Raw genomic sequence first — 57,325 nt, forward strand, 5'->3', positions numbered from 1 at the left:
CCGTCAGAACCGCACGAACGCCGCCTCCGACCGCGAGGTGGCCTGAACGAAGTCTCCATCAGGACCAGGACGGTTCATGCATGCCTACCTGGCAGGGCACCACCCCCGTGCGGACGAGCCCACAGCGCCGTTGTGGCCCAGCCGTAAGAACGGCGGCGGGTACCGGCCAGCGGGCACCCTGCACGCGGTGCCGTACGACTGGTCGCAGCCGATCGCGATGAGCGCCTTTTACCATTCCATCTTTCAGCCCGCGTTGGTCGCTGTGGGCCTGCCCGTCAGCGCACCGGCCAACGGCAGCACGCCCGCCACACGCGGCGTACGCCTGCACGACCTACGGCATTCCATGGCTACGATGCAACTGATGGCCGGTACGCACTTTATGCAGGTGTCAATGTGGTTGGGGCACAGCACGTTCACGCTGACGCCCGATACCTACGGCGACTGGATCCCCGAGGAAGACGGAGGCGCGGGCAACCTGCTGCTGCCGCCGCCCCCGTCCGCTATCCCTGTTAAGCCGCAGCAGGTTCCGTCCAACGTGGTGCCGCTGTTCGGAAAGCGGTCGGGTTGACCGAGTATCACACGTAGAGATTTCGCCAGGTGTCGATGCTGGGTTGGAGGCGCTCGGGATAGTAGCTTTTGCGTCCACGTTTTGGGTCTGATGCCTGCGCCTCATACAGCGCGATCGCGCACTCCGTGCCGATAACGGCAGTCATGGCAGCATCCGCCATCATGGCGAACACATCCGATCTTTTGGTCGCTAAGGTCGTCGACCACGAATGTCCGTGGGTAAAACTGGAACACAGGCGGTACTGCTGCTTCATAATGGTGGGGAAGTGCTTTCCCTGCATGTCGGTTGTATGAGCTGGAGGATGGGCTTCAAGCCAGTTTGCAGCTTTGCGGACCATTGCGGGGTAACCCTTGCCGCTTTGAAGAGGCAACGTGCCGAGCACTGCTAGTTCGTCTTGATGGAAGTTGTATCGGTGTTTCGATTGTCCATAAAGCTCATCAGGTCGCATCATGAGTTTGTTGTCGTGGGCGTTGATGGCTTCTTTGTGGTAGTCGCGGGCGTGCTCAATTCCGATTCGCGCGAGGTCTGCCGCGCGAGCCCGCCGTGACTCTCTGTCTTCAGGACTGAGTATCCAGATCGCCTGGGCCGATGACTCGAAAGCTGTCCTGCACATCGACAAGAAGGACGACGTGTGGTGCTTGAACGGAATGCTGCCTGCACCGCTTCTCAGGAGGATCTGAATGGACGCGAGCGCATCTGTCGCATTCATGATCGGGAATAACACAGTCCCGCACACCCCCTCCGGAATTTTGCTGTCGAACCCGTCCATGTCATCTAAGGCCATTGGCGTACCGGGATCGGCTCGATGGGGATGAAGCCCCCATGGTTCCAAGGTGTGTCCACGCTTTCCCCGGTCAACGGCGCGGGCTAGGGGTGGATTAAGAATCACGCCAAGCGCGTAGAGAGCCTTCGCAAAAACCATGCCGCGAACCATACCGACCGGCACCGACAATTATGTGTCACTAACCCTTTCGCACCCTAAGCCGCCGCGTGTCCACCACCCATTCAGTCTCGCCCTCTCGCTCCTGCGTGATGCGCGCCAGTTACCTCCAGGGCTTTTACGTCCGCTGCCCACACGCGGGACCAGCCACGCGGCGGCGTGGTGGCGGCGTGGCGGGCGCTCAGAGATGCTTGCAACGCCCCTACCTGTGCCCCCAGTCGGACTCGAACCGACAACACAAGGATTTTAAGTCCTCTGCCTCTGCCAATTGGGCTATGGGGGCGTGCCCTGCGGCGCCACTGTATCGGGCGCAGCCGTCAGCCGTCGACGCCGGTTGCGACCGGCCGAGCGGGGTCGGACGACCATGCCGACCACGACCCGGGGAACAGGGCAGCGTCGACTCCGGCGATCGCGAGCGCCGCGATCTCGTGGGCCGCCGTGACACCTGACCCGCAATAGACACCCACCGTGTCACCGGAACCTATTCCCAACGTGGCGAACCGCTTTCGCAGAGCGTCCGCACTCGCAAAGTGCCCGTCGTCGGTCAGGTTCTCGGACGTCGGCGCACTCACTGCACCGGGAACATGCCCAGCACTCGGATCGATCGGCTCGACCTCGCCGCGGTACCTCTCGCCGGCGCGCGCGTCGAGGAGGATGCCCGTGCCGGGAAGTGCTTCAGCGTCGTCTGCGGTGAGGCTAGGTAGGTGCCCCTCGGTGAGCGTTACTGTTCCCTGCCGCGCGGCGGCCTCGTCGCCGGACGCGGCGGGCAGACCGCTGCGCTGCCAGGCAGGGAAGCCACCGTCGAGCAGTCTGACGTCGGCCAGACCCGCCCACCGCAGCAGCCGCCACGCCCGCGCGGCCGCCATGTTCCCGGTCGCGTCGTAGACCACGACGGCCGAACCGTCGTCGATGCCCCAGCGTCGCGCGCTGTCCTGCAGATCGCCGATCTCGGGCAGCGGGTGTCGACCGTCCGTCGGCGCACCCCGGCCGGCCAATTCGGTTGCCAGGTCGACGAACACGGCGCCGGGGATGTGTGCTTCGAGGTAGTGCTCATGGCCGTGCGGATCACCCAGTGCCCAACGGACGTCGAGCAGGACAGGAGGATTCGCGGAGCCCAGTGCCTGCGACAACTCCGCGGCGGTGATCAGAATGTCGGACATGGCAGAACCCTAGAACACCGCCGCGATGTGGGACAGCAGGGCGATATCGGGGCACTGTTTCCGCCGTGGCGTCCCGCTTTTCGCCGCCGCCCCGGTGATCACGGCGAGAGTGCGCGCAATACGCCGATCTATGAACGATTTCGCCGTGATCACCGCACAGCGAGGGACCTACGGCACCACCGGAGGCACGAAGTCGAACGTCATCCCGAGCAGCCACACCAGCAGCAGCACCACCGGGAAGTGAATGATGAACTGCAGGAACGTGAATCCGATCAGATCGCGCGCCCGCAGACCCAACACGGCGAGCAAGGGAAGCATGAAGAACGGGTTGATCAGGTTGGGCAGTGCCTCGGCGACGTTGTAGATCTGGACGGTCCAACCGAGGTTCATCTGCACGTCGGTGGCCGATTGCATGACGTACGGCGCTTCCACCAACCACTTGCCGCCGCCGGAGGGCACGAACAGGCCGAGGATCACCGTGTAGACGGCGATGACCACGGCGAAGGCGCCGCCGCCACCGATGTTGGTGAAGAAAGTGGCCAGGTGCTCGGAGATGGTCACTCCGCCGCGGCCGGTCGCTTTGGTCAGAATGGCAGCCATCGCGGCGTACAGCGGGAACTGGACCAGAATTCCGGCGGTTGCGGGTACGGCCTTCGCGACGGAGTCCAGGAATCGGCGCGGCGTTCCGTGCAGGACCAGTCCGAGCATCAAAAACACCAAGAGGTAGCCGTTCAGACTGCTCACCACGGACAGCACGGGCTTGGTGAGCAGTTGCGACACAAGCCATCCGAGCGTCATCGCGCCGGCGAAGATGGGCAGCAGGCGGCTGTATTCGAGCCACTCCCCCGGCCTGCTCCGCGGCGCCGGCTCGTCGATGGTGTCGTCGAGATCGATCTCCATCTCCTCCGCCGTCTTGATCGCGGCGCCCTTCGGTGCCGAGAGATGTGCGACGACGACAGTCAGCACAATGATGATCACGAGCATCACCAACGACTGCCACGTGAAGATGGTCTTTCCGAAGTCGAGTACACCGGTGATCTGCAGCAGCGCGGGCGGAAGCGATGCCGCCGTTGCCTGGAGCTGAGCTGCTGACGAGGACATCCCCAACGCCCACACCGCGCCCAACCCCATGAAGGCCGCGGCGCCCAGCGCCCGATAGTCCACACGAAGGTCGGACCGCCGTGCGATGGCGCGGGCCAGCAACCCTGCGAAGACAAGGCTGAGACCCCAGTTCAGGAACGACACCGAACACGACAGCAGCGCAACGAAACTCACGGCAGTGCTCGGTGACTTCGGCACCTGAGCCAACCGGGTGATCAACTTGGCCACGGGCGGCGACGTCGCCACCACGTAGCCGGTCAACACCACCATCGCCATCTGCAGGGTGAACGCCGTCAGGTCCCAGAAGCCGTTGCCGAAGGCGTCGACCACGTTCTGCGGAGACGATCCGTTCGCGAACGCGGCGACCGCCACCACGAGTACGCCCACGAGAGCGAAGATGTACGCATCGGGGAACCACTTCTCGGTTCCGCGCGCGAGCGCTTGCGCTGTGCGCGCAAGCCCCGTTTCTTTCGGTGCGGTGGCATCCTGCGTCGTCATCGAAATACTGTCCTCACCTCGGCGATGCTGTGGCCCCGACCACAGACAATTCACCGTCGACGCAGACGAAGCAAGACAAATCGCCGCAGACACCATGTGCGCGAATGCAGATCAGGCGATGCTGAGTGCAATCCCGTCGAGAATGTCGTGCTCGCTGACCGTCAGCGACGAGATGCCCGCGGCTCGGCCGATCTGCTCGGCCAGCACGGTGGTCACGATGGCTCCGCCGCCGATCACGTCGACCCGACCGGGATGCATCGGGCCCAACGCCGCACGGTCCTCGCGCGTCATCGATACCAGGTGGTCGCACACGCCCGAGAGCGTGTCGAAGTCGATGCGCGACAGATGAATTCGATCAGGATCGTACGCCGGTAGCTCCTGCGCAATGGCGGACAAGGTGGTCATCGTGCCGGCGACTCCGACCCACGTGCGCGCCTGGCCGACGGGCACTGCCGCGAAGGCCGGTGCAAGCCGCTCCTCCACGAATGCGCGAGCCTCCGACACCTCCGCCGCGGACGGCGGATCGGAGGGTAGACACCGCTCGGTCAGTCGGACACAACCGATGTCGGCCGAGAACGCTGCCCGCACGCCGTCGGCGTCGCCGAGAACGAGCTCGGTCGAGCCACCGCCGAGGTCGACCACCAGGAACGGTCCCTGCGCTGGATCGAGATCACCCACGGCGCCGGCGAAGGACAGCCGCGCTTCCTCGTCTCCCGTGATCACTTCGGCGACAGCACCTTCGGCGATCGGGGCCAACACCGAGCGCGTCATCTCGAAGAACACTTCGCGGTTGTCGGCGTCGCGCGTCGCCGATGTGGCGACCATCCGCACCGCGTCGACTCCGCCGAGATCCTGAATTTGCCCGACGTATTTCTCCAGCGCCACCCGCGTGCGCTCGATGGCACTCGGGTCGAAGGAGCCGGTGGCGTCGACGCCCTGCCCCAACCGCACGATCGTCATTTCACGGGCCAGATCCACAAGCCTGCCACCGTCGACATCCGCGACGAGCAGACGAATCGAGTTGGTACCGCAGTCGATCGCGGCCACTCTCATGCGCGCAGCTCGTCGATCGTGGGCCAATCGGCCGGCAACGCGGTTCCGCGCAGCGGCCCCTGTGCCGCGAGCGCCACCGACTCGTCGCCGAGCGGATTCACGCCCGGCCCCTTCGCCAGCGAGTGCGCCATGAGCACGTGCAGACACTTGACCCGATCGGGCATTCCCCCGCCGGTGAAGTCCGTTCCGAGGGGCTCGATGGCGTCGCGCTCGGCCAGATACGACTGCGCGGCAAGCAAATACGCGGCGGCCAGGTCTTCGTCGACGCCGAGGCGTTCGGTCATCTCGCGCATGACGCCCGCCGATTCCTGGCGGCTCGCCTCGGCAGTCAGGCGCGGATCGGTGAGGTAGTAGAGCGTCGGGAACGGCGTGCCGTCGGGCAGCTTGGGAGCGGTTTTCACCACGGCAGGCCGGCCGTCCGGTGTGCGGTAGGCGATCTCGAGTACGCCACGCGGTTCACGCCCGAGTTGCTCGGCCACTGCCTGCAGATCGGCCTCCGAGACGGGAGTGCTCATCGCGCCTCGGTGGCCGACGACCACAGGCTGCTGTACCACGGACCGGTCGCTGCGGTGGGAGCGTCGTTCTCGCTGTCGGAACGTGCTCGCGCACCGGGCAATTGAACCTGGTACGGGGTTTCACCGGGCATCACGAAACCGAGCCGCTCGCGAGCCTGAGCGGTGATATATGCCGGATCGTCGGTCTGATTCTTACGAATGGTCAACTCCTGCACGCGATCTTCGAGAGCTTGGCGATCTGCCGCCGCCGCACGGGCGTCGCTCTGCAGACCGACGTACGTACGCAGCGGGACCGCCAGAGTCAAGGCCAAGGCGCAGACGACCACGGCGAGGATCACTGCTTTACCCGTCGACAGGCCCAGGAATGTGCGCTCCTTGGCGGGCTTCTTCTCGCGTCTCGGTCGAATGCGACGTGGTCCGGACGTCGACTCCGAATCGTCTGCGAGAGAGGACGAGTCGACCGGGGTGGCAGCCGCGTCGCGTGATGGCGATGCCCCGCTGCCGCGCCGAGCCGAACGGCCCGGGCGGTCGCTGCGATCTCTCGCACGACTGCCCGGCCGCGGGCTCGGCCGCTGCCTGTCCCGGTCGGTCATCGGTTATGCGTCCTTGTTGCCGTAGTCCAGTCGCGGGAACGCGAGATCTCCGGCGTACCGAGCGGAGTCGCCGAGCGCCTCTTCGATCCGGAGCAACTGGTTGTACTTCGCGACGCGCTCACTGCGGGCGGGGGCACCGGTCTTGATCTGGCCGCTGCCCACGGCGACGGCGAGGTCGGCGATGGTGACGTCCTCGGTCTCACCACTGCGGTGGCTCATCATCGTGCGGTAGCCGTTGCGGTGCGCGAGATCGACGGCATCGAGAGTCTCGGTGAGCGTTCCGATCTGGTTCACCTTGACCAGCAGGGCGTTTGCCGCGCCCTCCATGATTCCCTTCTCGAGGCGCTCGGGGTTGGTGACGAACAGGTCGTCGCCGACGATCTGCACCCGGTCGCCGATGGTCTCGGTGAGGGAAACCCAACCGTCCCAGTCGTTCTCGTCGAGCGGATCCTCGATGGAGACCAACGGGTAGTCGCCCAGGATCTCCGCGTAGAACGCCGACATCTCCTCGGCGGTACGGGTGGAGCCTTCGAAGGCGTAACCCTTTCCTGCGGTGTAGAACTCGGTGGCCGCGACGTCGAGGGCGAGCGCGATCTGCGTTCCGACCTCGTACCCGGCCTTGCCGATGGCCTCGCCGATCAGTTCGAGAGCAGCCTTGGTGCCGGCGATGTCCGGAGCGAAACCGCCCTCGTCACCCAGACCGGTGGACAGGCCCTTGGACTTGAGCACCGACTTCAGCGAGTGGTACACCTCGGCGCCCCAGCGCAGCGCCTCCTTGAAGGTGGGCGCGCCGATGGGGGCGATCATGAATTCCTGGACGTCGACACCGCTGTCCGCGTGCGCGCCGCCGTTGATGATGTTCATCATCGGGACCGGAAGAATGTGGGCGTTCGGGCCACCGATGTAGCGGAAGAGGTCGAGGCCGGCCGAATCGGCGGCGGACTTGGCTACCGCGAGGGAGACACCGAGGAGCGCGTTCGCTCCGAGGCGGGACTTGTCCGGGGTGCCGTCGGCGTCGAGCAGCGCCTGGTCGACACTGCGCTGATCGGATGCGTCGATGCCGATGACGGCGGGGGCGAGCTCGCCCAGCACTGCCTCCACTGCCTTCGCGACGCCCTTGCCGCCGTAGCGATCGCCACCGTCTCGCAGCTCCACTGCCTCGTGCTCACCGGTGGATGCGCCGGAGGGAACCGCCGCGCGCGCGAACGTGCCGTCTTCGAGCAACACCTCGACCTCGACCGTGGGATTGCCACGGGAGTCGAGGATCTCGCGAGCTCCGACCTGTTCGATGATGGCCACGTATGTACTCCTCTTGGTACCGGAAACAAAGGGTGGGCGTGGTCACGCCCGGGGACAGCGTAGCCGTCACGGTGGGTCTCTCGCTCGGGACGCGCAGGCCCACCCCGCTGTGCGTGAAAACCGCCCCTCCAGGGCACTAATTCGCTCACAGGTGGCGAAGCCGCCTGCACAGGTGGCGAAGCCGCCTGCACAGGTGGCGAAGCCGCCCCTATCCGCTCACGCCCACCGAATACGCCGCCGCCCGGTCACGCACGTCGCGTAGGTATTTGCCGGACAGGTTGTAGGCGTTGAGCGCACGCTGCCACCCTTCGGCGGTGGTCAGGTCCCCGCCGCGATCGCACAGGTACCTGCCCGCGGTCAGCGCCGCGTCGTCGATGTTGTCGGGGCTGGCCACGCCGTCGCCGTTGGCGTCGACACCCCATTTCCGCCAGGTCTCGGGGATGAACTGCATCGGACCCATGGCCCTGTCGTACACCGGATCACCGTCGAGTTCTCCGCCGTCGGTGTCGGGGATGGTGGTGTTGCCCGCCGTTCCGTCGAGCTGAACACCTCGAATGGGTGGGGTGACCGTCCCGTCCGGTCCGACCGACGAGCCACGGAAGGTTCCGTGCCTGCTCTCGATGGCACCGATTCCGGCCAGTGTCGTCCACGTGATGCCGCATCCCGGAGCGGCGCGAGCCATCACCAGAGCTGCGTATCCGTACGCCTCGAGGGCGGTCACCGAGATGCCCAGCGCGTCGGATTGCGGTGCAGCCCAACCGTTCAGCAGGTCGGCCGTGCGGCCGGGCGCATCCACGTCGAGGGCGGGGACCGGGGTACCAGGCCCGGGCGGAATGCCTTCGGGTATCGCAACACGTGGAGCCTGCGAACACCCTCCGATCAGCATCGCGGCGACGGCCGAGAACCCGGCGATCGAGAGTGCGCGGCGGGAGGTCACGCCTTCCATCATCCAGACGAAGGGTAATAAAACCTTAAAGTCTTGTAAAACCGCTGGTCAACGCGGTCAACAGAGCCGCTCCGCCCGTGTATGTTCACCTCCAGTCAACTGAGGGTCGCCTAGCCTTGCCGAGGCAAGCCTCTCCAACCTAGGAGTGCTCGTCGTGTCTCTTTCCGCCGCAGGTGCGTCTGCACCCTCCATCGCGACGCAGATGGTCGGCAGCGGCCTGATCGGCGTCCGCGAAGGGCTCGAGACCGGCATCGTCGTCATGATCTTGGTTGCGTTCCTGGTCAAGTCGGGTCGACGCGATGCACTGAAATGGGTGTGGACCGGAGTCGTCGGAGCGGTAGCGATGGTTGCGGTCGTCTTCTTCGCCATCCACTTCGGAACATCGACGGTGACAGGCCTGACCGCCGAGGTCATCGCCGGCGTGGCGTCGCTCGCCGCCGTCGTGATCGTCACCGGCATGGTGCTGTGGATGCGTGCCGCCGCTCGGTCCATCTCCGGCAATCTGAAGAACAACATGGCCCGAGCACTGGACCTCGGCGCGGGGTCGGTCCTTCTCCTCGCGTTTCTCGCAGTCGGACGCGAAGGTGTCGAGACCGCGTTGCTGATGGTCGGATACGCCGAGAACACCGGAGGCAGCATGTGGCCGCTGGCCGGCTTGCTTCTCGGCGTCCTGGTCGCAGCAGTCCTGACCGTGCTTCTCTACTACGGCACCATCCGCATCGACCTGGCACGGTTCTTCCGATACACGGGCGTCCTTCTCGTGTTCGTCGCGGCCGGGATCCTCGCGTACGGGCTTCGTGCACTGCAGACGGGCGGCATCCTCCCCGGCGGATCCACCGTGGCCTTCGACGTCAGCGGCAGCTGGGACTCGTCGAGTTGGTACGGCACCCTCGTCGCCGGCATCTTCAACATCCGGCCCGATCCGACGCTCCTTCAAGTGCTCGCATGGGGGCTCTACCTCGCCGTCGTTCTGACCTTGTTCCTGCGTCCCGCGACGACATCCCTACCCGCCGAATCCACACTCGAAAGGCAACTCTGATGCGCCGCACCACCCGCGTCCTCGTCGCGGCCGCTTTACTTCCGATCGCCCTTGCCTCCTGCACAGCGAAATCGACGCCGGAGACAACCGCCGACGGTGACATCGCCGTCACCGCGACCGACGACTCGTGCGAGTTGTCCACGACGACCGCGGGCACGGGCCAGTCGACCTTTCAGGTCACCAACAACGGCAGCAAGACCACCGAGTTCTACGTCTACGGCGCCGGCGACCGTGTCATGGGCGAGGTCGAGAACATCGGCCCGGGCGTCTCCCGCCAGCTGATCGTCTCGCTCCCGGAGGCAGCGACGTATCAGACGGCGTGCAAGCCAGGCATGGTCGGCGACGGCATCCGCGCCGATTTCGTGGTCTCCGGCGACTCCGTCGCGAGCGACGAGAGCGGCCGACTTGTCGATGCCGCAGACGGATACAAGCGGTACGTCCTCAGTCAGATCACGGCACTGCAGGAGACGACGGGCACGTTCGCCACGTCGATCAAGGACGGCAACGTCGAGGCAGCCAAGGTGCAGTACCCGATTGCGCGCACCTACTACGAACGCATCGAGCCGGTGGCCGAGAGCTTCCCCGACGATCTGGACCCTCGCATCGACCTGCGGGAACCCGATGTCGAACCGGGTACGCCGTGGACAGGTTTCCACCGTCTCGAGAAGGACCTCTGGGATCGGGGACTGCAGCCCGACACCGGCGCGATCGCCGATCAGCTTGTCGCCGACATCAACGAATTGGCCACGGGTGTACAGGCTTCGAGCTTCACAGTGGATCCGATCCAGGTGGCCGGCGGCGCCCAGGGACTGCTCGACGAGGTTGCCCAGACCAAGATCACCGGCGAAGAGGACTACTTCTCCCACACCGACCTGTGGGACTTCCAGGCCAACGTCGACGGATCACAGGCGGCCATCGCCGCGTTACAGCCGATCCTTGCGGAGCGTAACCCGTCTCTGGAGAAGGAAATTCAGGATCGATTCGACGATCTCGACTCCGAGTTGGGCAAGTATCGACAGGGCGACGGTTTCGTCCTCTACGACACCGTCACCGAGCCCCAGCGTCAGGCACTGTCCCAGAAGATAGACGCCTTGTCCGCGTCGGTGAGCCAGGTGCAGGGTGTCGTCGCAGGAAGCTGATACCGGCGGTAGGCGCTTCTCCCGCCGTCGGCTCTTCGGCGGAGTGGGCGCCGGTGCCGTCGCCGTCGGCGCAGGCGTGGTCGTCGGCCGCACAACATCCCCGGTTCCCGAGACCGCAGCTGTCGCTGCCGAGTCGGTGGTGCCGTTTCGCGGCGCACACCAAGCCGGCATCGTCACCCCCGCCCAGGACCGGATGCACTTCGCAACGTTCGACGTCACCACCACTTCCCGCGACGAGCTCGTCGCGATGCTGAAGAAGTGGACGACGATGGCCGAACGGCTGACCGTCGGCGCCGAGTCGGTACCCGGCGGCGTGGTCGGTGGCGGTCAGTTCGAACCACCCGGAGACACGGGTGAGGCGTACGGGCTGCATTCGTCGAATCTGACCCTCACCATCGGCTTCGGACCATCTCTCTTCGGGACCGCCGACAACGACCGCTTCGGAATATTCGACCGCAAACCTGCTGCGCTCGAGGAGCTTCCACGCTTTCCGGGCGATGACCTGGACCCGGCCCGCTGCGGCGGCGACCTCGCCGTTCAGGCGTGCGCCGACGACCCTCAGGTCGCGGTCCACGCAATCCGCAACCTCGCGCGTATCGCCTTCGGCACCGCCTCGATCCGGTGGTCACAGCTCGGTTTCGGGCGTACGTCCTCGACGTCCACCACACAGGCCACCGCGCGAAACCTGTTCGGATTCAAGGACGGCACGAACAACATCAAGTCGGAGGACGATTCGTCCGTCGCCGACTACGTCTGGGTCGACGGTAGGGACAACCGACCGGCCTCCGGCCTGCCCGCAGACAACCGACCGGCCTCCGGCCCGCCCGCGGACGGGGCGGGCTGGATGACAGGCGGCAGCTACCTCGTCGCCCGACGGATTCGGATGAAGATCGAACCATGGGACCGTTCCGTACTCGGCGAGCAGGAACGTGTGATCGGACGATCCAAAGCCACCGGGGCACCGCTCGGCGCCACCGACGAATTCGACGCGGTCGACCTCAGTTCATCGAAGATCGACAAGGATGCGCACATCCGCCTCGCATCCTCGCAATCGCTGGGCGGCGTCAAGATCCTGCGTCGCGGCTACAACTTCACCGACGGCAGCGACGGATTCGGCCACCTCGACGCGGGATTGTTCTTCGTTGCGTTCTGCCGTGACGCGACCAAGCAGTTCGTTCCGATGCAGACCGCGCTGGCGCGCAAGGACCTACTGAACGAGTACATCTCGCACGTCGGGTCTGCGCTGTTCGCTTGCCCGCCCGGCGTAGCCGAGGGTGACGAGAACGCTTACTGGGGTTCGACGCTGTTCGGCTGAGCGCCCAGACCGTGCGCACTCGGCTCGGCGCCCGGCCAATAGCGCTTCCACGCCACCGCATCGAGGGTTCCGGGAACGACACCGTCCATGGCTGCTGCCCTCTCGGCGGCGCGCACGTCGGCCACGAATTCGTTCACGTGCCTGCGCAGCCGGTCCTCGGCGGAGTCGCCGCCGTGATCACCGGAGACGTCGAGCCGCACCTCGCGCAAGTTGTCCGGAACGAACTCGTCGGGCAGACCCGCTCGCGCCGCCCGCGCCATCACCTTCTCGGCCAAAGCGAGCGACGGTTGCGCCATCGCGATGCCGTCCATGCACGACGCCCGCAGCTTCTCGGCCGCCTTGCGCTCTTCCCACGCCCGTTCCTGTTCGCCGATGTCGATCGGCCCCGTGGACGCGTCGGTCAGGTGCGGACTGCGGTGCGTGAGCTTGGCGACCAGACCGGCGGCGACGTCGTCGATGCCGAACGCGCCTTCCTCGGCGTCCTGCGCGATGCGTGCATGAAAGATTACCTGGAGCAGCAGGTCGCCCAGCTCTTCCCGAATGTTGTCCGGATCGCCCGAGGCGATGGCGTCGAGCAACTCGTACGTCTCTTCGAGCAGGTACGTGCGCAGTGAGTCATGAGTCTGGGTGGCTTCCCACCCACCGCGCGAGCGCAGCCGGTCCATGATGAAGACGGCTTCGTCCAGGTTTCCCGCCTCCGGCACCGGGACCTCGACGACGTCCTCGCCGCGGGCGATCCGCTCCTGCACGTCCGGGTTGTCACGGGTGGTGCTGATCAGAACCGATTCACCGTCGCTGTCGGCGGCCGCCATTCCCGACAGGCGCCACCGAATGGCGACGGGCACTTCTTCGGTGAACAGGATCGGATTCTCGAGCAGCTTCACGGCCTGCACGGGCACCATGGTCGGACGCAGCGGATCCAGCAAGAGCACTGTCACCCGTCACACCCCCAATGGTTGTTCCACACGCACCGAACCGGCCGGTTTGCCGTCCAGTGCCAGCAGGACGTCGGCGACGAACTGCAGCAGCTCGACGTCACGAACACGCGCCGAGCCCACGCCTCCCCCGGCAACACGTGGCACTGGAATTTGGACGGTACCTGTTGTTGCCCGGTATTGGGCACTCGGATAGAGCCGTTTCAGTCTGATCTGCTTGGAATCGGGCAGATCCATCGGTGCCAGTTTGAGCATGGTGCCCGCGATCGACACGTCGGTCAGTGCGTACTGGCGACACAGGATGCGCAGCACCGCGACGGCGACCAGACGGCCGACCTCGGCCGGGACCGGACCGTAGCGGTCCACCAGCTCCTCGATCACCGCGGCGATCTCGGCGTCGGTGGAGGCGGCGGCCAGCTTGCGGTACGCCTCGAGGCGGAGGCGATCGCTGGTGACGTAGTCCGGCGGAATGTGCGCGTCGACGGGCAGATCGATCCGCACTTCCTTCGGTGCCTCGTCGGTGGTGATCGGGGTGCCGTCGGCTGCGGCGCGATACGCCTCCACCGCCTCACCGACCAGACGAACGTAGAGGTCGAAGCCCACGCCGGCGACGTGCCCGGACTGTTCGGCACCCAGCACGTTTCCGGCGCCGCGAATCTCGAGGTCCTTCATCGCCACGGCCATACCGGCGCCGAGGTCGGAGTTCTGCGAGATGGTGGCCAGGCGGTCGTAGGCGGTCTCGGTGAGCGGCTTCTCCGGCGGATACAGGAAGTACGCGTACCCACGGTCGCGGCTGCGGCCGACGCGACCGCGCAACTGATGCAGCTGCGACAAGCCGAGCGAATCCGCGCGCTCGACGATCAGCGTGTTGGCATTGGAGATGTCGAGGCCGGTCTCGATGATGGTGGTGCAGACGAGGATGTCGTACTCGCGTTCCCAGAATCCCTGCACGGTCTTCTCGAGGGTGTCCTCGTTCATCTGACCGTGCGCCACCACGACGCGCGCTTCGGGCACCATGCTGCGAATCCGCGACGCCGCCTTGTCGATGGAGCTGACGCGGTTGTGCACATAGAACACCTGGCCGTCGCGGAGCAACTCGCGGCGAATGGCGGCGGCGACCTGCTTGTCCTGGTACGCCCCGACGTAGGTGAGGACGGGGTGGCGCTCCTCCGGCGGAGTGAGAATGGTCGACATCTCCCGGATCCCGGCCATGCTCATCTCGAGTGTGCGGGGAATCGGCGTCGCGGACATGGTCAGGACGTCGACGTGAGTACGCAGCGCCTTGATGTGCTCCTTGTGCTCGACGCCGAACCGCTGCTCCTCGTCGACGACGACCAGACCGAGGTCCTTCCACTGCACACCGGTCTGCAACAACCGGTGCGTGCCGACGACGATGTCGACGGTGCCGTCCGCCAAACCGGCGAGCGTCTCCTTGGACTCCTTGGCGTCGGAGAAGCGCGAGAGCCCTCGGATCGTGACGGGGAACGACGCCATCCGCTCCTGGAAGGTCTGAAGATGTTGCTGCGCAAGCAAAGTCGTCGGCACCAGGACAGCCACCTGCTTGCCGTCCTGCACCGCCTTGAATGCCGCCCGCACGCCGATCTCGGTCTTGCCGTAGCCGACGTCGCCGATGACGACACGGTCCATGGGGACCGGCTTCTCCATGTCGGCCTTGACCTCGGCGATGACCGTCATCTGATCGACGGTCTCGGTGAACGCGAACGCGTCCTCCATCTCGGTCTGCCAGGGCGTGTCGGGGCCGTAGGCGTGTCCGGGTGCGGCCTGACGCGCGGCGTAGAGCTGCACGAGCTCACCCGCGATTTCGCGAACTGCCTTGCGCGCCTTGCGTTTGGTGTTGGTCCAGTCGGATCCGCCGAGCTTGCTCAGGCTGGGCATCTCGCCGCCGACGTAGCGCGAGAGCTGATCCAACGCCTCCATCGGGACGAACAACCGGTCACCGGGATGCCCGCGCTTGCTCGGCGCGTATTCGACCACGAGGTACTCGCGCCGCGCGCCCTGGACGGTCCGTTCGACCATCTCGACGAATCGGCCGATGCCGTGCTGCTCGTGCACCACCATGTCCCCGGCGGTGAGAGCCAGCGGATCGACCTGGTTGCGCCGCTTGGCCGGAAGCCTTCGCCCGTCGCCCGTCGCCGCCACTCGGTTGCCCGTCAGATCGGCCTCGGTGACGATGACCAGGCCGGCGTCCTTCAGCACGAGTCCGTCGTGCAGCGAGCCGCACAGCACGCTGACCGAACCGGCGATGGGCTCGGACTCGGTGTCGACGTGCACCGCGGACACGTCCGCCTCGCGGAGACGTTCGACGGTGCGCTGCGCCGTACCGGATCCGGCGACGACGATGGCGGCGCGACCGCCGGACTTGACGTGCGCTCGCAACATGGCGAAGAGAGACGCGAGCAGTTCGTCGGATCCCCGCACGTCGGGGGTCGGATCGATGTCGAGAACGGTTTCCTCGTCACTGCCCGATGCGAGTGGACTGATCGTCCACCACGGCCGGCCCGAGGCCTCGGCGCTCTCGCGCACCTGCCGCAAGGATTTGTACGCCGACGCACTCAGATCGAGCTGCGGCGCGCCCACACCGCTGGTGTCGAGGGTGCTGGTGTCGAGCGGTGCGAGTCCGCCGATGGAGGCCGCCGTCCACGATGCCTCCAGGAACTCCTGGCCGGTCCGCACCAGATCGGTGGCCCGAGTACGCACCTTCTCGGGGTCGCAGATGAGCACGTGCGCTCCCGCCGGAAGTGCGTCGGTGAGCAACTCGAGTCCACCCGCCTTCAGGACGGGAAGCAGGGCTTCCATGCCCTCGACGGGAATGCCCGCGGAGATCTTCTCGAGCATCTCCACGAGCGCAGCGTCGGCAGGATTGTCCGCGGCGAGCCGGGCGGCACGGTCGCGCACCTCCTCGTCGAGGATCATCTCTCGACACGGCGGAGCGATGACGCCGTCGATGCTCACCTCGGGCAGCGAGCGTTGATCGGCGACGGAGAACGCCCGCACCTCGGTGACCTCGTCACCCCAGAACTCAACGCGCACAGGGTGATCGGCAGTCGGCGAGAAGACGTCGAGGATGCCGCCGCGCACCGCGAACTCGCCGCGCTTACCCACCATGTCCACGCGGGTGTACGCGTGCTGAACGAGCCTCTGTTGCAGCTCGTCGAAATCGATCTCGGTGCCGACACGCAAGGCGATCGGCTCGATCATCCCGAGCCCGCGGGCCATCGGCTGCAGCACCGAGCGCACCGTGGTGACGATGACGCGCAGCGGCTCACCGTAGTCGGCATCGTCGGGCCGCGCGAGACGGCGCAGAACCTCGAGACGCCGGCCGACGGTATCCGACCCGGGCGAAAGCCGTTCGTGCGGAAGGGTTTCCCACGACGGGAACTGCGCGACGGCACCACCGAACATCTCGGTGAGCTCGACCGTGAGATCGTCCGCTTCACGCCCGGTGGCGGTGACGACGAGAACGGGAGCGCTCTGCGCAATGGCAGCGGAGACGAAGCTACGAGCGGCGACCGGGGCGACGAGAGTGGCCGACGCTCGCCCCACCATCTCGGACACCGAGCGCAGCGAACCGTCGGTGAGCGCAAGCGACGCGAGAGCCGCTATGCGGACGTCCGAAGCCCGCGACGATATCAACGGGGCATGGGAGGACGGGGACAACGGCTGTACTCCTGACGCGAGAGTGGAACGTCTCCGAGTCTAGGAGGTCACGCCGACAGAGATGCAGTCAGGCGTGAACTCAGGCGCCGTACCGCAGAACCCGACGCGCCGCGAACTCGCGGAAGTAGTCGAGCTTCTGCGGCGGGACCAGCGACGGCAGCAGGTAGTACCAGAGCCGCTCCATGCGCGGAGCGAGGTCGTCGGTCGAGTCGGTGGCCACGGCGACCATGTGGGCGCCGATGATCATCTCGAGAAACAGCGTGCCGACGGTCTCCGGGTCGGCGTCGGGGAACACGTCGCCCTGCTCGACCGCGCGAGTGGCCAGATCGAGGTAGGACTCGCTCCACGACGCGACGACGTTGCCCGCGGTGCCGCGGTAGTCGCCGATCTGATGCTTGAGCCGGAACATCGCCGCCACCATGGGATCGGCGACCGCGAGGTCGACCGTCGCGTAGGAGATGCCGATGGTGGCCTCGAGCGCCGGGATGCGGCCGTCGTCCAGTGCCGACCACGCTGCAGCCAACCGGGTGGTTCCCTCGTCGATGACCGCGCGGGCCAGCTCTTCCTTGGATCCGAAATGGAAGTAGAGAGCGCCCTTGGTGACCTGCGACTGGGAAATGATCTCGCTCAAGCTGGCGTTGGCGTAGCCCAGACGAAGGAAAACGTTGGCTGCACCCGCCAGCACCGTGTCCCGAGTGATCTCGGCGCGTGCCTGTCTTACCATGCCATCCGCCTCAAGAGTAAAGGACTACCGATCTTCCAATATCGGATGAACGGTACCACCGCACCACTTGACAGCGGGCCCAACTGGTCGAGAGTTTGCCCACCGTGTCCGTCGCGACCCCGGCATCGAACTCGCGTACCGATGTCCGATGCTGCTCCCTTGTTATGCCCCGAGCTGCGGATCGGCTTCCAGATTGGTCAAGCCGTTCCAGCAAAGATTGACCACGTGTGCGGCGACCACCTCTTTCGGTGGAGTTCGGTCGTCGAGCCACCATTGCGCCGTCATCGACACCATTCCGACGAGGGCCTGCGCGTACAGGGGCGAAAGCTGCGGGTTCAATCCGCGACGCTCGAAATCGCCGGCCAGAATGTGGCCGACCTGACCGACCGCGTCGTTCAGCAGGCTCGAGTAGGTACCGTCCGGCGCCGCCACCGGTGAGTCGCGGACGAGGATGCGGAAGCCGTCGGACCGCTCCTCGACGTAGGTCAGCAGAGCCAGCGCGACTGCTTCGACACGCACGCGCGAGCGATGGCCGGTCAGCGAATCGGTGATCATCGCGAGAAGCGTCGACATTTCCCTGTCGACAACCACCGCGTAGAGGCCTTCCTTGCCGCCGAAGTGCTCGTACACGACCGGTTTGGACACCGCGGCGCGCTGGGCGATCTCCTCGATGGACGATGCTTCGTATCCGCGCTCCGCGAAGAGCGTGCGTGCGATCTCGATGAGCTGCTCACGCCGTTGTGTCCCGGTCATCCGGATTCGGGTGGCTCGCTCGGGCGTGGTGTCGCCGGTCGTCATGACTCCAGCCTGTCACGAGGCCGGGAGTGGAGCCTGCGGAACGACCCCAGCGGCCGGGAGTGGAGCCTGCGGAACCATGCCTCTCTGGACGTGGCGGTTCGACTCGACCCTGGCTCACGTGCGAGGATCGACGCGCTCACACGGTGACGGGCGGAGCTCTGTGCGTCCATCTCCGAGCGGCAATCCGCCGTGGTGTAATGGCAGCACCTCTGATTTTGGTTCAGATAGTTCAGGTTCGAGTCCTGGCGGCGGAGCCGATGAATCGTTCCGAAACAGAGGGAGTCGTATGCCGATGCGGGCAGGCCGGAGGCCGGTCGGGGACCCCGGGGCAGGCCGGAAGCCGGTCGGCAATTCTGGTATCGCCGTCATCGTGCTCGCCGCAGGCGCGGGGACTCGCATGCGATCGAAGACTCCCAAAGTTCTCCATGCATTGGCCGGTCGCACCATGCTCGGGCACGCGATGCACGCCGCGGACGGCCTCGATCCGGACCACCTGATCACCGTCGTCGGCCACGATCGCGAGCAGGTCACCGCCGCCGTCGACGCGCTGTCGTCCGAGTTGAACCGCCCCATCGTCACGGCGGTGCAGGAAGACCAGAACGGAACCGGCCACGCCGTCCAGTGTGGATTGACCGCTCTGCCCGACGATTTCGACGGAACCGTCGTCGTGACCGCGGGCGACGTTCCGTTGCTCGACGCGCATACTTTGCGCGCCCTCGTGCACGACCACCTCTCGATGGGCGAACCGGTCGCCATGTCGGTGCTGACGTTCGTGCCCGAGGAGCCCAACGGGTACGGCCGCATCGTGCGCGACGCCGACGGCCATGTCGCCGAAATCGTCGAGCACGCCGACGCCACCCCCGAGCAGGTACTCATTCGTGAGGTCAATTCCGGCGTCTACGCGTTCGACGCCGCGTCGCTGCGCGCGGCGCTGACACAGTTGGGCACCGACAACGCCCAGCACGAGCTCTACCTCACCGACGTTCTGCGTATCTCCCGTGAGCGCGGCCTGCCCGTCTTCAGCACGCAGCTGACCGACCCGTCGCTGGTGCGCGGAGTCAACGACCGCGTCCAGCTCTCGGAAGTCACGCGAATCCTCAACCAGCACATACTCGAACGACACATGCGCGCCGGCGTGACCGTCGTCGATCCGGCCAGCACGTGGGTCGACATCGACGTCGCCATCGGCCGGGACGCGTTGCTGAAGCCGGGCGTTCACCTGCACGGGAACACCGAGATCGGCGAAGACGCCGTGATCGGTCCCGACTGCACGCTCACCGACGTGGTCGTCGGCGACGGCGCGTCGGTGGTGCGCACGCACGCGGACGGCGCCGTCGTCTCCGCCGGGTCGACCGTCGGCCCCTACACCTACCTTCGCCCCGGCACCGTCCTGGGCGACGACGGCAAGCTCGGCGCGTTCGTCGAGGTCAAGAACGCGAGCATCGGCGCACACTCCAAGGTGCCGCACCTGACCTACGTCGGCGACGCCGACATCGGCGAACACTCCAACATCGGGGCGTCGAGCGTGTTCGTCAACTACGACGGGGTCAACAAGAACCGCACGGTCGTCGGATCGCACGTCCGGACCGGATCGGACACGATGTTCATCGCTCCCGTCCGCGTCGGGGACGGGGCCTATACGGGAGCCGGAACCGTGCTCCGCAATGATGTACCCCCGGGAGCGCTTGCGGTCTCCGGTGGATCCCAGCGAGTCATCGACGGCTGGGTCGAGAAGAAGCGCCCCGGTACGGCAGCAGCAGAAGCGGCGGCACGCGCACGCGGCACCGATCAGAACGACACGAAGGACGGCGAGTAACCCAGTGACCACCGCGAATTGGATCGACAATCAGAAGAATCTGATGCTGTTCTCAGGTCGCGCACACCCCGAGTTGGCGGAGCAGGTCGCCAAGGAACTCGGCATCGAGGTCACCCCTCAGACGGCCCGCGACTTCGCGAACGGCGAGATCTTCGTTCGGTTCGAGGAGTCCGCTCGCGGTTCCGACGCCTTCGTGCTGCAGAGCCACCCGTATCCGCTGAACACGTGGCTCATGGAGCAGCTGATCATGATCGACGCGCTCAAGCGTGGATCGGCCAAGCGCATCACGGCGATTCTGCCGTTCTACCCGTACGCCCGTCAGGACAAGAAGCACCGCGGCCGCGAGCCCATCTCCGCCCGTCTGGTCGCAGATCTGCTGAAGACCGCGGGAGCCGACCGCATCATCACCGTCGACCTCCACACCGATCAGATCCAGGGCTTCTTCGACGGCCCCGTCGATCACATGCATGCGCACAGCCAGCTCGCGGACCACATTCGCGACGGATACAGCCTCGAGAACATCACCGTCGTCTCCCCCGACTCCGGGCGCGTGCGCGTGGCCGAGAAGTGGGCCGACTCGTTCGGCGGCGCTCCCCTGGCCTTCATCCACAAGACGCGCGATCCGCTGGTGCCCAACCAGGTCAAGTCGAACCGTGTGGTCGGCGACGTCGAAGGACGCACCTGCATCCTCATCGACGACATGATCGACACCGGCGGCACCATCGCCGGCGCCGTCAAGGTCCTCAAGGCGGCAGGCGCCGGTGACGTGGTCATCGCCGCGACACACGGCGTGCTGTCCGCCCCCGCTGCCGAGCGGCTCGCGAACTCCGGTGCCAAGGAAGTCGTCGTCACCAACACCCTCCCGATCGGCGAGGACAAGCAGTTCCCGACGCTGACGGTGCTGTCGATCGCTCCCCTCCTTGCCCGCACCATCCGCGAGGTGTTCGAGAACGGTTCGGTGACGTCGCTGTTCGACGGTTCGGCGTAGTTCGCAACTGAGTGGCCAATATCGTGCCGAAGGCGCGGGATGCCGCGGTTCGCACGCGGTATTGGCCACTCAGCGCCGTCGACGGCGACGCACGACGGCAATGATCTCGTCGACCACACGATCGAGGCCCGCCATCACCTGCACAGCCGAATAGCGCAGAACCATCCACCCGCCCAACACCAACTTGTTCTGGCGGCGCCGATCGTTGTTGAACGCGTCAGGTGAAATGTGGAACTCTCGCCCGTCGATCTCGACGATCACCCGTGCGCGACGGTCGACGAAGTCCCCGAAGTAGGGGCCGACCTGCGCATTGATCTCCATGAAGAAGTTGCGCTCCGACATCGCCCGCGCCACGATGCGTTCGACCTCCGACCGGGTGCCCAGCACGCAGGTGCGCAACTGTCGGCGGAGTGTCTTCATACCCGCCATTCCTTTGAGCTGCTGGCACTGGATCGCCAGCTCGCGACGTTCCGCCGGAGTTCGTATTGCAGTGTCGAAGAAGCGTTCGAGATCGTCCCCCGTCAGAGTTGCCGCGACGTCGACAAACGCTTGCACCTTGGACACCACAGCCAACTCGTAGCGTCGACACGTCTGCGATACGTGCCTGCGGTGCACGACAACCCAATTTGGCGCATGTCGCTGAGCCGACAAGGGCAGGGTCACCGACACTGTCTCTGGCTCCTTCGCCACCAGATTCCACAGCCAGGCTGCCGTGAGATGACTCATCACCGCATCCGGTTTCCACAGAGTGACCGCCGTGCACAGCCCTAGGTAGTCGGGCTTCTCGGTCGCGTAGACCGACGGAAGGAGATGTACGAGCTGACCCGACTTCTTCCTCCGAGCGATGGTGGCGCTGCTCATTCCCAACTGGTCTGCTCTGAAAACCCCCACCGTTCAACGGTGGCCGTACGAGCGCACCTACGCCAGAGCCTTGTTCGCTCCCTGCGGACAACCGGATAGTTGTCCACAGGAGCCCAGTGGCCAAGATCGAGCCGACAGCGCGGAATCCCGTGCTTCCGCCAAAGGATTGGCCACTGCGCTTCGGTAACCTGTTCCCATGACTTCCAAGTGGACAGCTGCCGATCTGCCCGACCAGACGGGCCGCACCGTCATCGTGACGGGCGCCAACAGTGGACTGGGCTTGGTTGCCGCCCGCGAGCTCGCGCGCGTCGGTGCACGCGTGGTGCTCGCGGTGCGCAACACCGAGAAGGGCGAGAAGGCCGCCCGGTCCATCACCGGGAACGCCGAGGTGCGAAAGCTCGACCTGTCGGATCTGAGTTCGGTTCGCTCGTTCGCCGAGTCGTGGAGCGGGCCCATCGACATCCTGATCAACAACGCCGGCGTGATGGTGCCCCCGTTCTCCCGCACGGCCGACGGGTTCGAGCTTCAGATGGGCACCAACCACTTCGGCCACTTCGCGCTGACCAATCTCCTTCTTCCGAACGTCACGGATCGCGTGGTGACGATGTCGTCGTTCGTCCACAAGGCCGGGTCGATCGATTTGAACGACCTGAACTGGGAGACCCGCAAGTACAACAGGCAGGGCGCATACGCACAGTCGAAGCTGGCCAACCTTCTCTTCACGTCGGAGCTGCAGCGTCGGCTGTCGGCGGCCGGTTCCTCGGTCATCGCCGTCGCGTCGCACCCCGGCTACTCGGCAACGAACCTGCAGAGCCACTACGGCAACCCCATCGCCGAGGGGTTCATGAAAATCGGCAACGTGCTGTTGGCGCAGAGCGCGGACGCGGGAACTCGTCCCGCACTGTTCGCCGCCACCCAGCCGCTCGAGGGTGATGCCTACGTCGGACCCAACGGAATCGGCGAGCTGCGCGGATACCCGAAACTGGTGGACCGGAGCGCCAAGGCCAAGGACTCCGAGATGGCCCGCAAGCTGTGGGATGCGTCGGAAGAGGCTACGGGAGTGCGCTTCTCGTTGGGAGCATCCACCAAATAAGGCGCATGTCCCGCTCCGTGACACGTGCTCAGATCGCGCTCGACGTCGTCCTGGCGGTCGGGCTGGCGCTGCTGTTCCTTGCCGAGGGTGTCGACAGTGGGGCCGCGGCAGTCGTCCTCCTCGTCGGTTTCGGGGTCGTGCTCCTCATCCGGCGTCTGGCTCCGGGACCGGCGCTGGCGCTGTCCTGGGCGCTCGCCGTCTTGCAGATGGTCGTCGGCCTCCCAACACAACCGAGCAACGTCGCGATTCTGTTCGCCCTGTATTCCTCTGCCGCCTACGGTTCGGCGGGCCTGCGTCGGACCGGCCTCGTCTCCGTCGTGGTCGGCGGAATCGTGGCGGCCGGGTACCTCGTCGTCGTGCGCGGCGAGCCCTACGTCCCCGTGTCGGAAGGACGCAGCGCCGGCGAGACCGCGCAGCAACTCGCTGTCGTCCTCGTCGCGTCGTGGGGCGTCCTCGGACTGTCGTGGGCGCTCGGCCGTATCGCCCTGGCCAATCGAATGTCGGTCGAGGAGAAGCACTCCCGTGCTCTGGCCGAGGTCGAACAGGAGCGGGCGAAGCACGAGGCTGCCGTCGAACTCGAGCGGAGCCGCATCGCTCGGGACATGCACGACATCGTCGCCCACTCGCTCGCCGTCGTGATCGCGCAGGCCGACGGTGCACGGTACGCACGCACCTCCGATCCCGAGGCCGTCGACCGCGCACTGGCGACGATCGCGTCGACGTCGCGTGACGCACTCCGCGACGTCCGCGATGTCCTCGCGCAGCTGCGACACGATGCGGACGAGTTGTCCGACAACGATTCCCACGATCTCGACACCTTGATGGCGCGAATGCGGACCGCCGGACTCGACGTGACGTTCGTGGACGAGGCCGACATGTCGTCCCTCGGCGAAGGCGCGCGGCTGACGCTCTACCGCATCGCCCAGGAGGCGCTCACCAACGCACTGCGGCACGGTGACAGGCGTGCACCGGTGTCGCTTCGACTCGACGCCGACGGGTCGTCGATTCGACTGACCGTGCGCAACCGACTCGCATCCGGCGCCGCCGCGGCGCCGGGCGGCCACGGTCTCGTCGGCATGCGTGAACGAGCCATACTGTCCGGCGGCACCTTCACCGCCGGACCCGACGACGGAGAGTGGACACTCGTGGCACGAATTCCCAAGGCCCACGTGTCGTGACGCGCATCCGCGTCGCGCTCGTCGACGACCAACAACTCTTCCGCGCCGGCATTCGCATGTTGATCGCGTCCCAACCCGACCTCGAATTCGTCGGTGAGGCCGGTGACGGTCGTGCCGGTGTCGAGCTCGCGACCCGGGAGGCACCCGACGTGGTACTCATGGACGTCCGGATGCCGGTTCTCGACGGCATTGCCGCGACCGAGGAGATCGTCGGAGCCGCCGACCCACCGAAGGTACTGGTACTCACCACCTTCGACCTCGACGAGAGCGTGGCACGTGCGATTCGAGCGGGCGCCAGCGGCTTCCTGCTGAAAGATGCCGACCCCGAATTTCTGCTCGCCGCCATCCGCACCGTTCACGCCGGGAACTCGGTGATCGCGGCGTCGGCCACCACGGCGCTGCTCGATCGGTTCACTCCTGCGCCCGAGACGCCGGACGTTCCCCAGGAGTTCGAGCACCTCACCTCCCGCGAACAGGAGATCTTCCGGCTCGCGGCGCGGGGGGCGAGCAACGCCGAGATCGCCGCGCAGGAATACCTCAGCGAGGCGACGGTGAAGACCCACATCAGCCGAATCTTCGCGAAACTCCAGGTCCGAGACCGTGTTCACCTGGTCGTCTACGCCTTCGAGCACGGCCTCGTGTAGGACCGCACGTCATCCTGGAGATGTACGCGGCGAAAGACTGCAGCCTGATTCGCTTCGACGGCTGCGCTCATAGCGTGGTGGACATGACACATTCACCTGCACCCATCGTCCGCGTCCACCACGCCGGCAAGAAGTACGGCACCGCCGGCACGACCGTCTCCGCGCTCGACGACGTGTCACTCGACATCCGCCCCGGTGAATTCACCGCCATCATGGGCCCGTCGGGATCGGGGAAATCCACCCTCATGCACGTGATGGCGGGCCTCGACTCCGTGTCTTGCGGCCACATCGTTTTCGACGGCACCGACATCACCACTCTCGACGACGACAAGCTGACCGAACTACGCCGCCGGCGCATCGGCTTCGTCTTCCAATCGTTCAATCTCGTTCCGACGCTGGACGTTCTGTCCAACATCATGCTGCCCTTCGAGCTGGACGGGCGGTCGCCGTCACCGGAGGACGCCGCTCGAATCGACCAGCTGATCGACACCCTCGGGCTGCGGGCACGCGTCACGCATCGCCCCCACCAACTGTCCGGCGGCCAGCAGCAGCGCGTGGCGATCGCACGCGCTCTCGGCGCGCGGCCGCGGGTGATCTATGCCGACGAACCGACCGGGAGCCTCGACTCCCGCACCGGCCGTGAGGTTTTGGGGCTGCTCTCTGCCGCAGCGCGCGAGTACGGCCAGTCGATCGTCATGGTCACCCACGATCCCGTCGCGGCCAGTTACGCAGACCGTATCGTGTTCCTCGCCGACGGCCGAATCGTCGACGAGCGGGCACGCTCCAGCGCCGAGCAGATTGCGGGATACATGCTGTCCATGGAGCGTGCGGCATGAAACTGACGACAAGCACGACGGGCCGTGATCACGGCGCAAGCACACTCGTGACAGCCATGGCGTCGTTCTTCGGGGTGGCACTGATTCAAGCCACGGCATTTCTCCTCGACATCGTCGGGACCGACGGAGAGGGAGCCGTCTCGGTTGCGTTGTATTGCGTCGCAACGGTGTTCATCTTCCTGGCCCTCTACGTCGCCGCCATCGTCACGGCCAACACGTTCGCGACCATCGTCGCCGGGCGAACCAGAACGATCGCACTGTTCCGGCTTCTCGGGGCCTCCGGTGCGCAGCTCCGTCGATCGGTCTCACGTGAAGGTCTGTCCGTGGGTGCGTTCGGAGCCACCGTCGGCCTGGTCGTGGGAGTCTCGGCCAGCCACCTAGCTCGGGCCGTGGGGGTGTCCGTCGGAGCGCTCCCCGACATCTCGTACACGCTGATCCAACCGCTCGTGGCACTGCCCGTGATCACCGTCGTCGGAACCACCTGGGCCGCATCGCACGTCGGCGCCAAGCGAGTTCTGGCGGTGACGCCGATCGAGGCCACGGGGGTTGCGGTCGAGCCGGACCTGGACCGGTCGCGGACCCGCCGCGGCCGCACGACCTGGTCCATCGTCCTCATGGCCGGCGGCACAGCACTTCTCGGGCTCGGTGTTTTGATCGGCTCGGTGACGCCCGCCGGAGTGCTGGTTGCGTTCTTCGGTGGCGCCTTCTCGTTCACCGGGATTCTGGTCGGGGCACACCGCATCGTGCCGGCGCTTCTCGTTCTGATCGGACGCGCCTTCGGACGTGGGCCTGCCGCACGGCTCGCCGCGGCCAATGCCGTCCGGTACCCCGAACGCAGCACGCGGACAGCCCTCGGACTGCTGATCGGCGTGACGCTGGTCGTGACGTTCGCGGTGGCGATGTACAGCTATCGGGACATGCTGTCCGAACGGTTCGACGCACAGACACTGGACCGATCACTTGCGGTGACCGTCGGCATCATGACCGGACTGATCGGCTTCTCCGGCGTGATCGCCGCGGTGGGGATGACGAACAACTTGTCCCTGAGCATCTTTCAGCGCACCCGCGAGCTGGGGTTGCTGCGAGCACTGGGATTCACGCGGAGGAACGTCCGGGCCATGATCGTGTCCGAGAGCGCACAGATGGTGGCTGCCTCCATGGGATTCGGACTCGTCCTCGGCATCGTGTACGGATGGGCCGCCGCGCAATCTCTGCTCGGGTCCATCGCCCGCTCCGGAATCGAGGCCCCCACCGTCCCGTGGGTGGTGATCGCGGGAACGGTGGTGAGCGCCGCCGCGCTCGCTCTCGGTGCGTCCCTGGTGCCTGCCCGACGGGCCAACGCCATCGCGCCGGTGGTCGCGCTCGCGGACGCCTAGGACCTCCGTTCCGCCAGAATGAGCGCGAACCGCTCGTGCTCGTCGGTCCAGAACTGGCCGACGCCGAAACCGGCGTCGGCCAGTTCTTTCGTGATGCCGTCCCGCCGGAACTTGGCGGAGATCTCGGTACGCATCTCCTCCCCCTCGGCGAACGAGACGTCGAGACCGAGACCCTCGATACGCACGGTATGGGCGCGTCGGGCGCGCAGCCGCATCTCGATCCATTCATCGGTGTCGTTCCACAGGGCCACGTGCTCGAAGTCGGCGGAATCGAAAGCGGCGTCGAGGTTCTCGTTCAACACCGACAGCACGTTCAGGTTGAACTGTGCGGTCACCCCGGCCGCATCATCGTAGGCGGGGACCATGACAGCGGGATCGATCACCAGACCGACGCCCAGCAACAGGAACTCCCCCACCTCGAGCGTGTCGGCGATGTCGTGCAGAAAGTCGGCCCTCTCGGCAGGGGCCATGTTGCCCAGCGTTCCGCCCAGGAACGCGATCGTGCGACGACCTCCGGTCGGCAACGTTCGGAGCGTGTCGGTGAAGTCGCTGACGATGCCGCGGACATCGAGACTCGGGTACGACGCGCGAAGGTCCTCGATGGCACCTGTCAGTGCCGACGGCGAGACGTCCTGCGGCACATACCGCAACAACGACCCGTGCTCCGTTCCGGCAGTCAACAGCAGACGCGTCTTGTAGGACGACCCGGAGCCGAGTTCCACCAGCGTTTGCATGGACGTGGCTACGGCGATGTCGTCCGCGTGCTCGGCCAGCAACGCACGCTCGGTTCGGGTGGGGTAGTACTCGGGCAGTTCGGTGATCCGCTCGAACAGTTCGCTGCCCGTCGCGTCGTAGAACCACTTGGGTGGCAACCACTTCGGGTCGGCTGTCAGCCCCCTGGTCACATCTTCGCGCAGCGCTTTCTGCAGATCGTCGGGCGAAATATGAATGTCGAGCGATGGCGCGGTCACAGATTCTCCTTCAGAGGCTCGACCGACACGGAGCCGATGCGAGCGGTGACGAACGAACGATCCGGAACGGATTGCCATCCCGGACGCGAATCGAGTGGTTCGGAGGCGACGATCACGCACTCGTCATCCGAGTACACCGACAGCGAGTGATAGACGGCGGTGGCATAGAGAGCCTCACCGTCGCCGAGCAGAAAATTCAGTCTCGAGTTGGGGGCGGCGGCATCGACCTCGGCGATCACCGTGCGCAGCGCCTGTTCCGGATCATGTGTGCGCAGAGCACCTTTGAGAAGGGCCCACACGGCGGCGGAGTCGGTGGGCGCCTCGATGGTCAGCAGATCCTCGATCGGGAGCCGTGCTGCGAGGTCCGCCATCGACGCCGGCCAGCCCGCCACGACACCGTTGTGGCTGAACGCGAATCGGCCGTCGACGAACGGAGCGTTGGCGGTCCTGACGATCGGCATTCCGACCGTCGCCGAGCGGACGGCGCCCAGGACGCACGTCGACGTCACCTGCGCCAGCACGTCGGTGATCGCAGGGTCGGTCCACATCGGCATCGCGTTCCGGTACGACGTCATGACACCGTCCGGTGTCGACCACGCCACTCCGAACCCGTCGGCGTTCACGGTGCCGCCCCGCCGCATGTCCGCCGGTGCGTAGGACTGAGTGAGGAGCGAATGCTGCTGCCCCGTCACCACTTCGGACACCGTTTTCAGAGGCCCGACGTATCCGAGATGTCGGCACATTACTGGTTGCCGACGTCCCGAGCACATCGGAACCCGGCGAAAATCTGACGCCGGATCGGGTGGTCCCAGTTTCGGAAGGTCGCGCGCACGGCGAAGGGGTCGGTGCCGAACGATCCACCCCGCAGAACCTTGTAGTCACCGCCGAAGAACACCTGCGAGTACTCGGCGTAGGGGAAGACCCGAAAGCCGGGATAGGGCAGGAAGTCCGACGACGTCCACTCCCACACGTCGCCCATCATCTGCTCGACACCGAGCGCCGAGGCGCCCTCCGGATAGGCTCCGACGTCGGCCGGCTCGAGGTGACGCTGCCCGAGGTTCGCTTGCTGCTCGGACGCGTCGGACTCGCCCCACGGATTGCGACGGGACGTGTGCAGGGCGGGATCGAATCGCGCCGCCTTCTCCCATTCCGCTTCCGTCGGAAGCCGTTTGCCCGCCCAGCGTGCGTACGCGTCGGCCTCGAAGTACGACACGTGCACGACGGGCTGCGCGGGGCGCACCTGTTTCATCACACCGAACACCCGGCGCCACCACATACCGTCCGAGTCCTGTTCCCAGAACAGCGGCGCAGTCAGGTCGGCCTCGCAGCGATGCGCCCAGCCGCGCTCGGACCAGAGTTCCTCACGGTCGTATCCACCGTCGGCGACGAACCGTACGTAGTCCGCGTTGGTGACCGGGAGCGCATCGATGGCGAACGTCGGCACGTCGACCTCGTGCGCGGGGCGTTCGTTGTCGAGTGCCCACGGATCGGTGGACGTCCCCATCTCGAACGGACCGCCGGCGACGATGACCTCGAGGTCGCTGCCGGGTGGAACGATTGCCTGCGGCGCTGCTGCTTCATCGAGAACCGCCGGGCCCGTGCGCAATTGATGCGTCGCGAGCATGGTCTCGTCGTGTTGCTGCTCGTGCTGGGCCACCATGGCGAAGGCGAAGCCGTCACGTTCGAGCGGACGTCCGGTGAGCGGACTCGCTGCCAGCGCATCCCACACCTTGTCGCGCACCGTGTGGACGTAGTCGCGCGCCTCGAGTGCGTTCAGCAACGGCAGGCTCGGCCTCGACGAACGCGAGTGCTTGAACGCGTCGTACAGCTCGTCGATGTCGCCGCGCACCGGCTCACGCTTCCCGACGTCGCGGACGAGCCACATCTCTTCCTGATTCCCGATGTGCGCCAGATCCCACACCAGCGGGCTCATCAACGACGAGTGCTGCGCAACCAGATCGGCCTCGTCGACACAGTCGGTGAGCCCCAGAGTCCGTGCCCGGCTTCGGGTCAGCGCCGTTTCGAGCTCGCTGCGCATGGCTGCGACATCGCCTCGGGCGAAGTTCTGCACGTTCATGCTCGTTCCTCTCGCGAATTCGCCGCGGGCATGGCCCCGGCTCGGCACCGGCGTGCGGCATCGGCGATCTTCGTTCGCACGGACGGCTCGGCAGTGGTGTCGGCAACCAGGGTCAGCAGGTCCACGGCTGCCTCGCGAAGATCGTTGTCGGTCAGGCCGTCTCGGGCAGCGTCGTCCCATCGGTGCGCAGTGCGGGCAGTCAGCGCGGTCGCTTCCTCCATCGTCGAGGAACTACGCAGCAACGAGTCCACCACGTGGACGGGAACGGACCACTGCCCGTCGGGTTGGCCGTCGAGGTAGCGCACCTCGAAGTGTCCACTCGCTCGCACCAGGGGGAACAGCGTGGTGAGGTGATAGTCCAGATCACGCTCGTCGGGGCGTCGGCCGATCTCGTCGTCGAGACGACCGTCGATCCAGTCGCCGAACGTCGCGTCACCCGGCGGCGCCCACAGGGTCTCGCCGCGCCGAACGCACAGGAGCGGAACATCGAGCGCCCAGTTGGCGTAGTCGGTGACGGGATCGACGCCGAGCGGCACCCGAGTCCTGGTGCGGTCCAACTCGATCCACGTACGCATGCGCTGCGATGCCCAGGATCCACCGGACACTCCGTGCAGGTCGGGCGAGCACGCGAACGCCGCGACCAGCGCGGGTCCGACCGCGTGCAGCAGGGTCCACCGCCGGCGAATGTCGTCGTCGTCCGCACCCGCATCGACGCTGACCTGCACGGCGGCGGTATTGCACATCATGAGTTTGCCGAACGGGCCGAATCGTTCGAAACGGTTTTCCATGGCGCAGTAGCGGGGAAGCGTCAGCAAGCGCTCCGGTGGTCGATGAGCGTCCGCCGCGCCCCCGTCGAGGGTGATCCCGGCGCGTTCCAACATGGACCGCAGACGCGCCTCGTCGGACGCCAGCGCGTCAGAGACCTCGAAAGCGGACGAATAGGGCGCGGAAGACAATTCGATCTGCCCGCCTGGCTCGACGGAAACGATGCTCCCGGAGGGCAAGGGCAGAAAGTCTGAGGTGGGATTCACGGATCGTGGGGCGTATCGGCCCAAGGCGCCGGCCAGGGAATCCAGGCTGGGACGGCTGCCGTCGGGACATCGGGTGAACCACTCGAGTTCGGCCCCGACGAGAGTCGGTGGGCCGACCTTGAAGCAGACCCGCGCCATGTAGGTCGCCGCTGCCGGACGCGAACTGAGCTCGCGCGTTGTCTGTGTCATCGACACACTCCGTTCTTTCGTGGGTCAGTACCCCCACGCGTTCGAGAATAATCTCGAGTGAATCAGACCGCACCGACATCCCCGCCCCACACGCGGCGCGGTCGGTTGCGTCGAGCGGTAACGTCGGGCTCGATGATCGACATCGCAGCAGTTCGCGCCGACACCCCGGGATGCGCCGGCCGGTCGTTCCTCGACAGTGCAGGTTCGTCTCTGCCTCCCGCCGTGGTCGTGGACACGATGATCGCGCACCTTCGACGCGAGGCGGAGGTGGGCGGCTACCGGGCTGCCCTCGAGCGCCTGGACGACCTGAACGACGTCCGGGCCGCCGTCGCCGAGTTGATCGGCGCGCAGCCGCGCGACATCGCTCTGTCGGACTCCGCGACACGCTCGTGGTCCGACTTCTTCTTCGCCGCACCGCTCGGGCCCGGTGACCGCATTCTGATCTCGCGCGTGGAGTACGCGAGCAACGCCATCGAGGCGTTGCAGCGAGCGGAGGCGACCGGGGCCACGGTCGAACTCGTTCCCAGCGACGAACTCGGCCGCATCGATCTCGGCCGGCTCGACGCCATGCTCGACGACCGGGTGAAACTCGTCTCCGTCGTCCACGCACCCACCAACGGAGGTCTGCTCAACCCCGTTCGTGAGGTGAGCGCACTCGCTCACCGTCACGGCGCACTGGTGCTGTTGGACGCGTGCCAGTCGATCGGTCAGGTTCCCATCGACGTCACGGACCTCGGCGTCGACGGTCTGTCCGCAACCGGCCGGAAGTGGTTGCGCGGTCCTCGCGGCACCGGCTTTCTCTACGTCGCACCGACGGCGCTGGACCGCCTCGTGCCTCGGGTACAGGATCTGCGCAGCGCCGAGTGGACGGGCGCGTCGACGTATCGATCGGCAACGGACGCAACACGTTTCGAACTGTGGGAACACGGTGTCGCGGCACGGCTCGGACTCGGCGCCGCGGTGCGGTACCTGCTCGACCTGGGAATCGAGGACGTGCACAGTGCGGTGTCCGAACGTGCGGAATACCTGCGCGACGGGCTGGGCGAGATTGCGGGCGTGACGGTTCGCGATCTCGGGGATCGCCGAAGCGGCATCGTCACGTTCACGGTCGACGGTCGCGAATCCACCGAGGTGCGCGACGCACTCGCGGGCGACGAGATCACCGTGACCGTCAGCTTCGCCGGATCGACCCGATTGGACATGGAGGCACGCGGACTCGATGCCGTGGTGCGGGCATCACCGCATTACTTCGTCTCGTTCGACGATCTGGACCGCGCGATCGGTGCCGTGCGCCGACTGCTCCCGTGAGCGAGCGAGTGCCAGCCATACTCCTGCCGCGCACACCGCGAGCCCGACGAACCCTCCGATGGTCACGTCGTTGCCGAACATCAGCCACGCCCACAACATCGTCGTCGGTGGTGTGAGGTACAGCAGGACACTGGCTTTCGTGGCTCCGCTGCGGCGCACCACCACCATGAACATCCCCAGACCGCCGAACGTCGACAGCACCACCGTCCACAGAACGGCCAGCCAGAAGCCACTCGTCATCGGTGGCAGCGGATCTCCCGCCCCGATTCCCCATAGCGAGAAGAAGACCGCGCCCGTCGCGCACTGGATGAGCAGCGACAGGGCGAGCGGCTCGGGCGGTGCCATTCGACGCTGGGCCACGGTCCCCGCCGAGAGCGAGAGCATCCCTGCCAGCGGCAGCAGGTAAAGCCACCACGGCGCGTCCCCGTCGCCCACGTCCCCGATCACCACGACGGCGACCCCGACGATTCCGACGGCCAATCCGATGCGCTGACGGACATCCGTCCGTTCACCGAGCAGCGGTCCTGCCACCGTCGCGACGACCAACGGCTGCAACGCCGCGATCAGTGCGGCGATGCCGGACGACACTCCACCCGCGATCCCGCTGAAGACGAACCCCAGATAGATGCACTGCATGGCCAGACCGAGCCCGACGTGACGCAGCACGCCCGCGCGGGTGGTGCGCATGCGGCGCAGCAGAACGAACGGGGCGAGAACCACGATGGCTGCCACGTAGCGCCACTGCAGAAGGGTGTGCGCCGGGGCGTAGCGAGTTCCGAGTTCGGCGCCGACGAAGCCGGAGCTCCACAGAATCACCATCGCGGACGCAAGGAACAGATCGGGCCGAGTTCTCATGCTCGCCACGTAACCATACAGGTCTGTATACTTTCAGTGTCCCTCGACGAAGGAGGTTGCCGCTGTGCGCGCTGCACCGGACCCGACCACCCGGCTCACACCCGCAGGCGAGCGCATCGTCGCCGTGGCGAGCGATCTGTTCTACTCGCGCGGCATCCGCGCGGTGGGCGTCGATCTCATCGCCGACGAAGCCGGCACCACCAAGAAGACGCTCTACGACCGCTTCGGATCGAAGGAGGGGCTCGTCGTCTTCTACCTCGAACGGCGGTACCTGCGCTGGCGCGACTTCGTGATGGACCACCTCGACCGGGTCGCTCCCGACCCCGGCCCCGATCGCATTCTCGCGGTGTTCGACGCGCTCGAGACGTGGATGCGCGACAACGACCGCGGATGCGGATTCGTCAACGCGTTCGCCGAGATCGCCGGCACCGACCACCCCGGACTCGGTGTCATCCGCAAGGAGAAGACGTGGGGCCGCGATCTCCTGGTGCGTCTGGCGGACGAAGCGGGCTTCGACGACGCACTCACGCTGGGTCACCGACTGTCGTTGGTGCACGAGGGAGCGGTCATCTCGAGCACGGCGGGTCACTTCGCCCACGCACTCGCCGTGGCGAAAGATCTGGCCGCAGACCTGATCAGGGCAGACCGGATTAGGGCTGAGGCCTGAGGGTCCGGTAAGGTTTTCCAGGTTGTCTCGGCGAGGGTGAAGCGCACGCTTCACCGTGATCGACGCAGGCTCGACCGTCCTTCGGCCGTCCTCGTCCGTGTCCACGCCAGACGAGATGCACAGAGATTTTTTGCAGCCGAAGCGATTCTAGGAGTTCCACCATGGCCAACGCCCTCAACGCGACCACCCGTACCGAGTTCGGCAAGGGTGCCGCTCGCCGCACCCGCCGCGACGGCCAGGTACCCGCCGTTCTCTACGGCCACGCGACCGACCCGAAGCACCTCGCCCTCCCGGCCCGCGAATTCGCCGCGGTCTTGCGCGCCGACGGCACCAACGCCGTCCTCGAGCTGACCGTCGACGGCGAGAAGCACCTCGCACTCACCAAGTCGGTCGTGGTTCACCCGATCCGCAACTACATCGAGCACGCCGACCTCCTCGTCATCCGCAAGGGCGAGAAGGTCACCGTCGAGATCAACGTCGTCGTCACCGGCGAAGCCGCCCCCGGCACCCTCGTCACCACCGACGCCAACGCCGTCGAGATCGAGGTCGACGCCACCAAGATCCCCGAGCAGTTCGAGGTCTCCGTCGAGGACGCCGAGATCGGAACGCAGATCTTCGCGAGTGCACTCACCCTCGAAGACGGTGCCACCCTGGTGTCCGACCCCGAGACCCTGCTCGTCAACGTCCTCGAGGCCCCGTCCGAGGCGGACCTCGAAGCCGAAGGTGCCGGCGATCTCGCGTCGAACATCGCCGCCGAGGAAGAAGAGGCCGTCGAGGACAGCTCCGCTGCCGACGAGGCCGCGGAAGCCGACAGCGACAACAACGAGAACTGACCTCTCGATCGCTTTCACGACAGCGGCGCATCCTCTTCCGGAGGGTGCGCCGCTGTTTCCATGTCACCGCTGTTCTCATGTCAGGAGACCCCGTGGACACAGCACTGATCGTCGGCCTCGGTAACCCCGGAGCGCAGTACGAGCGCACCCGCCACAACGTCGGGTTCGTCGTCGCCGACACCCTCGCGTCACGGGTCGGCGGAAAGTTCAGCGCACACAAGCGGAGCAACTCCGACGTCGTGCAGGCTCGCCTCGGCGACCGGCCGGTGGTGATCGCCAAGCCGCGCTCCTACATGAACGAATCCGGCGGCCCCGTAGCAGGATTGGTGCGGTTCTTCTCGGTGAAGCCCGAGAACTTGATCGTCGTGCACGACGAGCTGGACGTCGACTTCGGACTCGTCCGCCTCAAGCTCGGCGGCGGCGAAGGTGGGCACAACGGCCTGCGGTCGATCTCGAAGTCGTTGGCCACCAAGGACTATCTGCGGGTGCGCGTCGGCGTCGGGCGTCCGCCGGGCCGTATGGATCCGGCGTCGTACGTGCTCAAACCCTTTGCGGCAGCCGAGCGTACGGAGCTGGGCATCGTCGTGGAGGAAGCGGCCGACGCGGTGGAACTGCTACTGAAGCTCGGCCTCGAGGAAGCACAGAACCGGGTGCACCGACCCTGACGCCTACACCAACAACGACGCCGAGTTGGCCCGCCGGAGCTTGCCCGAGGACGTCTTCGGAATGGTGCCGGGGCCCAGAACGGCCACCGTGCGGGGGCGCACTCCGACCTCGGAGAACACTGCGTGCACGATGTCGTGCTCGATTCGCTTGACCGCTTCCGGATCGCTGATGTCGTTGGTTTCCACTGCGACAGCGAAACTTTCGCGCTTCTGACCGGCGTCCAGACGGATGGCCACGGCGTTGCCGGGCCGCACTCCCTCGACCTTGCCGACGGCCCGCTCGATGTCCGTCGGGTAGATGTTGCGGCCGCCCATGATGATGACGTCCTTGACGCGGCCGCACACCACGACCAGCCCCTCTTCGGTGAAGTACCCGACGTCGCCGGTGTTGAGCCACCCGTCGCTGTCCTGCGCGGAGCGGGGACCGTCGACGGTCACGTATCCGGGCGTCACGGCCTTCCCGCGGACCTCGATGACACCGACACCGCGCGAGGGAAGAACCTGCCCCTCCGAGTCGACGACCCGACCTTCGAGGTTCGGAACCATCTTGCCGAGGGTGGCCAGCCGTCGCACGTTGCCCTTGGTCGCCGGTACCGCTCGTCCCATCGCCTCGAGCAGGTCTGCGTCGACGATGTCGAGGACCTGCCCCTGGTCGGGATCGGGGATGGAGACGGCGAGGGTGGTCTCGGCCATGCCGTACACCGGCGCGAGCGCGCTGGGTTCGAGCCCGAAGCGTGCACCGGCGTCGGCGAGCGCGATCATCGTGTCGGGGTCGACGGGCTCGGCGCCGTTCCACGCGTAGCGCAGCGAGCTCAGGTCGAGGCGGGTGTCCGCGGGGGCTTGACCGAGCCGGCGAGCGAGCAGCGAGTACGCGAAGTTCGGCGCCGCGGTGACGGTGCCGCGGTACTTGTCGATGAGCTGCGCCCACAGCAGCGGCGACCGCAGGAAGTCGAGCGGGGTGATGCTGACGACCTCGGCACCGACCTGCATCGGAACGGACAGGAACCCGACCATGCCCATGTCGTGGAAGAGCGGCAGCCAGCTCACCATCACGTCGTCGTCGAGGGAGAACTTGATGCGGTCGATCATCGCGTAGGCGTTGGTGTAGAAGTTCTCGTGCGTGATGCGCACGGCCTTGGGCGATCCCGTCGAACCGGACGTGAGCTGCTGCAGGGCGATGTCGGACTCTGCCGTGTCGAGCGGATCGGTGTCCGGGCCGAGGCGCAGATCCTCGATCTTCAACACCGTGATGCCGCGCTCCTCGAGGATGGGCGCGGCAACGTCGAACGGCGCGCCGAGAATGACGGCCTTGCAGTCGATCATGCCTATGACGGTTTCCGTGTCGGCTCCCCACACGGCCAGATCGGTGCGCGGCGTGGGCTGGTGCAGCATGGTGACCGACGCTCCGCGCATCCACGCGGCCTGACAGGCGGGAGCGATGTCGACCGGTTGGCCGGCGAGAATGCCGATGGCATCGCCGTGTCCGACTCCGGTGGCCGCGAGCCCGCCGGCCATCCGCCGGGCCACCTCGTGGATCTCGCCCCATGTTTGGCGCAGGGGCGTGTCGGGCTCGCCGGTCACGAGTCCGCGGTCGCTCGCGATCGCGGTCGCGTACATCTCCTCGGTGAACTTGCTCACGGTCGCTTCTCCTCACGCGCGGTGTCGGCGGGAAGGCCGGAGGCCGGCCACAGTTGGTTTGCGGCCGCCGTCACCTGTACCTCTATAGCACCGGCTCCGCCCGTCGTTACGGCATTCCGAGCGCGAGTATCCTTGCCTGGGCAGACGCTCTTCTTCGATCGGACCGTCGCCCTTTTCCACCCCCGTGAAACCTCCGAAAGGCCCGTGTGACAACCCCGTCCGAGACCGACGCCATCCCCACCCCGAAGACGACGGTGCCCAAGGGATTGACGAACGAGGTCGGTCGACGTCGAACGTTCGCCGTCATCTCCCACCCCGACGCGGGCAAGTCCACGTTGACCGAAGCCCTTGCGCTGCATGCCCGGATGATCTCCGAGGCCGGCGCCATCCACGGCAAGTCCGGTCGCAAGTCGACGGTCTCGGACTGGATGGAGATGGAGAAGGCACGAGGAATCTCGGTCAGCTCCACCGCGCTTCAGTTCGAATACCTCGACCACACAATCAATCTCGTCGACACACCGGGTCACGCCGACTTCTCCGAGGACACCTACCGAGTCCTCACCGCCGTCGACGCCGCGGTCATGCTCATCGACGCCGCCAAAGGTCTGGAACCGCAGACGCTCAAGCTGTTCCAGGTGTGTCGGCACCGCGGCATTCCGGTCATCACCGTGATCAACAAGTGGGACCGGCCGGGTCGATCACCTCTCGAACTGCTCGACGAGATCGAGCAGCGGATCGGTCTCACGCCGACTCCGCTGTACTGGCCGGTGGGTATCGCGGGCGACTTCCGCGGACTGCTCGACGTGACGAACGACGAATACGTTCGCTTCACCCGCACCGCGGGCGGCGCCACCATCGCGCCGGAAGAGCACATGAGCGCCGAGGCGGCTCTCGCGCGTGAAGGCGACGAGTGGACCACCGCCGTCGAGGAGAGCGATCTGCTCATCGAGAGCGGACAACGCCACGACGAGGAGATGTTCCTCGCCGGACAGACCTCTCCGGTGATCTTCGGATCGGCGATGCTGAACTTCGGTGTCCACCAAATTCTGGACGCCCTGATCTCGTTCGCTCCCCCGCCCGGGCCTCGTCCGGACGTCGAGGGACATCCGCGCGCGGTGACCGATCCGTTCAGCGCCGTGGTCTTCAAGGTGCAGGCGGGAATGGACACCGCGCACCGCGACCGTCTCGCCTTCATGCGCGTCGTGTCCGGGGTGTTCGAGCGCGGCATGGTCGTCACGCACGCGCAGACGGGAAAGCCGTTCACGACCAAGTACGCGCAGACCGTCTTCGGGCGCGAGCGTTCGACGGTCGAGAACGCGTACCCGGGCGACGTCGTCGGCCTCGTCAACGCCACGGCTCTCGCACCCGGCCACACGCTGTACGCCGACAAGAAGGTCGAGTTTCCGCCGATTCCGTCGTTCGCCCCGGAACATTTCTCCGTCCTGCGTGCCGAAAGCGCCAGCAAGTACAAGCAGTTCCGACGTGCCGTCGACCAGATGGATTCGGAAGGTGTCGTGCAGATTCTGCGCAACGACATTCGCGGCGACGCGTCGCCCGTTCTCGCCGCGGTCGGTCCGATGCAGTTCGAGGTGGTCGCCGCCCGCATGAAGGCGGAGTTCGGTGTCGAAGCCCGCATGGAACCGCTCGGATACTCCCTGGCCAGGCGCACCGACGCCGAATCCGCACCCGAATTGGGGCGCCAGCGAGGCGTCGAGGTCTTCACCCGGTCGGACGGCGTGATGCTTGCGTTGGTCAGCGACAAATGGCGTCTGCAATACATCGAGAAAGAACTCCCGGACCTCACTCTCGAGCCCTTGGTCGCTGCTGCGGATTAATCGATTCGTACTCTGACCAGCAGAAATACTGGTGAGTAGGAAAGTTTCCCAGGAAATTCCAAGAGATATAGCTCTAAATCAATCTCCGTGGTACCGTTTTCGTGACCAGAACAAACTTTGGGTACGTTACGAGAGCCGGAGGAGAGTCCGAATGAGCAACGGACCAGGTGTGCCACTCACGGGCATCAAGGTCGGCAAGACGCCGGCCCACAGGTCCACACGGACTTCCACCACCGCGGTACCCCCGCAACCGAGTAGTGAGGGCGATGACATGACCACATCCAGCGACCAGATCTCCGAGCACGCTCTGCCCGGTAGCAGCAGCGCGCCGGCCACCAACGGCTCGTCGAACGGCAGCAACGGCTCCTACGGCGCAGGTCGTCACCCGAGCCCGGACCGCCGCACCGCGATGGGCATTGCGTCCATCCGTATCGCGGGTCGACTGACCCAGAACGAGATCGCCAGCCGCGATTCGCGTCCGCTCGACGCCTCGACCGGCCCGGACGAGCTGCTGCAGCTCCTCGGCGAGTACCTCACGTCGGGTGGCCTCCAGAGCCCCGAGTTGCACGTGCGCTCCAACGGCACCACCGTCGTTCTCGATCTGCAGAACCCGGCCAAGGGCTTCCGCTGATCTGACACGCACTTCCGAAAACCGCCGATTCACCTGCTGGTGAGTCGGCGGTTTTTCGTGTGCGAGGCGGGCTCTCTACGCACAAAGGCGACTCGGAACGAATTCCGAGTCGCCCTGTGCAACCTCTCCGACGGCCTACGTCGGGGGACAACCGCCGAGAGGAGACAGCACGTTCTTGCGAACGTGTCATCTGGGATTCGGTCCCGCCCGGCGGGGGGATGGGTCTCGTTTATTCTCGCGGCTCGACGCGGTTCGGCCCGATTCCGCCCGGCAGATCAGCCGGGGTGCATGGCTCCTGAGTCGCGGTGAACCACCCCGAGTAGCGGAACAGCGTTCCCATCGCACGGCCGCGCACCTCGATGTCGATGCAGTGGCGAGAGTTGGCCTCGTCCCACCACTCCCGGCCGAAGGTCTCGGCCGACAGCAGGGTCGGCGGCTTGATCGACCCTCGCGGGGCCAGAAAACGCGGTGGTCCGCTGTAGAGACGCAATCCGCCCTCGGAGTCAGCGGAGCACTGCGTGTGCACCACCATGTCCGGGCCGGCGCCGATGTAGTCCAGCGCGCCCTTCTTGCCCAGCACCATGACCGAGTCCAGGGACACCTCTCGGCCGGGAAAATGGAACCGGCGCACGAAAGCCAGTGTCTCGCGGCCCAGATCGTCGACGTAGGCGTAATTGGCGATGGTGAACGGGATGTTCTCCCCCACCGCGGACGGCACCATGTTCCGTTTGCCGCCGAGCCAGAGTGCCGGCGGCGGGACGAGCTTGGAGTGGCCGATGCTCTCCATCACGCCCGTGCCGAACTGCGCCACGTTGTCGCTCGACGAGAACCCGAAGCGCCACTGCTCTTTCGGATGCAGCAGGTCGAATTCCGCGCCCATCACCGAACGCACCACAGACAACGCCATCAGCCCAGCTCCTCCGCCAGTTCCATCCACCGTTCCTCGGTCGTCGACTTCTCTGCAACGACCTGCTTGAGTTCAGCGTCGAGGCTCTGCAGCTTCGCCGCGTCGGACGACGCGTCGGCCAGTGCCGCGTGGAGTTGCTTCTCGCGGTCGTCCAGCTTGACCAGCGACCTCTCCAGCTTGGACAGTTCCTTGCGTGCTGCCCGCTCGTCGGCACCGCTGCGCACCGTGGGCGACGGCGATTTGCTTTGCGTCCCCGGCGTTTCCGTCGCCGCGATCCGCGCTCGCCGGCGCAGGTAGTCCTCGATTCCGCCGGGCAGGTTGGTCAGCTTTCCGTCACCGAAGAGCGCCCAGGTGGAGTCGCACACGCGCTCGATGAGGTAGCGATCGTGACTGATGACCACCATGGTCCCGGCCCAGCCGTCGAGCAGATCCTCGAGCTGCTGAAGGGTGTCGATGTCCAGGTCGTTGGTCGGCTCGTCGAGGAGCAGGACGTTGGGCTCGGACATCAGTACACGCGTGAGCTGCAAACGCCGTCGTTCGCCACCGGAGAGGTCGCCGACGGGCGTGCGCTGACGAGCGGGTGTGAACCCGAGCCGCTCGGCCAGCTGCCCGGCCGAGATCTCCTTGTCGCCCAGCGTGATTCGCTCGGCAACGTCCTTCACCGCGTCCAGCACCCGCATGTTCACCGGGAGGTCGTCGAGTTCCTGTCGCAGCCAACCGATTCGAACGGTGGTGCCCTGAATCCGCTTGCCCTTGGCCGGCTCGATCTCGCCCGCGATCGTGCGCAGCAGCGTGGTCTTGCCGGACCCGTTGACACCGACGAGGCCGATGCGCTCACCGGGTGCGAGGCGCCAGGTGAAGTCGTCGACCAGTACCCGATGATCGGGCGTCTCGAGCGTGGCGTCTTCGAGTTCGATCACGATGCGGCCCAGGCGAGTCTGCGCGAACCTGGCGAGCGCCACCGAGTCTCGGGGCGCGGGCACGTCCGAGATCAGCGCCTCGGCTGCCTCGATTCGGTAGCGAGGCTTGGACGTTCGCGCCGGCGGTCCGCGGCGCAACCACGCCAGCTCCTTGCGTGCGAGGTTGCGTCGGCGGTCTTCGGCGGCGTCGGCCTGCCGGGTGCGCTCGGCGCGCGCGAAAATCCAGTCCCCGTAACCGCCCTCGTACGACTCGACGCCGCCGCCGACCACCTCCCAGGTGCGGTTGGCCACGGTGTCGAGGAACCACCGATCGTGGGTCACGACCACCAACGAGGACCGCCGATTGACCAGATGCTCGGCGAGCCACTGCACGCCCTCGACGTCGAGGTGGTTGGTGGGCTCGTCGAGAACCAGCAGGTCGAGATCCTGAACCAGCGCGGCGGCCAGCGCAGTCCGTCGACGCTCACCACCGGAGAGCGACCCGACTTCGGTGTCCAGTCCGAGCCCGGTGATGCCGATTCCGTCGAGAACTCCGCGGATGCGAGCATCGCCCGCCCACTCGTGCTCGTCGACACCCAGGGGCGCCAGGACGACGTCGCCGATGGTCGATCCCGCCGGCAACACACCGCGCTGCGTCACGACGGCCATGCGCAGGCCGTTCACGCGGCTCACTCGTCCGGAATCGGGTTCCTCCACACCGGCGAGAACTTCGAGCATGGTGGTCTTGCCGCCGCCGTTGAGACCGACCACGCCGATCCGCTCGTTGTCCTGCACTCCGAGAGAGACGTTCTCGAGAAGGGGCTTCACCCCGAACGACTTGCTGACGTTCTCGAGGTTGATCAGGTTGGCCATCAGTTGCCTCCCCGCGCGGAACTCGACACCACGCGCGCACCTGCGGCGGGTCCGGTGGCGACACGCACCGTGCGGCTCACACCGGCTCCGGCGAGTTCGGCGCCGACCTCGACCGCGGCGTCGGCCGTCGGGCAGAGGAATGCGCAGGTGGGTCCGGATCCGGACACCATGCCGGCGAGCGCCCCGGCGGTCACACCGGCGCGCAGGGTGCGGCGCAGGTCGGGTTGCAACGAGACCGCAGCAGCCTGCAGATCGTTGCCGAGTAGAGGAGCGACCCGAGTGGGGTCGCCGGACGCGAGTGCGAGCATGAGTTCCTTGGAGTCGCCGAGACGTGGAGGGGTGCCTTTGGAGCGCAACTCGTCGAGCTCGCGGTAGACGGCGGGCGTACTGAGGCCGCCCTTCGCGAGTGCGAGTACCCAATGAAAAGTGTTGCGAGAGAGCACCGGTAGCAGTTTTTCGCCGCGGCCTGTGCCCACTGCCGTGCCGCCGGCCAGAGCGAACGGTACGTCGCTGCCGAGCCGCGCGGCGAACGAATGTAGTTCGGCCCGAGTGAGTTCCAGGTTCCACAGCGCATCGACGGCCAGGAGCGCTGCTGCCGCATCGGCACTGCCTCCGGCCATCCCGCCCGCGACCGGAATCCCCTTGTCGATGGTGATGGCCAGGTCGGCTGTGTGTCCGGTCGCCGCGGCCACCATCTCGACGGCCTTCCACGCCAGATTCGTCGAATCCGTGGGGACGGATGCGGCGTCGTCGCCGCGAACCACGACCGATGTCGTGGGCGCGGGAACGACCGACACGTCGTCGTGGAGCGAGAGCGCCTGGAACACTGTCTCGAGTTCGTGGAAGCCGTCTTCGCGCAGGTCCCCCACCGCGAGGTGCAGGTTCACCTTGGAGGGCGCCCGCACGGTGATGGGGCGCGGGACGACGGTGAGCACGAGTTCCAAGCTTAGTCGGTGCCGGGGCCTCCACTGATCGAGGACTGCAACTGTCCGCAATAGCGAGCACACTCGTCGCATGCGAGAAACCTCCGCGCGACTGCTGAGATTGCTGTCGCTGTTGCAGACCCGGCGCGACTGGTCCGGCACCGAGTTAGCGGACCGGTTGGACATCACCACCCGGACCGTTCGCCGTGACGTGGACAGACTTCGCGACCTCGGCTACCCCATCGACGGGGCCGTCGGTGTCGGCGGCGGATACCGGCTCGGGGCCGGTGCCGAGATGCCGCCACTCCTCCTCGCGGACGACGAGGTGCTCGCCGTCGCGATCGGATTACAGTCGGGCGCAACCGGTTCGGTGACCGGGCTCGGTGAGGCGTCGCTGCAGGCGCTGACGAAGCTGCGGCAGGTGATGCCGTCGCGGCTGCGCCACCGACTCGATGCGCTCGACATCGACGTGCTCGATCGGCGCCCGGCGAGCAGTGTCGACGCCGCCACCCTGACCGCCGTCGCCACCGTCTGCCACGCCCACGAACGTCTGCGGTTCGACTACACCACCCACGACGGAGCGTCTGCGCGCCGCGAGGTCGAACCGTATCGACTGGTGCGCGCGGGAAGCCGGTGGTACCTCGTGGCGTGGGACATCTCACGCGAGGACTGGCGATCGTTCCGCGTCGACCGCATGGAGCCGAAGATTCCGTCCGGTCCGCGATTCGTGCCCCGTGAGCTGCCGCCGGGCGGCGCGGCACACTTCGTCGCCACCGGAATCGATCGCGCCTTCGCTCAGGCGCGCGCCCGAGTGACCCTGCACGCATCGGTGGAAGAGATTGCACCCCTGGTCGACCCGTCGTGGGGAATCCTGGAATCGGTCGACGACGACACCTGCGAAATATCCCTGTCGGGCACGACGATGGAATCGATCGCCCGATGGCTCGCCGCGTTCGACGTGGACTTCGCCGTGATCGAGCCGGAGGAATTGCGCGCCGAGTGCCGATTGCTGGCCGAGCGGCACTCGAAACTGAGCCAACGGTATCTGCAGGCTTGATACTTTCGGCGACTGCCCCGAACGCGCGGACCCTTCTAGCGTTTCGGACATGACGAACACGAACCTCACCAAGCCGGACGCCATCGTTCTCGGATTGAGCCGCGGCGGCCGCATCGCTGTCATCGCAGGTTTCGCGCTCCTAGCCGCAGCGGTGGGTGCCGCCGTTCCGGTCGTGGCCGACTGGGTTCTGGGGCTGCAGTGGACTCCGCCCCTGTACGGCCCGCTCGAGCTGATCGAATCGTGGAATCGTCGCATCGCGGTGCCCGTGCTGGCGGGCGTCGGACTCGTGGCGGGCAGCGCGTTCGGGGCGGTCGCCGTGCTGGAGCAGGTCGTGGTCACCGTGTCCGGCAGAGCAATCGAGCTGAACCGACACGATTCGTCGAGAACCGTTCCCCGCAGCGAAGTGTCCGCCGTGTTCCTCGACGGCAAACACCTCGTGGTGCTGGACCGTGAATCGAAGCAGTTCGTACGGACCAAAGTCGAGGCGGCGCCGAAAGAGATCGCGCGCGCAGCAGTCCGCCACGGCTACCCCTGGTTCGACTCCGATCCGCACGCCGGCCTGTTCCACCGCTGGGTTCCCGACACGCCCGACCTGCCGCCAGCGGCCAACGCGGTGCTCGCGGTCCGCGCGACGGCACTGGAGAAGAAGTCGCAGAAGGACATCGACGACTTCCGTGGCGAAGTGGAGAAGCTCGGTGTCGTCGTCCGTGACGACAAGACGGCGCAGTACTGGCGTCCACTCGTACGATCGTGACCGTGAATCGGAGGCGGCTCGGCGACGCAGGTGCGGTAGCCCTGACCCTCGTCATCGCCGCCATGACGCTCCTCGACGACGTCGACACAGCAGGTCGGTGGTCGGCGTACAACACGGTCTCCCTGGCACTCACCGTCGTCGCTCTGGCCATCTTGACGATCCGGCGGCGGCACCCGGTGGGTGCCGCCGTGGCCCTGCTGCCCATCGTCGCGGTCACCGAGGTGTCCGGCGGCGCCGCCCTCGTCGCGGTGTTCGGCGTCGCCGCGCTCACCACGTGGCGAACGTCTTTGTGGGTCACCGTCGTTCACTTCCTGGCCCCGATACCCGTCACGGTGATCACCTACGACACCGCATTGGGCGTGGTGGGCGGCAACCTCTTCGGCGCGGCACTGGTTGCTCTCGCGCTGGCGTGGGGCACCGCTGTTCGGCAGCGGCGCGAGCTCGTCGAATCCCTGCGCGAGCGTGCCGAACGCGCCGAAGCGGAGGCGGAACTCGAAGCGGAACGATCGCGGTGGGAGGAACGCGAACGGATTGCCCGGGAGATGCACGACGTTCTGGCCCATCGCATTTCGTTGATCAGCCTGCACGCGGGGGCGCTCGAACTCGGATCGGGGAACGTCCTGGAAACCGCGGGCACCATACGACTGGCCGCGCGTGACGCGCTCGACGACCTGCGAGACGTCCTGGGCGTGCTGCGATCGGACGCATCGACGGCCATCCGCCCGCAGCGCGGCGCCGGCGACATCGGGGAGCTGGTCCGCGAATGCGAGGAAGCGGGCATGACCATCGACTTCCGTGTCTGTGACACGGAGGGACTCGACCCCGCAAACTCCCGCGCCGCGTACCGCATCACCCAGGAGGCGTTGACCAATGCGCGCAAACACGCACCGCAGCAACCCGTCACGTTGACGATGGACCGAGACGGCGACCAACTGCACCTGCAGGCGACCAACCCGGTCGACCCCCGAGACCGCGCGAGGTCCGCCGCCGGCACCCGCTCCGGTCTGATCGGCGTCGCCGAGCGTGTCCGTCTCGCGAACGGGGTCCTCGACTACGGAATCGTCGGGCGCGACGGCCGGCACGATTTCGATGTGAAGGTGTGGTTGCCGTGGGTCAGGTGAGAACAGTGATCGTCGACGACGACGCCCTGGTTCGGTCCGGACTGGTGGCAATCCTCGGGACCGACGCCGCCATCGACGTGGTCGGGCACGCCGCCGACGGACGCTCGGGACTGCAGACCATCTCGGACCTGGCTCCGGACGTGGTGCTTCTCGATATTCGGATGCCGAAGATGGACGGCCTCGCCGCCTTGGAGGAACTGCGACGTACCGATACCCACACCGCGGTCATCGTGCTCACCACCTTCGACACCGATCAGTACATCCTGCGGGCATTGCGCTGCGGTGCAGACGGCTTCCTGCTCAAGGACATCGAGCCGCGCGAGCTCATCGCAGCTGTCCACCGCGTTGCGGCCGGCGAGCCGATGCTCTCCCCCGCCGTCACGCAGCGGTTGATCGAACGCGCTGCAGCGCAGGAGGATACGGTTCTTCGAGCAGAGCGGGCACGATCGCGTCTGAACGTTCTCACTCCACGAGAACGAGAAGTCGCCGAAGCCGTGGCCGAGGGCAGAACCAATGCGGAGATCGGCGATCAGCTCTTCATGAGTCGGCCCACCGTCAAGACGTACGTCTCGCGCATTCTCGCCAAACTCGAGCTGACGAACCGAGTTCAGGTGGCGATCATGGTGCACGAGTCGCTCATTCGGTGAGCGCGAGCCTGACGAACGCCCCCACGTCCAGCGTCTCGCCGCGGGCCGACGGATCGATACCCGCCGCGGTCAACCGGCGTTCCGCCTCCACAGGCGAGCCCGCCCAGCCGGCAAGTGCGGCGCGTAACGTCTTGCGGCGCTGCGCGAACGCGGCATCGACCACGGCGAAGAGCTTCTTTCGGAACGCCTCGTCCATCGGCCACTGCGGGTCGGGGTGGCGATCGATGCGCACCAAACCGGACTCCACCTTGGGAACAGGCCAGAACACGGAATTGCCGACCGACCCCGCTCGGCGGACGGTACCGAACCAGGCGGCTTTCACACTGGGCACGCCGTAGGTCTTGCTGCCGGGCGGCGCGGCGAGACGATCCGCGACCTCGGCCTGAACCATCACGAGAGCTGTTCCAATGGAGGGTAGTTCGGACATCAGATGCAGGAGAACCGGGACCGCGACGTTGTACGGGAGGTTCGCGACCAGCGCGGTGGGCTCCATGCCGATGTCCGACGCACGCACTCGAAGCGCGTCGGCACCGACCACGCTGAGCCGCGAGGTCTCCCCCGGCGCTCTCTCCGCGACGGTGCGCGGAAGACGCTGCGCCAGAACCGGATCGATCTCGACGGCGACGACGTGTTCGACCACGTCCAGCAGTGCGAGAGTCAACGAGCCGAGGCCGGGCCCGACCTCCAGAACCACGTCGTCGGGTCCGACGCCGGCCGAGACGACGATGCGGCGAACCGTGTTGGCGTCGTGCACGAAGTTCTGCCCGAGCGTCTTGGTGGGACGCACGTCGAGATCGGCGGCGAGGGTGCGCACCTCGGCGGGTCCGAGCAGAGCGACGTCACGAGAGCTTTCGGGCACGTGGGAACTCTATTCGCTTCCCCGGAGCCGCCTACCGGTATCCCAGCTTGCTCGTGCAGGCAGGCCAGGCGCCCCAACCCTGACGCTGCTGGGTGACCGAGGCGATGGCGATCTGCTCTTCGCGTGTGGCGAGGTCTGCGCGCGGCGCGTACCGCAGGCCGCCCTGCCGCTCCCAGGTGTTCTGGTCGAACTGCACGCCGCCGAAGAAGCCGTTGCCCGTGTTGATGGCCCAGTTACCGGTGGCCTCGCACTGGGCGAGGGCGTCCCAGATGGCGCCGTTCTCGACCGGGGGAACCTCCGTGCCCGGCTTGGCGCCGACGCGGATGACGGTGGGCACGGCGGGCGTGGTGACGTCCGCGTCGACGAGCTGACGGCCCGTCTCCTTGCCGTTGACGGTGGTGACCGCGTAGGTCGCGTTCTGCTGACCGGGAGTGCCGGGAACCACGGGCACCGTGCGGCTCATGTTCATCGTCGGGTCTTCGATGCGCTGCTCAGGCGACGGGATGGCCTCGGTGACCTCGACGGTCTCGGTGCGGGTCCGCGTGACGGTGATCGTGAGTCCGTCGGTGAGCGGGGTGTCCGCAGCCGGTTCGACGGTGTCGTTCTGCTCGAGCGGGGTGTTGTTCGCCTCGAGGAAATCGCCCACGGTCGGAGCGGCGAGGGTGAGCGGAACGGGCAGCGCTCCCCCGTCGGCCAGCGCGACCTTCTTGGGCAGAACGATCTCGAGCGTGCCGCCGTCGAGCGGAATGGTCTGATCCTTGGGCTCGTCCACATGGACGTCGGGTGCGATGTCGAGCTGCTTCATCGCGTCGTCGACGGTCGAGGCTGTGGTCCACACCTTCTTCGGAGCGCCGTCGACGGTCAGGGTGACCTCGCGGGCCCGGTTCAGGATGACGGTGTCTCCGTCGCCGATCGGCGCATCGGGAGATGGGGCGACGACGTCCTTGTCGGCGGGTGCGTAGCCGGCGGCGTCGAGGGCGCCCTTGACGTCCGAGGACATGGTGCTGAGCGTGATCGCCTGGCCGTCGACGTCGATCGTCACCGTCTTGTGCCTGGCGACGGCAACGGCCCCACCGACGATGAGCGTGGCGAGCAGCGCTGCGACGACCACGTAGAGAAGGCGCGATTGCGCGTGGTTGAGGCGAGCGACATGCGACATGGAACAGCAATCCCTAAGTGTGTAACGAGCCGTGACATTTCGTCACGAACGATCACGGTACGGTAACGAAAAGGCGCACCTACGGCAACTTCGTCGGTTCGAGGGGGCCTACCGATAGCCTGCGGGATCGACCCCGGCCTCCGGCCTTCCCGGCCGCATACCGACCGGCCTCCGGCCTTCCCGCTACGAAAGGCACGCTCAGTGACGCCGACCCGCTCGACGCGATGGTCTCGCATTCTCCGCATTCCGACGATGGCCGCCGTTCTTCTTCTGGTGTCCCTGCTGCTCGCACCGACGGCGAACGCAGCTCCGGCTCGAACGCAGAGTCCCGTTGCGGGACAGACGTTCTCGATCGCCACCGACGTCACGTTCGCGCCGTTCGAGTTCCAGGACTCCTCCGGCAACTTCGTCGGAATAGACATGGACCTGATCCGGGCCATCGCGGAGGACCAGGGCTTCACCGTCAACATCTCGCCCCTCGGCTTCGACGCTGCCCTGCAGGCCGTCCAGGCCAATCAGGCCGACGCCGTGATCGCCGGCATGACGATCACGCCCGCGCGCCAGCAGGTGTTCGACTTCTCCGAACCGTATTTCGAGTCGGGCGTGCAGATGGCCGTGCTCGAGACGAACAACGACATCACGTCATACGAGGACCTGCGCGGCAAGCAAGTCGCGGTCAAGAACGGCACCGAGGGCGCGACCTTCGCCGAGTCCATAAAGGGCCAGTACGGGTTCACCACGCAGTACTTCGCGGACTCGGCCAGCATGTACGACGAGGTGCGCACCGGAAACTCCGCCGCGGTCTTCGACGACTTCCCGGTGCTGCAGTACGGCATCGCGCAGGGCAACGGTTTCAAGACGGTCACCGAGAAGGAATCGCCCAGCAACTACGGCTTCGCGGTGAACAAGGGCCGCAACGCCGAACTGTTGGCCGCCTTCAACACCGGTCTGAACAACCTGAAGAGCTCGGGCAAGTACGACGACATCCTGAACACCTACATCGGCGCCGCGGCCACCGAGTCCGACAACTCCATTCCCGGCCTGATCAAGAGCGAGTACAAGGAACTGCTGAAAGGCCTGTGGCTCACGATCGTGTTGACGATCATCTCGATCGTCATCGCCCTGGTGCTGGGCGCCTTCTTCGGACTGTTCCGGGTGTCCACGAAGCCCTGGCTGCGCGCCATCGGCGCCACCTACGTCGCGATCTTCCGCGGAACTCCGCTTCTGGTGCAGGCGTTCTTCATCTACTTCGGCATCCCCGCCGCGCTCGGCTTCCAGATGTCGGCGTTCACCGCCGGCATCATCACGCTCTCGCTCAACGCGGGCGCATACATGGCCGAAATCGTGCGCGGCGGCATCCTGTCCGTCGACAAGGGGCAGATGGAGGCCTCCCGCAGCCTCGGCATCAACTACCTGACGTCGATGCGAAAAGTGGTCATGCCGCAAGCAATTCGCACCATGATCCCGTCGTACATCAATCAGTTCGTGATCACGCTGAAGGACACGTCGATCCTGTCGGTGATCGGACTGGCCGAACTGACCCAGTCGGGGCGCATCATCATCGCCCGCAACTTCCAGTCGTTCAACATGTGGCTCATCATCGGTGTCATGTACTTCGTCATCATCATGGCGCTGACCATGCTGTCGAATCGTCTCGAGAAGAGGATCAACAAGTGAGCGCCGAAACGCAGTCCGCCGAGGTCAAGATCCGCGTCAAGGGTCTGAAGAAGTCCTTCGGTTCCCTCGAAGTGCTCAAGGGTCTCGACGTCGACATCCACGCCGGCGAGGTGGTGTGCGTGATCGGGCCGTCGGGTTCGGGCAAGAGCACGTTCCTGCGCTGCCTCAACAAGCTCGAGGACATCACCGGCGGAACCGTCGTGGTCGACGACTTCGACCTGACGGACAAGAAGGTGAACCTCGACCAGGTGCGTCAGCACATCGGGATGGTGTTCCAGCACTTCAACCTGTTTCCGCACATGTCCGTCGTGCAGAACGTGATGCTGGCCCCTACGGAGACGAAGAAACTGTCGAAGGCCAAGGCACGCGAGGAGGCGACGCGCCTGCTCGCCCAGGTGGGCTTGGCCGAGAAGGCCGACGCGAAGCCCGCGCAGCTCTCCGGCGGCCAGAAACAGCGCGTCGCCATCGCACGAGCGCTGGCCATGAATCCCGACATCATGCTGTTCGACGAGGCGACCAGTGCCCTCGATCCCGAGATGGTGGGCGAGGTGCTGCAGGTTCTGCGCGATCTCGCGAAGGGCGGCATGACGATGGTGGTCGTGACCCACGAGATGGGCTTCGCCCGCGAGGTCTCCGACCGTGTGATTTTCATGGCGGATGGGTACATCGTCGAGGAGGGTTCGCCGGACCATGTATTCGGAAATCCGCAGAATTCGCGGACGCAGGACTTCCTGAACAAAGTGTTGTGAGCGAAAGGACGCCATGAGCGACGACCGCGAGACCATCGAGAAGATAGTCGCCAAGCTCGACGCGCAACTCGGCACGCAGACCAACGGACTGCGCGACGAGGTGCCGCCGGGAGCGAGCAGCCAGGACGACGACGGTGAGCGTGGCCCGCTGGGCCGCGACTACCACCTCGCGGGAAAGTTCGCGCAGGCCTACGCCATCGGTGAGCCGGACCTGATCGACCGCGCCGAGTTCGACCGGCTGGTGGAGACGTACGGGGACGAGTAGCCCTTTCCCCTTTTCGGACTCAGGGGCACCCTCACGTCGTTGGATCGACCGAGGGTGCCCCTGAGTCGCTTCACACGCAGAGTCACGCCACGTTCGCCCACCCGGTATCAGCTTGTTACCTAACGTGGCTAACGATTATCCCGTGAGGCCCGACACACCCTGTAGAGCCGAGCACACCGCTCGGTCTGCTCCAGGAGGTATCGGGTGGGTATTTCGACAGGGATCCTGAAGACGGCAGCACTCGCCGCATGCGCGGTGGCGGCCGTGTCGTGCAGCAGCGGCAACGGGGGCACACCGCAGTCGGCAGCGACGACGACACCGAGCGCCACCGTCACCACTCTGCCGCCGCTGACACGCACGTCGACCGCGGGCGCGCCGCCGGCACAGCCACAAACGGAGACCGAGACCGTCACGGTGCCCGCAGCGCAACCCGCGCAGCCGGCGCAGGTGGTGCCGTGTGTGGATCCCCAGTCGACCAACGTCGAGAATGCGGTTGCCGGTCTCGGCACGGACTCTCTGGGCGGCCGGTTCGTCATCGACCAGTACACGCAGGGAACCAGTGCCGGGGGGTGTCCAGAGTTGGAGTGGGCGCGCGCCACCGGCACCGGAGTCCGTAACGGGACCGTGCAATCGCATGTTCTGTTCTTCACCAACGGCGGTCGCTATCTGGGAACCGCGACTTCGGATGCGTACAGCTACACCTCGGTTATCAGTTCGAGCAACAACTCGGTCGACGTCCGCTACCGATGGCTGAGCGACGGCGATGCGCTGTGCTGCCCGTCCAACGAATCCACGGTGACCTTCACTCTCGACGGTGACACGATCACGCCCAGCGGGCAGTTCCCGCCGAAGCAATGATCACTCGACGTAGCCGGCTCGCCGCGTTCTCGATGGCACTCTGCGCCTGTGCCGCGGTGTCCTGTGGCTCGGCCGACGACGCCGCCGTATCTTCCCGCCCTGCCGTGTCCCCGACGCCGTCGTCCACTGCAACGATCTCGACCGCGGGAACGACACCGGGCCTACCGACATCCAGCCCGGACGAGGGACCCGTGCGGGCGTCGGATCCGATCGAGACCGAGCCGGACGGAGGTTCAGCGCCTGTCGAGGACTCGGTGCCGGTCGGGGACTCGGTGCCGACGTCAGGCTTACCGCCTGCCCCGGTTCCCGGCGCGGACCAGCCTCACGCCGGCGATGTCCCGCCGGCTAGCGGCGGGACGCCGACGGCTCCGGACAGCGAGTGGTGTCTCGATCCCGAGTCCCCCGGCGTGCTGGACGTGCTGGCCGGTCTGGGGACCGATTCGATGGGCCTGCGATTCGTCACGGGGTGGTGGGACCGGACGACGGTTGCAGACGGATGCCCGTCCTTGAACTGGGTGCGGGCCCGCGGTAACGACCAGGACATGCGCGCGGAGGACAATTTCTATCTGTTCTTCGACGCGCAGGGCAACTACCTGGGCCCGGCGACACCGGAATTCCACATCAATTCCCTGCTCACCAGCTCGACGGACAACAGCGCGACCATCTTGTTCCGGTCCAGAGAGTCGTTACCGGACCACTCCGGTCCGTTGCACGAATCCGAGGTCACCTACACGCTCGAGGACGGATCAATCGTGGTCGAGGGTCAGCTCCCCGGCGCAGACTGGGGCTGACGGGCCAACCCGTACACCCTTACTGCATTCTCAGTCGCAAACGACGCCACCTCTTCCGGCTCCTGCCCGCGCGTCTCCGCGAACGACCGAGCGGTGTACGGCAGGCAGTACGGCTCGTTCGGGGCACCGCGGAACGGGTGCGGGGTGAGGAACGGTGCGTCCGTCTCCAACAGGAACTGGTGATCGGGCACCATCTTCGCGGCTTCGCGCAGGTCGTGACTGTTCTTGAAGCTGACGGTTCCCGAAAAGCTGAGGATGTACCCGGCGTCCACGCACGCCTCGGCCATCACGGGTCCCGAAGAAAAGCAGTGGAAGATGACGGTGTCCGGAGCGCCCTCGTCGAGCAGGACGGCCAACACGTCGTGGTCGGCGTCCCGGTTGTGGATCATCAGCGGCTTCCGAAGGCGCTTGGCCAGATCTATGTGCCAGCGAAAGCCCTCGACCTGCTCCTCCACGCTCGCGCACCCGTCGAGCTTGCCGGGCCAGTAGTAGTCGAGACCCGTCTCCCCCACGGCAACCGTCCGTCGATCTCGCGCCAGGCGTTCGATCTCGCTGCGGGTCGCGTCGTCGAGCACGTTCGCGCGGGTCGGATGAATGGCGACCGCGGCGTAGACCCGCGAATCCCAGTGCGCCGCATCGACTGCGAAGCGCGCGGCGTCGAGATCGTCGGCCACCGTTACCACCCGGCCGACGCCCACCGCCTCCGCCCGGTCGAGGACGGCGCTCACGCCTGCCGCATCCGTCGCACCGCAGGCATCGAGATGCGTGTGGGCGTCGATCAACGGGGACAGCGGCGCCGGGGCGTCGGGCGCGGGACGTCGTGTACTCACGAAAGCTAGAGTAATTCGCACCATGACTGACGCAGCCCCGACCTCGTACTACATCACCACGGCCATCGCCTACCCCAACGGTGACCCGCATATCGGGCACGCGTACGAGTACATCGCGACGGACGCGATCGCACGGTTCAAGCGCCTCGACGGATTCGACGTGCGCTTCCTGACCGGTACCGACGAGCACGGACTGAAGATGGCGCAGACGGCGACGAAGGAAGGCATCTCGACCGCCGACCTCGCGCGCCGCAACTCCGACATGTTCGAGCGCATGCAGAAGATGCTCGGCATCACGTTCGACCGGTTCATCCGCACCACCGACGCCGATCACCTGCGCGCCAGTCAGGCGATCTGGCAGAAGATGGCCGAGGGCGGCGACATCTATCTGGACTCGTACTCGGGTTGGTACTCCGTTCGGGACGAGGCCTACTACGCCGAGGCCGAGACCACCCTGCAGGAGGACGGGAGTCGAATCTCGACCGAGACGGGCACTCCGGTCGAGTGGACCGAGGAGTCGACGTACAACTTCCGACTGTCCGCGTATCAGGACAAGTTGCTCGCTCATTACGAGGCGCACCCCGAGTTCCTCGCTCCCGCAACGCGGTTGAACGAGATCACCAGCTTCGTGCGGAGTGGCCTGAAAGACCTGTCGATATCGCGCTCGACGTTCGACTGGGGCGTGCAGGTTCCGGGCGACCCGAGCCACGTGATGTACGTGTGGGTCGACGCATTGACCAATTACATTACGGGCGTCGGTTATCCGGACGTCGACGGCGACGAGTTCCAGCGGTATTGGCCGGCCGATCTACAGATGATCGGCAAGGACATCACCCGCTTCCACACCGTGTTCTGGCCGGCATTCCTGATGTCCGCCGGCATCGAGCTGCCGAAACGTGTTTTCGCCCACGGCTTTCTGTACAACAAGGGCGAGAAGATGTCGAAATCGGTCGGCAACGTGGTGGATCCGTTCACGCTCGTCGAGGCGTACGGACTCGACGCCGTGCGCTTCTTCCTGCTGCGCGAAGTCTCGTTCGGGCAGGACGGCAGCTACAGCCACGAGGCCATCGTGCAGCGCATCAACGCCGACCTCGCCAACGAACTGGGCAATCTCGCGCAACGCTCACTGTCGATGGTGGCCAAGAACCTGGGCGGGCAGGTCCCGACACCCGGTGACTTCACGCCCGAGGACACCGCGATGTTGGATAGAGCCGACGCTCTGCTCGGTCTCGCTCGCACTCACGTCGACGCCCAGGAACTGCACCTCTATCTGGAGGTGATCTGGTCGGTTCTCGGCGAGACCAACCGCTACTTCTCCGCGCAGGAGCCGTGGGTGCTGCGCAAGACCGATCCCGCGCGCATGGCGACCGTGCTGTACGTGACTCTCGAGGTCCTACGGGTCGCGGCGCTGCTGGTGCAGCCCGTGATGCCCGACAGCGCCGGCAAAATACTCACCCTGCTCGGTGTCGACGAGCGCACGTTCGCGAGCGTCGGCGACCGACTGGTTCCGGGCGTGGATCTGCCCGCCCCCGTCGGCGTGTTCCCGCGGTACGTGGAGCCCGAGGAGAAAGCCTGACGGCTCAGCCGTCGGCAAGCTTCTCGAGTTCCTCGAGCGCGTTGTCGAGGTGGGTGAGAATGCGCTGCAGGCTCGGCACCGACCGTCGGCAGCCGATCAGCCCGAAGTTCAGGTTGTCGGCGTTCGAGGCCAGGGTGATGTTGAGGGCGAGACCGTCGGTGACGATGGAGGCCGGGTACACCCCGTCCAAACGTGCACCGTTCCAGTACTTTTCCTCTTTCGGCCCCGGCACGTTGGAGATGATGACGTTGAAGGGCGGCGGAGCGGCGCGCACGTAACCCGGCACCTGACCGAAGAGCAGCGGCGCCATGACGGCGGCGCCGTACCCGAGCGCCTGCAGCGGACTGATATCGCGCAGAATGGCTTTCGACTGGTTCATCGAGTCGACGATCGTCCCGAGGCGGCGTTCCGCATCGGGCTGATCGGTGCCGAGGTTGCACAGCACGCTCGTGACGGCGTTTCCCTCGGAGGACTCGGCCCCGGCCTCTCGCGTCGACACCGGCACCATCGCCACCAACGGCTGGTCCGGAAGCGCGTTCTGATCGATGAGGTACGAACGCAGCGCCCCACCGCACATCGCGAGCACCACGTCGTTCAGCGTGACACCGAGACTCTTTGCGACGCCGCGGATTCGGGTCATCGACCACTGCTGAGCGGCGAAGCGGCGTGATCCGCCGATGGGCACGTTGAACATCGTGCGCGGCGCCTCGAGGGGCAGCATCAGGTTCTGCTCGCGGAACTTGCGCAGCCCGATCTTCGCCACGGCCGGACCGAATCCGGCAATGTCGCCCGCCGCTTTCACACCGGTCGACAGCAGCGAGAGCGGTCCGGATCCGCCGCTCTTCTCGAGATCACCGCGGGGCTTGCGTCGACGCTCGAAGAGTTCGGGATCCCAGAAGGCTCCGCTGTCGCGTGCGTCCGGATCGGCGGTCAACGATCGGTCCATCAGCTTCAGAGCCGACACACCGTCGACGAGCGAGTGATGGATCTTGCTGTAGATCGCCACCCGTCCGTCCTTGAGGCCCTCGATCACGTGGAACTCCCACATGGGCCGGTGCCGGTCGAGTGGGGCGCCGTGGTTGAGCGATACGTACTTCAGCAGCTCGCGGACGCGGCCGGGCTTGGGCAGCACGGCGCGACGCAGGTGATACTCGAAGTCGATCTCGTCGTCGTACGTCCACCAGGTGTTGCCCAGCACGTTGACCGGATCGGCGGGGTGCTTTCGGAGGAGTTTGTAGACGTCCGTGTGCTCGGCCAAAGTGTCGTAGACCTTGGCGCCGAAGTCTTCTTCCTCCCCCGGCGGCGGGACGAAAAGCTGCAGACCACCCACGTGCATGGGGTGCTCACGAGACTCTGCGAGCAGGAACATCGATTCGGTGACCGGCATGAATGGCACGGCTTGCTCCTCCCCTTGTGAGCGTCGAACGCCGGCCCTTCCGTGGAGATCACGAATCGGTACCAAGATCGACAACGCCTCGTCTCATTGTGACCCCAGTTACAAGTATTTCGCAAAGTGATGTTTCATTTTGCAACTACCGTGCGATTACTAGGGCAACAGCAAAGGAGGGGCAACGTGAGCCTCACTTC

The 57,325-nt window shown here is 66.2% G+C and carries 53 protein-coding genes and 2 tRNA genes; 28 read left to right on the top strand and 27 right to left on the bottom strand.

What is annotated here, in order from left to right; genetic code table 11:
• The first annotated feature begins 187 nt into the window (after positions 1–187).
• Positions 188–568, top strand: a complete 381-nt coding sequence (locus tag AC59JP_RS06640) for a hypothetical protein (protein WP_497324903.1) — start codon at positions 188–190, stop codon at positions 566–568.
• A 7-nt stretch (positions 569–575) separates the two neighbouring features.
• Here AC59JP_RS06640 and AC59JP_RS06645 read toward each other — a convergent pair whose 3' ends face one another.
• The 9 genes from AC59JP_RS06645 to AC59JP_RS06685 form a co-directional block, all read right to left on the bottom strand.
• Positions 576–1,490, bottom strand: coding sequence for a hypothetical protein (locus AC59JP_RS06645; RefSeq protein ID WP_497324904.1), 915 nt, complete (start codon positions 1,488–1,490; stop codon positions 576–578).
• A 227-nt stretch (positions 1,491–1,717) separates the two neighbouring features.
• Positions 1,718–1,791, bottom strand: a tRNA-Leu gene (locus AC59JP_RS06650).
• 34 nt (positions 1,792–1,825) lie between these two features.
• Positions 1,826–2,668 carry a sulfurtransferase gene (locus AC59JP_RS06655; protein WP_497324905.1) on the bottom strand — a complete coding sequence of 281 codons (843 nt, stop codon included), beginning with the start codon at positions 2,666–2,668 and terminating at the stop codon, positions 1,826–1,828.
• Positions 2,669–2,836: 168 nt separating this feature from the next.
• Positions 2,837–4,267, bottom strand: coding sequence for a short-chain fatty acid transporter (locus tag AC59JP_RS06660; protein ID WP_497324906.1), 1,431 nt, complete (start codon positions 4,265–4,267; stop codon positions 2,837–2,839).
• Between the two features lie 111 nt (positions 4,268–4,378).
• Positions 4,379–5,320 carry a Ppx/GppA phosphatase family protein gene (locus tag AC59JP_RS06665; RefSeq protein WP_497324907.1) on the bottom strand — a complete coding sequence of 314 codons (942 nt, stop codon included), beginning with the start codon at positions 5,318–5,320 and terminating at the stop codon, positions 4,379–4,381.
• Positions 5,317–5,835 carry a DUF501 domain-containing protein gene (locus AC59JP_RS06670; RefSeq protein WP_497324908.1) on the bottom strand — a complete coding sequence of 173 codons (519 nt, stop codon included), beginning with the start codon at positions 5,833–5,835 and terminating at the stop codon, positions 5,317–5,319. The genes AC59JP_RS06665 and AC59JP_RS06670 overlap by 4 nt, the downstream gene beginning before the upstream one ends.
• Positions 5,832–6,428 (bottom strand): FtsB family cell division protein, encoded by a 597-nt coding sequence (locus tag AC59JP_RS06675; RefSeq protein WP_497324909.1) that lies wholly within the window; start codon positions 6,426–6,428, stop codon positions 5,832–5,834. Before AC59JP_RS06675 ends, AC59JP_RS06670 begins: the two co-directional genes overlap by 4 nt.
• A gap of 3 nt (positions 6,429–6,431) precedes the next feature.
• Positions 6,432–7,727, bottom strand: a complete 1,296-nt coding sequence (gene eno / locus AC59JP_RS06680; protein ID WP_497324910.1) for a phosphopyruvate hydratase — start codon at positions 7,725–7,727, stop codon at positions 6,432–6,434.
• Positions 7,728–7,935: 208 nt separating this feature from the next.
• Positions 7,936–8,613, bottom strand: coding sequence for a lytic transglycosylase domain-containing protein (locus tag AC59JP_RS06685; RefSeq protein WP_497325709.1), 678 nt, complete (start codon positions 8,611–8,613; stop codon positions 7,936–7,938).
• Positions 8,614–8,827: 214 nt separating this feature from the next.
• On the opposite strand from AC59JP_RS06685, the gene efeU reads away from it, so the two are divergent.
• The 3 genes from efeU to efeB are packed head-to-tail and all read left to right on the top strand — an operon-like array spanning position 8,828 to position 12,166.
• Complete coding sequence (gene efeU / locus AC59JP_RS06690; RefSeq protein WP_497324912.1) at positions 8,828–9,712, top strand: iron uptake transporter permease EfeU; 885 nt, start codon at positions 8,828–8,830, stop codon at positions 9,710–9,712.
• On the top strand, positions 9,712–10,851 hold the full coding sequence (efeO, locus tag AC59JP_RS06695; protein ID WP_497324914.1) for an iron uptake system protein EfeO: 1,140 nt from the start codon (positions 9,712–9,714) through the stop codon (positions 10,849–10,851). The genes efeU and efeO overlap by 1 nt, the downstream gene beginning before the upstream one ends.
• Positions 10,832–12,166: an iron uptake transporter deferrochelatase/peroxidase subunit gene (efeB, locus tag AC59JP_RS06700; protein WP_497324916.1), complete on the top strand. Its 1,335-nt coding sequence runs from the start codon at positions 10,832–10,834 to the stop codon at positions 12,164–12,166. The genes efeO and efeB overlap by 20 nt, the downstream gene beginning before the upstream one ends.
• Here the strand turns inward: efeB and AC59JP_RS06705 are convergent.
• The 4 genes from AC59JP_RS06705 to AC59JP_RS06720 form a co-directional block, all read right to left on the bottom strand.
• Complete coding sequence (locus AC59JP_RS06705; protein WP_497324918.1) at positions 12,139–13,104, bottom strand: nucleoside triphosphate pyrophosphohydrolase; 966 nt, start codon at positions 13,102–13,104, stop codon at positions 12,139–12,141. The two genes, efeB and AC59JP_RS06705, sit on opposite strands and share 28 nt — an antisense overlap.
• Before the next feature lie 3 nt (positions 13,105–13,107).
• Positions 13,108–16,668, bottom strand: a complete 3,561-nt coding sequence (gene mfd, locus AC59JP_RS06710; protein ID WP_497325710.1) for a transcription-repair coupling factor — start codon at positions 16,666–16,668, stop codon at positions 13,108–13,110.
• A gap of 190 nt (positions 16,669–16,858) precedes the next feature.
• A complete protein-coding gene (locus tag AC59JP_RS06715; RefSeq protein ID WP_497324920.1) occupies positions 16,859–17,503 on the bottom strand; it encodes a ScbR family autoregulator-binding transcription factor in 645 nt (214 codons plus the stop codon).
• A gap of 162 nt (positions 17,504–17,665) precedes the next feature.
• Positions 17,666–18,301, bottom strand: coding sequence for a TetR/AcrR family transcriptional regulator (locus AC59JP_RS06720; RefSeq protein ID WP_497324922.1), 636 nt, complete (start codon positions 18,299–18,301; stop codon positions 17,666–17,668).
• A 183-nt stretch (positions 18,302–18,484) separates the two neighbouring features.
• Here AC59JP_RS06720 and AC59JP_RS06725 point away from each other — a divergent pair.
• The 3 genes from AC59JP_RS06725 to AC59JP_RS06735 all read left to right on the top strand — a co-directional run bounded on the left by AC59JP_RS06725 (position 18,485) and on the right by AC59JP_RS06735 (position 21,105).
• Positions 18,485–18,555 (top strand) — tRNA-Gln (locus AC59JP_RS06725).
• Positions 18,556–18,659: 104 nt separating this feature from the next.
• Complete coding sequence (gene glmU, locus AC59JP_RS06730) at positions 18,660–20,117, top strand: bifunctional UDP-N-acetylglucosamine diphosphorylase/glucosamine-1-phosphate N-acetyltransferase GlmU (protein ID WP_497325711.1); 1,458 nt, start codon at positions 18,660–18,662, stop codon at positions 20,115–20,117.
• A gap of 4 nt (positions 20,118–20,121) precedes the next feature.
• On the top strand, positions 20,122–21,105 hold the full coding sequence (locus AC59JP_RS06735; RefSeq protein WP_497324924.1) for a ribose-phosphate diphosphokinase: 984 nt from the start codon (positions 20,122–20,124) through the stop codon (positions 21,103–21,105).
• A gap of 69 nt (positions 21,106–21,174) precedes the next feature.
• On the opposite strand, the gene AC59JP_RS06740 is transcribed toward AC59JP_RS06735, so the two are convergent.
• Positions 21,175–21,966, bottom strand: coding sequence for a DUF559 domain-containing protein (locus AC59JP_RS06740; protein WP_497324926.1), 792 nt, complete (start codon positions 21,964–21,966; stop codon positions 21,175–21,177).
• Between the two features lie 196 nt (positions 21,967–22,162).
• On the opposite strand from AC59JP_RS06740, the gene AC59JP_RS06745 reads away from it, so the two are divergent.
• From AC59JP_RS06745 to AC59JP_RS06765, 5 genes are all read left to right on the top strand, one after another.
• Positions 22,163–23,059 (top strand): oxidoreductase, encoded by an 897-nt coding sequence (locus tag AC59JP_RS06745; RefSeq protein ID WP_497324928.1) that lies wholly within the window; start codon positions 22,163–22,165, stop codon positions 23,057–23,059.
• A 17-nt stretch (positions 23,060–23,076) separates the two neighbouring features.
• Complete coding sequence (locus AC59JP_RS06750; RefSeq protein WP_497324930.1) at positions 23,077–24,237, top strand: sensor histidine kinase; 1,161 nt, start codon at positions 23,077–23,079, stop codon at positions 24,235–24,237.
• Positions 24,234–24,881, top strand: coding sequence for a response regulator (locus tag AC59JP_RS06755; RefSeq protein ID WP_497324932.1), 648 nt, complete (start codon positions 24,234–24,236; stop codon positions 24,879–24,881). The genes AC59JP_RS06750 and AC59JP_RS06755 overlap by 4 nt, the downstream gene beginning before the upstream one ends.
• 83 nt (positions 24,882–24,964) lie before the next feature.
• Entirely contained in the window at positions 24,965–25,717 is a 753-nt protein-coding gene (locus tag AC59JP_RS06760; protein ID WP_497324934.1) for an ABC transporter ATP-binding protein, read from the top strand.
• On the top strand, positions 25,714–27,093 hold the full coding sequence (locus AC59JP_RS06765) for an ABC transporter permease (protein WP_497324936.1): 1,380 nt from the start codon (positions 25,714–25,716) through the stop codon (positions 27,091–27,093). The genes AC59JP_RS06760 and AC59JP_RS06765 overlap by 4 nt, the downstream gene beginning before the upstream one ends.
• Here the strand turns inward: AC59JP_RS06765 and egtD are convergent.
• The 4 genes from egtD to egtA are packed head-to-tail and all read right to left on the bottom strand — an operon-like array spanning position 27,090 to position 31,361.
• Positions 27,090–28,064, bottom strand: coding sequence for an L-histidine N(alpha)-methyltransferase (gene egtD / locus AC59JP_RS06770; RefSeq protein ID WP_497324938.1), 975 nt, complete (start codon positions 28,062–28,064; stop codon positions 27,090–27,092). The genes AC59JP_RS06765 and egtD overlap by 4 nt on opposite strands.
• Positions 28,061–28,807 carry an ergothioneine biosynthesis protein EgtC gene (gene egtC / locus AC59JP_RS06775; protein WP_497324940.1) on the bottom strand — a complete coding sequence of 249 codons (747 nt, stop codon included), beginning with the start codon at positions 28,805–28,807 and terminating at the stop codon, positions 28,061–28,063. The genes egtD and egtC overlap by 4 nt, the downstream gene beginning before the upstream one ends.
• Positions 28,807–30,141, bottom strand: coding sequence for an ergothioneine biosynthesis protein EgtB (egtB, locus tag AC59JP_RS06780; protein ID WP_497324942.1), 1,335 nt, complete (start codon positions 30,139–30,141; stop codon positions 28,807–28,809). Before egtB ends, egtC begins: the two co-directional genes overlap by 1 nt.
• Positions 30,138–31,361, bottom strand: coding sequence for an ergothioneine biosynthesis glutamate--cysteine ligase EgtA (gene egtA / locus AC59JP_RS06785; RefSeq protein WP_497324944.1), 1,224 nt, complete (start codon positions 31,359–31,361; stop codon positions 30,138–30,140). Before egtA ends, egtB begins: the two co-directional genes overlap by 4 nt.
• A 132-nt stretch (positions 31,362–31,493) precedes the next feature.
• Between egtA and AC59JP_RS06790 the strand changes: the two genes are divergently transcribed.
• A complete protein-coding gene (locus AC59JP_RS06790) occupies positions 31,494–32,669 on the top strand; it encodes an aminotransferase class V-fold PLP-dependent enzyme (protein WP_497324946.1) in 1,176 nt (391 codons plus the stop codon).
• On the opposite strand, the gene AC59JP_RS06795 is transcribed toward AC59JP_RS06790, so the two are convergent.
• Complete coding sequence (locus AC59JP_RS06795) at positions 32,598–33,524, bottom strand: DMT family transporter (RefSeq protein WP_497324948.1); 927 nt, start codon at positions 33,522–33,524, stop codon at positions 32,598–32,600. The two genes, AC59JP_RS06790 and AC59JP_RS06795, sit on opposite strands and share 72 nt — an antisense overlap.
• A 64-nt stretch (positions 33,525–33,588) precedes the next feature.
• On the opposite strand from AC59JP_RS06795, the gene AC59JP_RS06800 reads away from it, so the two are divergent.
• From AC59JP_RS06800 to pth, 3 genes are all read left to right on the top strand, one after another.
• Positions 33,589–34,191, top strand: a complete 603-nt coding sequence (locus tag AC59JP_RS06800; RefSeq protein ID WP_497324950.1) for a TetR/AcrR family transcriptional regulator — start codon at positions 33,589–33,591, stop codon at positions 34,189–34,191.
• 161 nt (positions 34,192–34,352) lie between these two features.
• Entirely contained in the window at positions 34,353–35,024 is a 672-nt protein-coding gene (locus AC59JP_RS06805) for a 50S ribosomal protein L25/general stress protein Ctc (RefSeq protein WP_497324952.1), read from the top strand.
• Between the two features lie 77 nt (positions 35,025–35,101).
• The gene (gene pth, locus AC59JP_RS06810; protein ID WP_497324954.1) at positions 35,102–35,689 is read left to right on the top strand and encodes an aminoacyl-tRNA hydrolase; all 588 of its coding nucleotides are present in this window, start codon (positions 35,102–35,104) and stop codon (positions 35,687–35,689) included.
• A 3-nt stretch (positions 35,690–35,692) separates the two neighbouring features.
• On the opposite strand, the gene AC59JP_RS06815 is transcribed toward pth, so the two are convergent.
• A complete protein-coding gene (locus AC59JP_RS06815) occupies positions 35,693–37,327 on the bottom strand; it encodes a fatty acyl-AMP ligase (protein ID WP_497324956.1) in 1,635 nt (544 codons plus the stop codon).
• A gap of 233 nt (positions 37,328–37,560) precedes the next feature.
• On the opposite strand from AC59JP_RS06815, the gene AC59JP_RS06820 reads away from it, so the two are divergent.
• Positions 37,561–39,162, top strand: a complete 1,602-nt coding sequence (locus AC59JP_RS06820) for a peptide chain release factor 3 (protein WP_497325712.1) — start codon at positions 37,561–37,563, stop codon at positions 39,160–39,162.
• A gap of 271 nt (positions 39,163–39,433) precedes the next feature.
• On the top strand, positions 39,434–39,793 hold the full coding sequence (locus AC59JP_RS06825) for a hypothetical protein (RefSeq protein WP_497324958.1): 360 nt from the start codon (positions 39,434–39,436) through the stop codon (positions 39,791–39,793).
• Positions 39,794–40,022: 229 nt separating this feature from the next.
• On the opposite strand, the gene AC59JP_RS06830 is transcribed toward AC59JP_RS06825, so the two are convergent.
• The 3 genes from AC59JP_RS06830 to AC59JP_RS06840 are packed head-to-tail and all read right to left on the bottom strand — an operon-like array spanning position 40,023 to position 43,407.
• Positions 40,023–40,700: a DUF4166 domain-containing protein gene (locus AC59JP_RS06830; protein WP_497324959.1), complete on the bottom strand. Its 678-nt coding sequence runs from the start codon at positions 40,698–40,700 to the stop codon at positions 40,023–40,025.
• The gene (locus AC59JP_RS06835) at positions 40,700–42,472 is read right to left on the bottom strand and encodes an ABC-F family ATP-binding cassette domain-containing protein (RefSeq protein ID WP_497324960.1); all 1,773 of its coding nucleotides are present in this window, start codon (positions 42,470–42,472) and stop codon (positions 40,700–40,702) included. Before AC59JP_RS06835 ends, AC59JP_RS06830 begins: the two co-directional genes overlap by 1 nt.
• Positions 42,472–43,407, bottom strand: coding sequence for a 4-(cytidine 5'-diphospho)-2-C-methyl-D-erythritol kinase (locus AC59JP_RS06840; protein WP_497324961.1), 936 nt, complete (start codon positions 43,405–43,407; stop codon positions 42,472–42,474). The genes AC59JP_RS06835 and AC59JP_RS06840 overlap by 1 nt, the downstream gene beginning before the upstream one ends.
• A 79-nt stretch (positions 43,408–43,486) precedes the next feature.
• Here AC59JP_RS06840 and AC59JP_RS06845 point away from each other — a divergent pair, with 79 nt between their 5' ends.
• From AC59JP_RS06845 to AC59JP_RS06860, 4 genes are read left to right on the top strand one after another with little or no spacing between them, the layout of a single operon-like run.
• Positions 43,487–44,452 carry a helix-turn-helix transcriptional regulator gene (locus AC59JP_RS06845; protein WP_497324962.1) on the top strand — a complete coding sequence of 322 codons (966 nt, stop codon included), beginning with the start codon at positions 43,487–43,489 and terminating at the stop codon, positions 44,450–44,452.
• A 49-nt stretch (positions 44,453–44,501) separates the two neighbouring features.
• A complete protein-coding gene (locus tag AC59JP_RS06850; protein WP_497324963.1) occupies positions 44,502–45,206 on the top strand; it encodes a YqeB family protein in 705 nt (234 codons plus the stop codon).
• Between the two features lie 2 nt (positions 45,207–45,208).
• Entirely contained in the window at positions 45,209–46,327 is a 1,119-nt protein-coding gene (locus tag AC59JP_RS06855; protein WP_497324964.1) for a sensor histidine kinase, read from the top strand.
• A 5-nt stretch (positions 46,328–46,332) separates the two neighbouring features.
• Entirely contained in the window at positions 46,333–46,974 is a 642-nt protein-coding gene (locus tag AC59JP_RS06860; protein WP_497324965.1) for a response regulator, read from the top strand.
• Here AC59JP_RS06860 and rsmA read toward each other — a convergent pair.
• Together rsmA and AC59JP_RS06870 are read right to left on the bottom strand one after the other, a co-directional pair.
• Complete coding sequence (gene rsmA, locus AC59JP_RS06865) at positions 46,964–47,833, bottom strand: 16S rRNA (adenine(1518)-N(6)/adenine(1519)-N(6))-dimethyltransferase RsmA (RefSeq protein WP_497324966.1); 870 nt, start codon at positions 47,831–47,833, stop codon at positions 46,964–46,966. The genes AC59JP_RS06860 and rsmA overlap by 11 nt on opposite strands.
• A 31-nt stretch (positions 47,834–47,864) precedes the next feature.
• A complete protein-coding gene (locus AC59JP_RS06870) occupies positions 47,865–48,992 on the bottom strand; it encodes a resuscitation-promoting factor (RefSeq protein WP_497324967.1) in 1,128 nt (375 codons plus the stop codon).
• A 252-nt stretch (positions 48,993–49,244) separates the two neighbouring features.
• Here AC59JP_RS06870 and AC59JP_RS06875 point away from each other — a divergent pair, with 252 nt between their 5' ends.
• The 5 genes from AC59JP_RS06875 to AC59JP_RS06895 all read left to right on the top strand — a co-directional run bounded on the left by AC59JP_RS06875 (position 49,245) and on the right by AC59JP_RS06895 (position 53,332).
• A complete protein-coding gene (locus tag AC59JP_RS06875) occupies positions 49,245–50,669 on the top strand; it encodes an amino acid ABC transporter substrate-binding protein/permease (protein ID WP_497325713.1) in 1,425 nt (474 codons plus the stop codon).
• A complete protein-coding gene (locus AC59JP_RS06880) occupies positions 50,666–51,418 on the top strand; it encodes an amino acid ABC transporter ATP-binding protein (protein WP_497324968.1) in 753 nt (250 codons plus the stop codon). The genes AC59JP_RS06875 and AC59JP_RS06880 overlap by 4 nt, the downstream gene beginning before the upstream one ends.
• Positions 51,419–51,431: 13 nt before the next feature.
• Positions 51,432–51,683 (top strand): modification methylase HgiDII, encoded by a 252-nt coding sequence (locus AC59JP_RS06885; protein WP_497324969.1) that lies wholly within the window; start codon positions 51,432–51,434, stop codon positions 51,681–51,683.
• Between the two features lie 204 nt (positions 51,684–51,887).
• Positions 51,888–52,541, top strand: coding sequence for an LppP/LprE family lipoprotein (locus tag AC59JP_RS06890; protein ID WP_497324970.1), 654 nt, complete (start codon positions 51,888–51,890; stop codon positions 52,539–52,541).
• Positions 52,538–53,332, top strand: a complete 795-nt coding sequence (locus AC59JP_RS06895; RefSeq protein ID WP_497324971.1) for a hypothetical protein — start codon at positions 52,538–52,540, stop codon at positions 53,330–53,332. The genes AC59JP_RS06890 and AC59JP_RS06895 overlap by 4 nt, the downstream gene beginning before the upstream one ends.
• On the opposite strand, the gene AC59JP_RS06900 is transcribed toward AC59JP_RS06895, so the two are convergent.
• Positions 53,305–54,162 carry a TatD family hydrolase gene (locus tag AC59JP_RS06900; protein WP_497324972.1) on the bottom strand — a complete coding sequence of 286 codons (858 nt, stop codon included), beginning with the start codon at positions 54,160–54,162 and terminating at the stop codon, positions 53,305–53,307. The two genes, AC59JP_RS06895 and AC59JP_RS06900, sit on opposite strands and share 28 nt — an antisense overlap.
• 22 nt (positions 54,163–54,184) lie before the next feature.
• Here AC59JP_RS06900 and metG point away from each other — a divergent pair, with 22 nt between their 5' ends.
• Positions 54,185–55,738, top strand: a complete 1,554-nt coding sequence (gene metG / locus AC59JP_RS06905) for a methionine--tRNA ligase (protein WP_497324973.1) — start codon at positions 54,185–54,187, stop codon at positions 55,736–55,738.
• A 4-nt stretch (positions 55,739–55,742) separates the two neighbouring features.
• Here metG and AC59JP_RS06910 read toward each other — a convergent pair whose 3' ends face one another.
• A complete protein-coding gene (locus tag AC59JP_RS06910; RefSeq protein WP_497324974.1) occupies positions 55,743–57,134 on the bottom strand; it encodes a WS/DGAT/MGAT family O-acyltransferase in 1,392 nt (463 codons plus the stop codon).
• Positions 57,135–57,325: the final 191 nt, after the last annotated feature.

Source organism: Rhodococcus sp. 320_ES, from assembly GCF_059691855.1.

Bases quoted from the DNA above. Each gene is read 5' to 3' on its own strand.
- efeO (WP_497324914.1), top strand. From the start codon at position 9,712: ATGCGCCGCACCACCCGCGTCCTCGTCGCGGCCGCTTTACTTCCGATC.
- egtC (WP_497324940.1), bottom strand. From the start codon at position 28,807: ATGTGCCGACATCTCGGATACGTCGGGCCTCTGAAAACGGTGTCCGAA.
- AC59JP_RS06720 (WP_497324922.1), bottom strand. From the start codon at position 18,301: ATGACGACCGGCGACACCACGCCCGAGCGAGCCACCCGAATCCGGATG.
- AC59JP_RS06645 (WP_497324904.1), bottom strand. From the start codon at position 1,490: ATGGTTTTTGCGAAGGCTCTCTACGCGCTTGGCGTGATTCTTAATCCA.
- AC59JP_RS06805 (WP_497324952.1), top strand. From the start codon at position 34,353: ATGGCCAACGCCCTCAACGCGACCACCCGTACCGAGTTCGGCAAGGGT.
- AC59JP_RS06790 (WP_497324946.1), top strand. From the start codon at position 31,494: ATGATCGACATCGCAGCAGTTCGCGCCGACACCCCGGGATGCGCCGGC.
- AC59JP_RS06795 (WP_497324948.1), bottom strand. From the start codon at position 33,524: ATGAGAACTCGGCCCGATCTGTTCCTTGCGTCCGCGATGGTGATTCTG.
- AC59JP_RS06675 (WP_497324909.1), bottom strand. From the start codon at position 6,428: ATGACCGACCGGGACAGGCAGCGGCCGAGCCCGCGGCCGGGCAGTCGT.
- AC59JP_RS06830 (WP_497324959.1), bottom strand. From the start codon at position 40,700: ATGGCGTTGTCTGTGGTGCGTTCGGTGATGGGCGCGGAATTCGACCTG.
- AC59JP_RS06850 (WP_497324963.1), top strand. From the start codon at position 44,502: ATGACGAACACGAACCTCACCAAGCCGGACGCCATCGTTCTCGGATTG.
- AC59JP_RS06825 (WP_497324958.1), top strand. From the start codon at position 39,434: ATGACCACATCCAGCGACCAGATCTCCGAGCACGCTCTGCCCGGTAGC.
- AC59JP_RS06660 (WP_497324906.1), bottom strand. From the start codon at position 4,267: ATGACGACGCAGGATGCCACCGCACCGAAAGAAACGGGGCTTGCGCGC.
- AC59JP_RS06745 (WP_497324928.1), top strand. From the start codon at position 22,163: ATGACTTCCAAGTGGACAGCTGCCGATCTGCCCGACCAGACGGGCCGC.
- AC59JP_RS06845 (WP_497324962.1), top strand. From the start codon at position 43,487: ATGCGAGAAACCTCCGCGCGACTGCTGAGATTGCTGTCGCTGTTGCAG.
- AC59JP_RS06715 (WP_497324920.1), bottom strand. From the start codon at position 17,503: ATGGTAAGACAGGCACGCGCCGAGATCACTCGGGACACGGTGCTGGCG.
- AC59JP_RS06655 (WP_497324905.1), bottom strand. From the start codon at position 2,668: ATGTCCGACATTCTGATCACCGCCGCGGAGTTGTCGCAGGCACTGGGC.
- egtA (WP_497324944.1), bottom strand. From the start codon at position 31,361: ATGACACAGACAACGCGCGAGCTCAGTTCGCGTCCGGCAGCGGCGACC.
- pth (WP_497324954.1), top strand. From the start codon at position 35,102: ATGTCAGGAGACCCCGTGGACACAGCACTGATCGTCGGCCTCGGTAAC.
- AC59JP_RS06670 (WP_497324908.1), bottom strand. From the start codon at position 5,835: ATGAGCACTCCCGTCTCGGAGGCCGATCTGCAGGCAGTGGCCGAGCAA.
- AC59JP_RS06895 (WP_497324971.1), top strand. From the start codon at position 52,538: ATGATCACTCGACGTAGCCGGCTCGCCGCGTTCTCGATGGCACTCTGC.
- AC59JP_RS06835 (WP_497324960.1), bottom strand. From the start codon at position 42,472: ATGGCCAACCTGATCAACCTCGAGAACGTCAGCAAGTCGTTCGGGGTG.
- AC59JP_RS06685 (WP_497325709.1), bottom strand. From the start codon at position 8,613: ATGCTGATCGGAGGGTGTTCGCAGGCTCCACGTGTTGCGATACCCGAA.
- AC59JP_RS06760 (WP_497324934.1), top strand. From the start codon at position 24,965: ATGACACATTCACCTGCACCCATCGTCCGCGTCCACCACGCCGGCAAG.
- AC59JP_RS06740 (WP_497324926.1), bottom strand. From the start codon at position 21,966: ATGAGCAGCGCCACCATCGCTCGGAGGAAGAAGTCGGGTCAGCTCGTA.
- AC59JP_RS06665 (WP_497324907.1), bottom strand. From the start codon at position 5,320: ATGAGAGTGGCCGCGATCGACTGCGGTACCAACTCGATTCGTCTGCTC.
- AC59JP_RS06870 (WP_497324967.1), bottom strand. From the start codon at position 48,992: ATGTCGCATGTCGCTCGCCTCAACCACGCGCAATCGCGCCTTCTCTAC.
- metG (WP_497324973.1), top strand. From the start codon at position 54,185: ATGACTGACGCAGCCCCGACCTCGTACTACATCACCACGGCCATCGCC.
- mfd (WP_497325710.1), bottom strand. From the start codon at position 16,668: ATGGTGGGGCGAGCGTCGGCCACTCTCGTCGCCCCGGTCGCCGCTCGT.
- AC59JP_RS06875 (WP_497325713.1), top strand. From the start codon at position 49,245: ATGGCCGCCGTTCTTCTTCTGGTGTCCCTGCTGCTCGCACCGACGGCG.
- AC59JP_RS06765 (WP_497324936.1), top strand. From the start codon at position 25,714: ATGAAACTGACGACAAGCACGACGGGCCGTGATCACGGCGCAAGCACA.
- AC59JP_RS06885 (WP_497324969.1), top strand. From the start codon at position 51,432: ATGAGCGACGACCGCGAGACCATCGAGAAGATAGTCGCCAAGCTCGAC.
- egtB (WP_497324942.1), bottom strand. From the start codon at position 30,141: ATGAACGTGCAGAACTTCGCCCGAGGCGATGTCGCAGCCATGCGCAGC.